The organism is Polynucleobacter sp. es-GGE-1 (genome assembly GCF_018882005.1).
GTDB lineage: Bacteria > Pseudomonadota > Gammaproteobacteria > Burkholderiales > Burkholderiaceae > Polynucleobacter.
This window is the reverse complement of the sequence record NZ_JACVPE010000007.1, coordinates 57,672-115,342: the sequence shown is the minus strand read 5'-3', so window position 1 is coordinate 115,342 and position 57,671 is coordinate 57,672. Positions and strand designations below refer to the sequence as shown.

The 57,671-nt window shown below is 46.8% G+C and carries 50 protein-coding genes, 1 tRNA gene and 1 pseudogene (2 of these 52 cut by a window edge); 6 read left to right on the top strand and 46 right to left on the bottom strand.

Features of this window, described 5'->3' with window-relative positions:
• The 9 genes from ntrC to hrpA form a co-directional block, all read right to left on the bottom strand.
• A protein-coding gene (ntrC, locus tag ICN35_RS06980) for a nitrogen regulation protein NR(I) (protein WP_215294892.1) crosses the window boundary here: on the bottom strand, positions 1-644 show its 5' end (the start). 808 nt of this gene lie to the left of the window's left edge; 644 of the gene's 1,452 nt are visible here — the first part of the coding sequence; it begins with the start codon at positions 642-644; the stop codon falls past the left edge of the window.
• Positions 641-1,762, bottom strand: coding sequence for a nitrogen regulation protein NR(II) (gene glnL, locus ICN35_RS06975; RefSeq protein WP_370625666.1), 1,122 nt, complete (start codon positions 1,760-1,762; stop codon positions 641-643). Before glnL ends, ntrC begins: the two co-directional genes overlap by 4 nt.
• A gap of 26 nt (positions 1,763-1,788) precedes the next feature.
• Positions 1,789-3,204, bottom strand: coding sequence for a type I glutamate--ammonia ligase (glnA, locus tag ICN35_RS06970; RefSeq protein ID WP_215294896.1), 1,416 nt, complete (start codon positions 3,202-3,204; stop codon positions 1,789-1,791).
• Between the two features lie 205 nt (positions 3,205-3,409).
• Positions 3,410-4,267 carry a molybdopterin-binding protein gene (locus ICN35_RS06965; protein ID WP_216125656.1) on the bottom strand — a complete coding sequence of 286 codons (858 nt, stop codon included), beginning with the start codon at positions 4,265-4,267 and terminating at the stop codon, positions 3,410-3,412.
• Positions 4,260-5,129, bottom strand: coding sequence for an EI24 domain-containing protein (locus ICN35_RS06960; RefSeq protein ID WP_216125653.1), 870 nt, complete (start codon positions 5,127-5,129; stop codon positions 4,260-4,262). The genes ICN35_RS06965 and ICN35_RS06960 overlap by 8 nt, the downstream gene beginning before the upstream one ends.
• 29 nt (positions 5,130-5,158) lie before the next feature.
• Positions 5,159-6,130: a sterol desaturase family protein gene (locus ICN35_RS06955; protein ID WP_216125645.1), complete on the bottom strand. Its 972-nt coding sequence runs from the start codon at positions 6,128-6,130 to the stop codon at positions 5,159-5,161.
• A 3-nt stretch (positions 6,131-6,133) separates the two neighbouring features.
• Positions 6,134-6,934 carry a polysaccharide deacetylase family protein gene (locus tag ICN35_RS06950; RefSeq protein ID WP_216125643.1) on the bottom strand — a complete coding sequence of 267 codons (801 nt, stop codon included), beginning with the start codon at positions 6,932-6,934 and terminating at the stop codon, positions 6,134-6,136.
• 13 nt (positions 6,935-6,947) lie between these two features.
• Complete coding sequence (locus ICN35_RS06945; RefSeq protein WP_255535756.1) at positions 6,948-7,892, bottom strand: cytochrome D1 domain-containing protein; 945 nt, start codon at positions 7,890-7,892, stop codon at positions 6,948-6,950.
• 146 nt (positions 7,893-8,038) lie between these two features.
• Positions 8,039-12,040, bottom strand: coding sequence for an ATP-dependent RNA helicase HrpA (gene hrpA, locus ICN35_RS06940; protein WP_216125637.1), 4,002 nt, complete (start codon positions 12,038-12,040; stop codon positions 8,039-8,041).
• A 65-nt stretch (positions 12,041-12,105) separates the two neighbouring features.
• Between hrpA and argA the strand changes: the two genes are divergently transcribed.
• Together argA and ICN35_RS06930 are read left to right on the top strand one after the other, a co-directional pair.
• Positions 12,106-13,470, top strand: coding sequence for an amino-acid N-acetyltransferase (gene argA / locus ICN35_RS06935; protein WP_215294908.1), 1,365 nt, complete (start codon positions 12,106-12,108; stop codon positions 13,468-13,470).
• Positions 13,471-13,502: 32 nt separating this feature from the next.
• On the top strand, positions 13,503-13,775 hold the full coding sequence (locus tag ICN35_RS06930) for an oxidative damage protection protein (RefSeq protein ID WP_216125634.1): 273 nt from the start codon (positions 13,503-13,505) through the stop codon (positions 13,773-13,775).
• Positions 13,776-14,033: 258 nt separating this feature from the next.
• Here ICN35_RS06930 and rpiA read toward each other — a convergent pair whose 3' ends face one another.
• Positions 14,034-14,744, bottom strand: coding sequence for a ribose-5-phosphate isomerase RpiA (rpiA, locus tag ICN35_RS06925; protein WP_215318192.1), 711 nt, complete (start codon positions 14,742-14,744; stop codon positions 14,034-14,036).
• A 105-nt stretch (positions 14,745-14,849) separates the two neighbouring features.
• On the opposite strand from rpiA, the gene tal reads away from it, so the two are divergent.
• The gene (gene tal / locus ICN35_RS06920) at positions 14,850-15,827 is read left to right on the top strand and encodes a transaldolase (protein ID WP_216125626.1); all 978 of its coding nucleotides are present in this window, start codon (positions 14,850-14,852) and stop codon (positions 15,825-15,827) included.
• A gap of 31 nt (positions 15,828-15,858) precedes the next feature.
• On the opposite strand, the gene ICN35_RS06915 is transcribed toward tal, so the two are convergent.
• From ICN35_RS06915 to rnr, 3 genes are read right to left on the bottom strand one after another with little or no spacing between them, the layout of a single operon-like run.
• Entirely contained in the window at positions 15,859-16,044 is a 186-nt protein-coding gene (locus tag ICN35_RS06915) for a DUF2892 domain-containing protein (protein WP_215294914.1), read from the bottom strand.
• 27 nt (positions 16,045-16,071) lie between these two features.
• Positions 16,072-16,839, bottom strand: coding sequence for a 23S rRNA (guanosine(2251)-2'-O)-methyltransferase RlmB (gene rlmB / locus ICN35_RS06910; protein ID WP_215318197.1), 768 nt, complete (start codon positions 16,837-16,839; stop codon positions 16,072-16,074).
• A gap of 26 nt (positions 16,840-16,865) precedes the next feature.
• The gene (gene rnr, locus ICN35_RS06905) at positions 16,866-19,250 is read right to left on the bottom strand and encodes a ribonuclease R (RefSeq protein ID WP_216125623.1); all 2,385 of its coding nucleotides are present in this window, start codon (positions 19,248-19,250) and stop codon (positions 16,866-16,868) included.
• Positions 19,251-19,407: 157 nt separating this feature from the next.
• On the opposite strand from rnr, the gene ICN35_RS06900 reads away from it, so the two are divergent.
• Positions 19,408-19,494 (top strand) — tRNA-Leu (locus ICN35_RS06900).
• A gap of 62 nt (positions 19,495-19,556) precedes the next feature.
• On the opposite strand, the gene ICN35_RS06895 is transcribed toward ICN35_RS06900, so the two are convergent.
• The 3 genes from ICN35_RS06895 to ICN35_RS06885 are packed head-to-tail and all read right to left on the bottom strand — an operon-like array spanning position 19,557 to position 22,051.
• Positions 19,557-20,054, bottom strand: coding sequence for a hypothetical protein (locus ICN35_RS06895; protein ID WP_215318218.1), 498 nt, complete (start codon positions 20,052-20,054; stop codon positions 19,557-19,559).
• Between the two features lie 38 nt (positions 20,055-20,092).
• Positions 20,093-20,776 carry a dienelactone hydrolase family protein gene (locus tag ICN35_RS06890; RefSeq protein ID WP_216125620.1) on the bottom strand — a complete coding sequence of 228 codons (684 nt, stop codon included), beginning with the start codon at positions 20,774-20,776 and terminating at the stop codon, positions 20,093-20,095.
• Between the two features lie 36 nt (positions 20,777-20,812).
• The gene (locus tag ICN35_RS06885; RefSeq protein WP_216125617.1) at positions 20,813-22,051 is read right to left on the bottom strand and encodes an MFS transporter; all 1,239 of its coding nucleotides are present in this window, start codon (positions 22,049-22,051) and stop codon (positions 20,813-20,815) included.
• Between the two features lie 79 nt (positions 22,052-22,130).
• On the opposite strand from ICN35_RS06885, the gene ICN35_RS06880 reads away from it, so the two are divergent.
• On the top strand, positions 22,131-22,646 hold the full coding sequence (locus ICN35_RS06880) for a hypothetical protein (RefSeq protein ID WP_216125614.1): 516 nt from the start codon (positions 22,131-22,133) through the stop codon (positions 22,644-22,646).
• On the opposite strand, the gene ICN35_RS06875 is transcribed toward ICN35_RS06880, so the two are convergent.
• The 15 genes from ICN35_RS06875 to ndk all read right to left on the bottom strand — a co-directional run bounded on the left by ICN35_RS06875 (position 22,633) and on the right by ndk (position 39,735).
• On the bottom strand, positions 22,633-23,136 hold the full coding sequence (locus tag ICN35_RS06875) for a hypothetical protein (protein WP_216125612.1): 504 nt from the start codon (positions 23,134-23,136) through the stop codon (positions 22,633-22,635). The two genes, ICN35_RS06880 and ICN35_RS06875, sit on opposite strands and share 14 nt — an antisense overlap.
• 77 nt (positions 23,137-23,213) lie before the next feature.
• Entirely contained in the window at positions 23,214-25,430 is a 2,217-nt protein-coding gene (locus ICN35_RS06870) for a malate synthase G (RefSeq protein WP_216126022.1), read from the bottom strand.
• A gap of 102 nt (positions 25,431-25,532) precedes the next feature.
• Positions 25,533-26,873: an adenylosuccinate synthase gene (locus tag ICN35_RS06865; RefSeq protein WP_216125610.1), complete on the bottom strand. Its 1,341-nt coding sequence runs from the start codon at positions 26,871-26,873 to the stop codon at positions 25,533-25,535.
• A gap of 72 nt (positions 26,874-26,945) precedes the next feature.
• Positions 26,946-28,106: an ATP phosphoribosyltransferase regulatory subunit gene (locus ICN35_RS06860; RefSeq protein WP_216125608.1), complete on the bottom strand. Its 1,161-nt coding sequence runs from the start codon at positions 28,104-28,106 to the stop codon at positions 26,946-26,948.
• A 20-nt stretch (positions 28,107-28,126) separates the two neighbouring features.
• Positions 28,127-28,996 carry a protease modulator HflC gene (hflC, locus tag ICN35_RS06855; protein ID WP_215294929.1) on the bottom strand — a complete coding sequence of 290 codons (870 nt, stop codon included), beginning with the start codon at positions 28,994-28,996 and terminating at the stop codon, positions 28,127-28,129.
• Positions 28,996-30,495: an FtsH protease activity modulator HflK gene (gene hflK / locus ICN35_RS06850; RefSeq protein WP_216125606.1), complete on the bottom strand. Its 1,500-nt coding sequence runs from the start codon at positions 30,493-30,495 to the stop codon at positions 28,996-28,998. Before hflK ends, hflC begins: the two co-directional genes overlap by 1 nt.
• The gene (gene hflX / locus ICN35_RS06845; RefSeq protein WP_255535755.1) at positions 30,485-31,726 is read right to left on the bottom strand and encodes a GTPase HflX; all 1,242 of its coding nucleotides are present in this window, start codon (positions 31,724-31,726) and stop codon (positions 30,485-30,487) included. The genes hflK and hflX overlap by 11 nt, the downstream gene beginning before the upstream one ends.
• Complete coding sequence (gene hfq / locus ICN35_RS06840) at positions 31,719-31,970, bottom strand: RNA chaperone Hfq (protein ID WP_216125604.1); 252 nt, start codon at positions 31,968-31,970, stop codon at positions 31,719-31,721. The genes hflX and hfq overlap by 8 nt, the downstream gene beginning before the upstream one ends.
• Positions 31,971-32,137: 167 nt before the next feature.
• A complete protein-coding gene (gene der / locus ICN35_RS06835; protein ID WP_216125601.1) occupies positions 32,138-33,502 on the bottom strand; it encodes a ribosome biogenesis GTPase Der in 1,365 nt (454 codons plus the stop codon).
• Complete coding sequence (gene bamB / locus ICN35_RS06830; protein WP_255535744.1) at positions 33,499-34,665, bottom strand: outer membrane protein assembly factor BamB; 1,167 nt, start codon at positions 34,663-34,665, stop codon at positions 33,499-33,501. The genes der and bamB overlap by 4 nt, the downstream gene beginning before the upstream one ends.
• The gene (locus ICN35_RS06825; protein ID WP_216125598.1) at positions 34,665-35,324 is read right to left on the bottom strand and encodes a tetratricopeptide repeat protein; all 660 of its coding nucleotides are present in this window, start codon (positions 35,322-35,324) and stop codon (positions 34,665-34,667) included. Before ICN35_RS06825 ends, bamB begins: the two co-directional genes overlap by 1 nt.
• A gap of 72 nt (positions 35,325-35,396) precedes the next feature.
• Positions 35,397-36,737: a histidine--tRNA ligase gene (hisS, locus tag ICN35_RS06820; RefSeq protein ID WP_216125595.1), complete on the bottom strand. Its 1,341-nt coding sequence runs from the start codon at positions 36,735-36,737 to the stop codon at positions 35,397-35,399.
• Positions 36,738-36,767: 30 nt separating this feature from the next.
• A complete protein-coding gene (ispG, locus tag ICN35_RS06815) occupies positions 36,768-38,045 on the bottom strand; it encodes a flavodoxin-dependent (E)-4-hydroxy-3-methylbut-2-enyl-diphosphate synthase (RefSeq protein ID WP_216125592.1) in 1,278 nt (425 codons plus the stop codon).
• 13 nt (positions 38,046-38,058) lie between these two features.
• Positions 38,059-39,279, bottom strand: coding sequence for a 23S rRNA (adenine(2503)-C(2))-methyltransferase RlmN (gene rlmN / locus ICN35_RS06810; RefSeq protein ID WP_216125590.1), 1,221 nt, complete (start codon positions 39,277-39,279; stop codon positions 38,059-38,061).
• 30 nt (positions 39,280-39,309) lie between these two features.
• Entirely contained in the window at positions 39,310-39,735 is a 426-nt protein-coding gene (ndk, locus tag ICN35_RS06805) for a nucleoside-diphosphate kinase (protein ID WP_215294943.1), read from the bottom strand.
• A 283-nt stretch (positions 39,736-40,018) separates the two neighbouring features.
• Between ndk and ICN35_RS06800 the strand changes: the two genes are divergently transcribed.
• Positions 40,019-40,720 (top strand): Bax inhibitor-1 family protein, encoded by a 702-nt coding sequence (locus ICN35_RS06800; protein ID WP_215294945.1) that lies wholly within the window; start codon positions 40,019-40,021, stop codon positions 40,718-40,720.
• Between the two features lie 320 nt (positions 40,721-41,040).
• Here ICN35_RS06800 and rlmD read toward each other — a convergent pair whose 3' ends face one another.
• From rlmD to dnaX, 15 genes and pseudogenes are all read right to left on the bottom strand, one after another.
• Positions 41,041-42,477, bottom strand: coding sequence for a 23S rRNA (uracil(1939)-C(5))-methyltransferase RlmD (gene rlmD, locus ICN35_RS06795; RefSeq protein WP_216125587.1), 1,437 nt, complete (start codon positions 42,475-42,477; stop codon positions 41,041-41,043).
• Positions 42,470-43,291, bottom strand: a complete 822-nt coding sequence (locus ICN35_RS06790; RefSeq protein ID WP_216125571.1) for a 3'-5' exonuclease — start codon at positions 43,289-43,291, stop codon at positions 42,470-42,472. The genes rlmD and ICN35_RS06790 overlap by 8 nt, the downstream gene beginning before the upstream one ends.
• A 25-nt stretch (positions 43,292-43,316) precedes the next feature.
• Complete coding sequence (locus tag ICN35_RS06785; protein WP_255535743.1) at positions 43,317-44,066, bottom strand: peptidoglycan DD-metalloendopeptidase family protein; 750 nt, start codon at positions 44,064-44,066, stop codon at positions 43,317-43,319.
• Between the two features lie 32 nt (positions 44,067-44,098).
• Positions 44,099-44,722: pseudogene (locus tag ICN35_RS06780) on the bottom strand (protein-L-isoaspartate(D-aspartate) O-methyltransferase); the annotation flags it as partial.
• 29 nt (positions 44,723-44,751) lie between these two features.
• Complete coding sequence (gene surE / locus ICN35_RS06775; protein ID WP_216125565.1) at positions 44,752-45,537, bottom strand: 5'/3'-nucleotidase SurE; 786 nt, start codon at positions 45,535-45,537, stop codon at positions 44,752-44,754.
• Positions 45,538-45,539: 2 nt separating this feature from the next.
• Positions 45,540-48,617, bottom strand: coding sequence for an efflux RND transporter permease subunit (locus ICN35_RS06770; protein ID WP_216125562.1), 3,078 nt, complete (start codon positions 48,615-48,617; stop codon positions 45,540-45,542).
• The gene (locus tag ICN35_RS06765; RefSeq protein WP_216125559.1) at positions 48,618-49,877 is read right to left on the bottom strand and encodes an efflux RND transporter periplasmic adaptor subunit; all 1,260 of its coding nucleotides are present in this window, start codon (positions 49,875-49,877) and stop codon (positions 48,618-48,620) included.
• A gap of 9 nt (positions 49,878-49,886) precedes the next feature.
• A complete protein-coding gene (locus tag ICN35_RS06760) occupies positions 49,887-51,392 on the bottom strand; it encodes a TolC family protein (RefSeq protein WP_216125556.1) in 1,506 nt (501 codons plus the stop codon).
• Between the two features lie 194 nt (positions 51,393-51,586).
• Positions 51,587-53,002 (bottom strand): carbohydrate porin, encoded by a 1,416-nt coding sequence (locus ICN35_RS06755; protein WP_216125554.1) that lies wholly within the window; start codon positions 53,000-53,002, stop codon positions 51,587-51,589.
• A 186-nt stretch (positions 53,003-53,188) separates the two neighbouring features.
• Positions 53,189-54,172, bottom strand: a complete 984-nt coding sequence (locus ICN35_RS06750) for a DUF6282 family protein (protein WP_215318238.1) — start codon at positions 54,170-54,172, stop codon at positions 53,189-53,191.
• 164 nt (positions 54,173-54,336) lie between these two features.
• On the bottom strand, positions 54,337-54,609 hold the full coding sequence (locus tag ICN35_RS06745) for a type II toxin-antitoxin system RelE/ParE family toxin (RefSeq protein WP_215294966.1): 273 nt from the start codon (positions 54,607-54,609) through the stop codon (positions 54,337-54,339).
• Positions 54,606-54,824: a ParD-like family protein gene (locus tag ICN35_RS06740; RefSeq protein WP_215294968.1), complete on the bottom strand. Its 219-nt coding sequence runs from the start codon at positions 54,822-54,824 to the stop codon at positions 54,606-54,608. Before ICN35_RS06740 ends, ICN35_RS06745 begins: the two co-directional genes overlap by 4 nt.
• Before the next feature lie 90 nt (positions 54,825-54,914).
• Complete coding sequence (recR, locus tag ICN35_RS06735; protein ID WP_216125552.1) at positions 54,915-55,529, bottom strand: recombination mediator RecR; 615 nt, start codon at positions 55,527-55,529, stop codon at positions 54,915-54,917.
• 36 nt (positions 55,530-55,565) lie between these two features.
• Complete coding sequence (locus ICN35_RS06730) at positions 55,566-55,889, bottom strand: YbaB/EbfC family nucleoid-associated protein (protein WP_215294972.1); 324 nt, start codon at positions 55,887-55,889, stop codon at positions 55,566-55,568.
• A gap of 95 nt (positions 55,890-55,984) precedes the next feature.
• Positions 55,985-57,671 carry the 3' portion of a DNA polymerase III subunit gamma/tau gene (dnaX, locus tag ICN35_RS06725; RefSeq protein WP_216125549.1) on the bottom strand. The gene runs 5 nt beyond the window's last position, so only the last 1,687 of its 1,692 coding nucleotides appear in the window; its start codon lies off the right edge, out of view; the stop codon is at positions 55,985-55,987.

Below are 57,671 nucleotides of genomic sequence, written 5' to 3'. Positions count from 1 at the left end.
CCACGCTCATGACCAAATAACTCTGATTCAAGCAGGTCTTTTGGAACAGCAGAAGTACTTAAGGATATAAAAGGACCTTTTGCTCTAGGGCTGTGCTTATGCAAAGCGTGGGCTACCAGCTCTTTACCTGCACCAGACTCACCGGTGATTAAGACCGTTGCATGGGATTGCGCCAAACGACCAATCGCACGGAAGATCTCTTGCATTGCAGGTGCTTGACCAATAATCTCGGTGGATTCTTGTCTCCAAGCGCCAAGTTCCTTGTTGCCTGACTCACTGCGAATGCCCTGCTCTACTGCACGATGAATCAGCTCGACTGCTTTCTCGATATCAAACGGTTTGGTGAGATATTCAAATGCACCGCCTTGGAATGAAGATACCGCAGAATCTAAGTCCGAATAAGCCGTCATGATAATGACGGGCAAGTTGGGATGACTCGCTTTGACATGTTGCAATAAATCCAAGCCATTACCGCGCGGCATGCGAATGTCAGAAATCAACACCTGTGGGGTCTCTTTCTCTAGGGCATTGAGCACATCATTTGGGTTAGAGAAGCTCTTATGCGGAATGTTCTCTCGCGCTAAGGCTTTTTCTAAAACCCAACGAATTGATTGGTCATCGTCGACGATCCAAATTGGTTTCATGATGTTTTCTCCTGCCTACGGTATGGAATTTGAATATGAAAATCGGTACGTCCAGGGCGACTTTCGCAAGCGATAAAGCCCCGGTGTTGTTGAACAAAGGTTTGCGCTAAAGTTAAACCTAAACCACTACCCCCTTCTCGCCCAGAAACTAATGGGAAGAAGATGCGTTCAATAATTTCTTCTGGAATACCAGGGCCGTTATCAATCACGTGCAGATCCATCGCTAACTTATAGCGTTGCTTCGCAATCGTGACGGAACGAGCGACCCGGGTTTTTAATTCGATTTGTGCAACACCCTGGGTAATTTCTTCAGAAAGGGCTTGGGCTGCGTTGTGCACAATATTAAGTACTGCCTGAATCAATTGCTCACGATCCCCCATAACATCAGGCAAGCTAGTGTCATAGTTACGAATAATCCTTAAGCCCTTAGGGAACTCTGCCAACACCAAGCTCCGCACTCGCTCCAGTGCTTCGTGGACATTAAAGGCCTCCATAACATGAGCCTTACGGTGCGGTGCTAAAAGACGATCTACTAAAGTTTGTAGACGATCAGACTCTTTGATAATGACCTGCGTGTATTCATGCAAACCTTTTTCAGACAACTCAAACTCCAAGAGCTGAGCTGCCCCACGAATACCACCTAATGGGTTTTTAATCTCATGTGCCAAATTGCGCATGAGCTGTTTATTAGCTTCGACTTGCTGCGTCACACGCTCATCGCGTTCACTACGCAACTGTTGATCAATGGGGAACCATTCCATCATGATCAAAACGGGATCTTCTAAGGCCGCGATTACCACGTGAGCTGGAATAGAATCTTGGTGAATACTTCCTGGCAAGGAATGCAAGACCATCTCTTGGCGTTGAGCCGATACATGGCCGAGCTTCACTTCGGTAATCATGCTATTCAGAGCCGCGTTATCACCAAATAAGTCGAACACAGATTGACCCTCAAGTGATTTACGCGAGAGTTCCAAAGCTGACTCGGCAGCCGGATTCACATAAACCAATTGTTGGTTCTCCGCCTCAAAAACCACGATGGCATTGGGCATCTGATCGAGCAATGTCGGAAAAAAAGGAGCAGCCGAAGCTGCTCCCTTGAACGAATTGCGCAACAAACCTGCGCTCAAGTTCTTTCCTTCGCTTACAGGGAGTAATACATATCAAATTCGATTGGATGGGTAGTCATACGGAAACGTGTGACATCTTCCATCTTCAAATTGATATAGGCATCAATCATAGACTCTGTAAATACACCACCGCGGGTCAAGAACTCATGATCTTTTTCGAGCGCTGCCAAAGCTTCTTCCAAGCTTGCGCAAACGGTTGGGATCTTTGCATCTTCTTCTGGTGGCAAGTCATACAAGTTCTTGTCAGCAGCTTCACCTGGGTGAATCTTATTCTGGACGCCGTCTAAACCAGCCATCAACAAGGCTGAGAATGCCAAGTATGGGTTTGCCAATGGATCTGGGAAACGGGTTTCGATACGACGACCCTTAGGACTTGGAACGTGTGGAATACGAATAGAAGCAGAACGGTTGCGTGCTGAGTATGCCAACTTTACGGGGGCTTCAAAGCCTGGAACCAAACGCTTGTATGAGTTTGTACCTGGGTTGGTAATAGCGTTCAATGCTTTAGCGTGCTTAATGATGCCGCCGATGTAGTAGAGGGCAAACTCTGACAAACCTGCGTAACCATTACCAGCAAACAAGTTTTCGCCATTCTTCCAAACAGATTGGTGCACGTGCATACCAGAACCGTTATCGCCAACTACTGGCTTAGGCATGAAGGTTGCAGTCTTGCCATATGCATGCGCAACATTTTGTACTACATACTTTTGCCAGATAGTCCAGTCAGCACGTTGAGTCAATGTGCTGAACTTAGTACCCAATTCGTTTTGACCTTGACCAGCAACTTCATGGTGGTGAACTTCAACCGGTATGCCCAATGATTCGAGAATCAAACACATTTCAGAACGCATATCTTGGAATGTATCTACTGGAGCAACTGGGAAGTAGCCGCCTTTTTTACCTGGACGGTGACCAGTGTTACCACCTTCAACTTCAAGGCCTGATGACCATGGCGCTTCTTCAGAATCAATCTTCACGAAGCAGCCCTGCATGTCAGCACCCCAACGCACGCCATCAAAAATAAAGAACTCTGGCTCTGGGCCAAAGTAAGCTGCATCACCCAAACCAGAGCTCTTCAAATAGGCTTCAGCACGCTTTGCAATAGAACGTGGATCACGGTCATAGCCTTTACCATCTGATGGCTCGATCACATCACATGTGATTACCAAGGTAGGCTCTTCATAGAATGGGTCGATATAGCAAGCAGTTGGATCTGGCATCAACAACATATCAGAAGCTTCAATACCCTTCCAACCAGCGATAGAGGAGCCGTCAAATGCATGACCACTCTCAAATTTATCTTCGTTAAAAGCAGAGATAGGAACACTCGTATGTTGCTCTTTACCCTTTGTATCTACAAAGCGGAAATCAACGAAAGTACATTCTTTCTCTTTAACTAACTTCATCACATCAGCGACGGTCTTCGTCATGCAAATCTCCTCTATAAACAAAACTCGGAATTCAAACCTAAGGCATACACCCTTGTTCATTCCAGGCATCTACATGCCTATTGGATGTATCTAATTTACTGAAGCAAACAACAGGGAATCTTCATTATTGCACTAATTAAGTGCTTGATTAGCTCTTTGATCGACTCTAAAAAGGATATGTGCACTACTTTAGTGCAAAATTGACCTAAGAAATTTCATGAATCTCATAGCCAAGCTCTTGGGTGCCCGCTCTTAGGGCAATCCACGCATTTTCCAATAGATTGGCATTGCCCTTGATACCCAATTCAATATGCCGCTGGGCATAAACACCACCCTTAGTAGCATCACCCACAGACGGCAGGCTAAAGACCTTCACGCCTGGGAAGTTAGCTTCTATACGTTCCATCAGCGGGGTTAAGGTGGACTCAATGCCTTTAGGCACAATGAAACTTTGTTCTGCCCAGTTTTCTTGATGAAAGAGATCATGGTAATGGGTATCCAGACACCAAGCCATCATGGGAGCGGCCATCACCGGAAAGCCCGGAACAAAATGATGTTCCCGAATCCGAAAGCCAGGGATCTGGTTATAGGGATTCGGGATGATGTCACTACCCAGTGGAAACTCACCCATCTTGAAGCGGTGTTGATTTTCCGGAGTATTCAAATCGGCTTTGATTGGATCACCTTCTGCCATCGACTGAATGCGACCAGCAATGAGCTCTTGCGCCTTCGGATGCAATGCGGTTTTTGTACCTAGTGCTAACGCAGCACATTGGCGCGTATGATCGTCTGGAGTCGCACCAATACCGCCCGTACTAAACACCACATCGCCGCTGGCAAAACTTTGCTTGAGGGTTGCTGTAATTTGCTCTGGATCATCGGCAACATACTTTGCCCACGAAAGACTCAAGCCCCGTTCATTGAGGAGTTCAATGAGCTTACTCATGTGCTTATCTTGACGACGACCTGACAAGATCTCGTCGCCGATCACGATTAAGCCAAATCGTCTTGTGACCCCCTCTGTCGAGGCATCCACTGCTACTGTTTTGATGACATCATCCATGGTATGGAAGTTCCGAATCTACTAAGCGGGTTTCTACTGTTAATGATTTTTCTAACTCTTCTTGTCTCAGCGTTTGCAGCGCATCTAATAGAAAATGGCTAAACCATAAAGCAGCAAACACAAAAATGAGAGAGTACACCCAAAGGGCTACAAAACTCACTACTGGAAACAATACCAAGGCTAACGCAGAAGTAGCCCAGAAGAATGTGGGTACAGCGCCGAGCATGCCCGAGATCACACCCATAGTGAGTAATGACCATCGATATTTTTCTATTAGAAGATCGCGCTCTTCGGTGCTGGCATGCTTAGCTAAGACATCATATGACATGAGGCGCATTGTCAACCAACCCCATAAGAGCGGTGGTAACACAGCTACGAGCGGAGGAACCCACCACACTGGCAAGGTCAGCATCACTAACACTAAACAGATCAGCGCAGACCATAAGGTATACATCAAGCTACCAAAGAGTCCGCCGCCACGCTTTGCTTCCAAACCATGATACGCAGATTGTCGAGCTACGATCCTAACAATTGCTGGCACGGTTGAGAAGGCGATAAACACTAAGAGGCTGATCGTGATCAGAGGAATGATCAACATAACAAAAAATAGTGGCGCGATCCAAGCTCTGGCATTTTCAAAGCCAGCCCAAATCAGACCTTCTTGGATCCAGCTCGTGAAGATCGAAGTCGTGAGGAAAATACTCAATGCTTCCAGCGCTGGGGTCCAAGCAAGCCAAATGAGACTACCCCATACAACAGAAACAATCAGAAATGGTCTCAGACTGAGCCACAGCATGCGTGGATGCATCGTTCCCACCAGTGCAAGTCCAAACGATTTAAATACTTGCTGCAATCCAACCATAAAACTCCTATGACATACCTTGGGTATGTTTACTTTGGCAATAACTCTCTAAATGCGTTTACCAAACCCTGCCACTGCTGAGTAATAACATTTTGAGAAACCGTTAAGTTTCGCACGCCTGTGGGATAAACCGTCTTAGGAAAAATCGCCGTCCTAAATAACATATCCCACCAGGGAAAAAGAATGCCAAAGTTACAGCCGCCCAGTACTCCAGGCTTACCAATGGCCTCATGACCATAGCCCACGGCATGATGCATGCGGTGATACATCGGTGAAATCAAGAGATAGCGCGCAGGTCCTAAGTGAATCTTGATATTGGCATGCTGCCAACTTTGAATAAATTGGCTCAGGGCCACGAGTGCAATAAATTGACCAGGAGATACTCCAAACAAGAGTGCAAAAAATGCCATAAATACTGCACGCATGATGTCGTCTAACAGATGATTACGATTATCAGACCAAGCCGTCATTACTGTTTGACTGTGATGCAAGGCATGCAACTGCCACCACCAGTTAAACGAGTGGGCTGCACGATGGTAAAGATAATCGACAAAGTCAAGCAAGATCAGATAAAGCAGAAAGCTCACCACTGGTATCGAGGTAACTCCAGGCCACCAAGACTCTACATTGAAACGATCAAACCGAAAATCGTGCAAGATCGAATCGACCTCAAAGAAAAATCCAGATAAGGCAATGAAGATCAAGCCATGAAAAATCCCCAGCCGATGAAACAAGGTGTAGAAAATATCCGCCTTGTTTGAAATAGCAAAGCGATCTTGCGCTTCTGCAGGATGAAAGCGTTCCCAAGTGCGGAGCACAACCATGATAAGAAAGATTTGAATACAGCCAAACAGAAACCAATCCATGCCATCAAATACATCCTCGGCCCACGACATCAGATCAAATTGATACAACAATGGCCCTACCAGGGTCGAAAAAATCCACTCTTGTAGACTGCCATAGGCGTTTGAGATTGCAGAGGTGATAAAGTTTAAATCCATGCTTTATTTTGACTGATCTGCAGATTTTTTGTGCGCCGCAGGCAATAGACCAAAACAAAAGCCGCGTTGCTTGAGATTGATGATCAATTGCTCTAGCACTGCGGGTACCCAGGGGTCTTTTCTGGACCAAATACCAAGGTGCGCCATAGTGATGTCGCCATCTTGAATATCACGACTCGCCTTCTGCAAGAGTCCAGCGTTAGGGTACTTATCAGAAGAAAGCTCATCCCCCAAGAAACCAGCGGGGGCCCAGCCAATGTGTTGATAGCCACACATCTCCCCCATCCGAATCAAAGTTGGTGAGGTTTTACCTCCAGGAGCACGCCAGATTTTTTGCAATGGTTGATTCGTCATCTCTTGGAAGCGTTGATCTACTCTGCGAATTTCCTTGCACATCGCGGCTTCGTTATAAAGCACCGTCATGCCAGCTTTAGGTCCAAATTGTGGCTTTTCAAAAACCTCACCTTTGGGGCCGTCTTTGACAAAATATAGATGGTCGTATGTGTGACTACCAAAATGATGACCTTCTTTGGCCAGTTCTTGCCAGAAGGGTTTCCAGGCATCGTCTAATGCAAAATCACCACGATAGGCTTTTTCATTCGCCAGAAAAAAAGTGGCTTTGATATTTTGACGCTTCAAAATCTCATCAACCTGATGCGCAACTGACATATTGCCAGTATCAAATGTTAAATAGACTGTCTTGTTGCAACTGGATGTCTGTGCGCTAGAGCCGAATGAAAAACAGCCGAGCAAGAGCGCGGCTGTTAGATAAACGATGCGGTAAACGATGTGATTACGTTTCATCAAAGAACTCCCCTTACTCCCATGGAGCCCTAGGGTAGAAAAATACACCGTGAGGAGATCTTCCCACTGGGATGACGCTCACCAACTTCATCGTGGGTATATCAATTACCCCCGCTTTTTTTGCAAAACGGAAAGTCACCCACAGGCTTTTGCCGTCAGGAGTAATTTCCATATCATCTGGACCAGACGGAAGACCAGTAATATCACTCTCCTTCTCGAGAGTTTGCATATTGATCAAGCTGATCGTAGAAGCAATGCGGTTGCTTACAAAGATATACTTTTTATCCCCTAAAGGACGGAAGTTATGTGCGCCCTTGCCGGTATAGATTCGCTTAACTTCCTTACGAGCTTTCCAGTCAATCACTTGTACGAAATCTTCGCCGGTAATACCAACTAATAGATATTGGTCGCCAGGTGTCATCCACAAACCTGCAGGCACTTTGCCAGTAGGCATCACCCACAATACATTTTGAGTTTCAAGATCAATCGCTGCCAGTTCATTAGAGTCTTGCAATGTGATGAAGGCAATTTTGCTATCCGCAGTAAATGCAATATGACTCGGAGTCTTTCCCAACTTTACGGTCTTGGATAATTTCAGATCAGCGCCATTTGCTGCATATATATCAACACGATCTAAGCGATTGCCATTAGCTAAAAACCATTTGTGGTTTGGGGAGTAGCCAATTTGGTATGGGTCAATAATATTGGGCATACGCCCAGTGATTTCACCGCTTATAGGATTCATCAACACGACATCGTTACCTGCGGCATTGGCAACCAATAAAGTTTTTTGATCAGGCGTCATCATCAAGTGATGCGGCTCTTTGCCAATATAGGTGGTTTTAATAACACGGCGACTTGGCATATCTATCAAGCTCACCGTAGCTTCACCTGAATTAAGAACCACTGCTAGTTTAGGTTGTGCCGGTAATGCTGGCACCACTCCAGTTGCGGACATTTCAGCGAATGCTGGATAGGGTATTGAAGCAAAGGCAACTGAAACGGCAATAGTGCGAAAAGCTCTAATCTTGATAAATTTGTGCATAAACCACATTGTAAGCAATGGAGAGAGTCAAAAGACCCCTAATAAGCAGTGGAATTGATCTAGCGCAAGCTCGCCAAAACTTTTTCTAAGCGCTTTAGGGACATGGGGGTCGGTGTTTTGAGCTCCTGGGCATATAAGGCCACCCTGAGCTCCTCTAATTGCCAACGAAAATCAGCTAAAGCCTGATCTTCACTCATAGCATATGCAGCTGTACCTTTACTCCCCTGAAGGAGTTTTTGCCATGGTCTTGCCACTGATTCCCAGTCTTTTTGACATTGAGCATCCCTAGAGGGATTGGCACGCATCTTATCAATGCGCATTGCAATCGCTTTTAAATATCGTGGCAAATGGACTAATTGCGCATAGGGAATGTCAGCTACAAATTTGGGAAAGATGAGAGCCTGTACTTGCAACTGAATATCAGCATAAGCACTGGATGATGCTGCTTTGGTTTGGGCCATCTTCTTTTGCAAATCTGCATAAGCTTGCAAAGCAGCCAAAGCATGACGAGAAATCTCTTGGGCAATTAGTGCCAGTCTGGGTTTACCTGCTTGCATTCGGTCGGCAAACTGTTCAGCATTATTTGGCAGAGGCTCAGTCATGAACGCGCGCTCAATCGCCAGATTAAGTATCTGATCGATCAAACCTTCAACTGATCCAACATTGATAAACAGCAATCCGAGCTCGCGAATACCGGGCAACTGTTTTTGCAATGCTTTCAGCGTATCTTTATTGCCCAGGGCAAATAGACGACGTAATCCTTGTATATGTTGCTTTCGAGCCTCCAGCAAATCATCGAATACCTCGAGATCGCAGTATTCGCCACGATCAATCAGCGCCGGATATCCAAATAAAGTTTTATTGCCTTTTTGAATCTCTAAGGTTTCAGGCAACTCTCCAAACTCCCAGCTTCGATAGCCACTCTGCTCGACCTTCCTAGCTCCATCTGGTTGAATGCTTGCTTTAGACTTAGCGCTGGCTTGGGACAACGGCTCAATCCCCAGTTCTGCTTGAGCTACTTCCTGAGCAACTGCCTGAAAGGCATCGCGGGCAGTCTGTCCATATTCTGATCGTAAGCGCGCTAAGTTACGCTCTACTTCTAACTGACGTCCATGCTCATCAATTAAACGAAAGTTCATCGATGAATGTAGCGGCAAGGCCTCGGGTCTGAAATCAGTTCTTTTAATTTCTAGACCACGCTCTTTGCGAATGTCATCGATGAGTTGATCGAGAAAATCACCCACTCCAAATTGCTGTGCCTCAAGCTTTCGCTCTAAATACGATTTTGCATAGTCTGGTAATGGCACACAATGACGCCGAATTTTTTGTGGCAAGGTTTTTAGTAAGAGCAGAATTTTATCCTCACACATACCGGGCACTAACCATTCACAACGACGACCATCCACTTGGTTGAGTTGTGCCAAGGGAACTACTAAGGTCACTCCATCTTTGGGGCTACCGGGCTCAAAGTGATAAGTTAAATTGAGCTCTGCTCCACCGACCTTCATTACTTTGGGATAGCGATCTACGGTAATCCCTGCCGCTTCATGGCGCATGAGGTCAGCCTTTTCTAAACGAAGCTGTGTATCGAGGTCAGGAATCTTTTTGAGACAGGCCCTGAGATCTTCTCGATTGCAAATACCTTTAGGAATACGGGATTCATAAAAAGCAAAGAGCAAATCGTCATCTACCAAAACATCGGGGCGACGTGAGCGGTGCTCAAGCGCTTCGATTTCTTTAATCAGGCGCCGGTTATGCCAAAAAAACCCAAACGTACCAGGATATTTTTTCTTAGCGTCTGCTTCGGTCTCGCGTTGCAGTGCTGATGTATCCATGCGCCCAAACATTTCTTCTTGGACAAGCGCTTGGAGAATAAATAATTCACGGGCTTCTGCAAAATTATGTGGCTCATAGCGTACCCGGCGTCCGTGATAGATCGGCAAGCCATACAAGGTGCCACGCTCAAATGCTAGTACCTCACCCTGGCGGTTATCCCAAAAGGGGTCGCTCAAGGATTTAATGAGTCGATGAGCCGCTACTTTTTCTACCCATTGCGGCTCTATCTTGGCAATGGTGCGAGCATACATGCGAGTGGTCTCTTGCAACTCACCAGCCAAGATCCAAGCACCAGCTTTTTTACCAATGGTCGAACCAGGCCAAATAAAGGGACGAATACCTCTAGCCCCAACGTAACCGCCTGTCTTGCTATTACGGTCTTGTGATTTTTCATCCTCCTCTTTTTTGGCCACATAGCCTAATAAGCCAGTAAGTAAAGAGAGGTGAACTTGTTCATAGGTTGCAGCGAGGCTATTGTCTTTCCAGCCCTTTTCGCCGAGCATGGTATGCAACTGACCATGAACATCACGCCATTCACGCAAGCGACGAGGCGATAGAAATTTACTGCGACACAGATTTTCTAACTGTCGATTGCTATGTTTATGCTGTAAGGCGTCCTGATACCAATCCCAGAGTTTCACAAAACTCAAAAACTCAGAGCGTTCATCCGCAAATTGCAAGTGCGCCTGATCTGCTGCAGCCCCTTGGTCCATAGGACGTTCACGTGGATCTTGCGTAGCCAAGGCAGAGGCAATGATGGTGACTTCTCTCAACGCATTCTGCTCTTTAGCAGCCAAGAGCATTCTGCCAATACGAGGATCTAGCGGCAAATCAGCTAACTGTTTACCAATCTGCGTTAGCTTAAAACTATGATTGACATCCTTACCATCGCCAACTTGAGCATCATCAAACTCTATTGCGCCGAGCTCATCTAGAAGTTGTACGCCATCAGCAATCGCTCTACCCAATGGCTTATCAATGAATGGAAAGTGTTGAATTTTGGATAAGCGTAGTGAGCTCATCCGCAGCAATACTGCAGCTAGTGAACTGCGTAAAATTTCAGGATCAGTAAATTTGGGACGACTTTGATAATCCTGCTCGCTATAGAGGCGTACACAGATACCATCCGATACACGGCCACAACGCCCCGCTCTCTGATTAGCCGCCGCTTGTGAAATAGGCTCAATCTGCAACTGCTCTACTTTATTGCGATAGGAATAACGCTTCACTCTTGCTAAACCACTATCAATCACGTAACGAATATTAGGAACAGTCAGAGAAGTCTCAGCAACGTTGGTTGTCAAAATAATGCGACGACCGTTTCCAGGGCTAAAGACTCTCTCTTGCTCGGCCACAGATTGACGTGCAAACAAGCTCAGCACTTCTGGATGAAAGCGTTGCTGCAAGACATGGTCTTTACGCAGTGTTTCAGCACAATCTCGTATCTCACGCTCGCCTGGCAAAAAAACTAAAACGTCTCCTGCGCCTGCAGCACCCTCTCGCCAGACCTTGGTAATTTCTTCGGCGACTGCATCTGGAATTTCTTTTGCTGTCTTGGATTCTTTCTTGCCATCAGGTTTTGAATCTGGTTCGAGCGGTGAATATCTTTGCTCTACCGGAAACAACCTGCCGCTCACCTCAATCACCGGTGCAACTTTGCCATTGATGGCAAAGTGCTCAGAAAATCGCTGGGCATCAATCGTGGCTGAGGTAATGATGAGTTTGAGATCGGGCCGCTTGGGCAATAACTGCCTTAAATAGCCTAATAAGAAATCAATATTCAAGCTACGTTCATGTGCCTCATCGATGATGAGCGTGTCATAAGCTTTGAGTTGTGGGTCGCGCTGCGTCTCGGCCAACAAGATGCCATCTGTCATCAGCTTAATGGAAGCGGTGTTGCTGGTCTTATCAGCAAAGCGCACTTGGTAACCCACATCTTGACCAATGGGCGAAGCAAGCTCTTGGGCGATCCGCTTGGCAGTAGCGGTGGCAGCAATCCGTCGTGGCTGGGTATGGCCAATGAGTTTGCCACCGTTGATCGTGCCACGCCCTAGGTCTAAGCAGATCTTTGGTAGCTGGGTGGTCTTGCCTGAGCCCGTCTCGCCGCACACAATGACCACCTGATGGCTTTGCAAGGCATCCTTGATGATCTGACGTTGACCAGAGACCGGCAATTCTTCCGGGAAGCGGATCTCGAGCTTGCGTCCGGTGTTGGAAGCAGGCACAGGCTTGGAGCTGGGTTTGGGTTTTTGTTGGTTTATAGGCTCTTGCACCCTATAATTTTCTCACTATGCCGACAAATGCACCAAACCAGGCCTCAACCGCCGAAGAATCTACCTCCAACTTCCCCTTCGTAGGGTGGTTGCGCGATGTTGCACCCTACATTCACAGCTTCCGCGAAAAGACCTTTGTGATCGCCTTCGCTGGCGAGCTTGTTCAAGAAATTGGTCTTGAGAATCTCATCGAAGATATTGCGATGTTGCATGCCATGGGTATGCGAATCGTTTTGGTTCACGGCATTCGCCCACAAATTGAAGAGCAGCTCATGCTGCGCAAGATTAAGAGTAAGTTTGGCAAGAGCGCGATGAATAGCTACCGAATTACTGATGCTGCTGCTCTAGAGTGCGTGAAAGAAGCTGCCGGAGAATTGCGTCTCGATATTGAAGCGGCATTTAGCCGTGGTTTACCAAACACTCCGATGGCAGGCTCTCGTATCTCAGTTATCTCTGGTAACTTTATTACCGCGATGCCAGTGGGCGTTGTCGAAGGGGTTGATTACATCCATACCGGCTTAGTGCGTAAAGTGGATTCCACTTCAATTAAGTTATCACTCGATAGCAACAAGATTGTGTTGCTCTCTCCGTTAGGCTTCTCACCTACAGGTCAAGCCTTTAACTTAGCTTATGAAGATGTGGCAGCTTCTACTGCTGCAGCGCTCAAAGCGGATAAGTTGATTTTCTTAAGTCCATATGAAGGTCTACACGATGCTGAAGGTGATCTGATTACAGAACTCTCCTTGCCTCAGTTGCAAGACTATATGGTAGAGAACAAAAATCTCGACGTTGGCATGAAGAGTTTGCTCAATATCTCTGGTAGAGCGATTCGTGCTGGGGTAAGTCGGGTTCACTTCTTGCCCTGCAACCAGGATGGCGCCTTATTGGAAGAGCTCTTTACCCACGACGGTATTGGTATGATGCTGGCCTCTTCTGATATTGAGAATTTACGCGAAGCCAATCAAGATGACGTCGGTGGTATCTTGCAACTCACTATGCCGCTAGAAGAAGAAGGGATCTTGGCTGCCCGCGGTCAAGACGTGATTGAGCGTGACATTCAGCGCTTCTCAGTGATTGAGCATGACCGCGTACTCTTCGGCTGTGCTGCCCTGTTCCCATTCCCCAATGGTGTTGGTGAATTAGCCTGTCTTGCAGTAGATCCTGATGTGCAAGGCTCTGGTGATGGCGAGCGTTTGCTAAAACGGGTTGAGATGCGCGCTAAACAAGAGGGTATTAAAAAATTATTTGTTCTGACGACGAGAACAGAGCATTGGTTTCTGAAACGGGGCTTTAAAAGGGCCACAGTGGATGACCTGCCAGAAGAAAGAAAACAAATTTATAACTGGGACCGTAAGTCCATGGTTTTAACTAAAGATCTATAAGAACAAAGAGATATATAAGAAAGGCACTACAGATGGCACGGATGGTTGAATGCATCAAACTCAATAAAGAGGCAGAAGGCTTGGATTTCGCTCCACTTCCTGGTGACTTAGGCAAAAAGATTTGGAATCAAGTTTCTAAAGAAGCTTGGGCTGCTTGGTTAAAGCATCAAACTATGCTCATTAATGAAAATCGCCTCAATATGGCAGATCCACGTGCACGCCAGTACCTTTTAAAGCAAGTAGAAAAATACTTCTTTGAAGGTGGTGCAGATATGGCACAAGGCTATGTACCGCCTACCGAATAAGTATTGCAATACAGCAAAAATAAATTTCTATAAATACAGTTTCTGTTGTTGACACAGTAAAAGTACAGGCATAGGATGTAATCGTAGTGAGGCAGATATAGTGTCTTGCTACATTGGCGAAAGCCACTTCAAAATGAGCGCATCTATGCGCTCATAGGCTAAGGAACTAAATACCTTCCGAGTGCCTGCGCCATGCAAACCATGGCAAACAACCCGATGGGGATGCCCCGTCGGGTTTTTTTATTTCCTCTTTACGGATTAGAGTGCGATGCGGCTAACACCAGACGCGTTGCTGACCAGCAAGACATTGGCTTTCTCTTTAGCAAATAAGCCGACCGTAATCACGCCAGCAATTTGATTAATCTGAGACTCCATAGTGATGGGATCAGCAATGTGCAAACCAGCGACATCCAAAATCCAAGCGCTGTTATCGGTCACAAAGGGCTCGCTTGGAGTTTGATTGAGGTCAGAGCGAGTATGTTTAGCTAAGCGCAAAGTCACCTTGCCGCCAAGCTTTTCCAGCTCTCTACTGACAATACCTTTGGCTAGCGGAATGATTTCGACTGGGAGAGCAAAATTACCAAGTACCGGAACCTGTTTAGAAGAGTCGCAAATGCAAATAAATTGCTTTGCCATGGAGGCAATAATTTTTTCGCGAGTCAGCGCACCGCCCCCACCTTTAATCATATGGCCAGCAGGATCAATTTCATCGGCACCATCGACATAGGCTGGCAGACTGAGTACATCATTAGGGTCGAGTACCTTAAAACCATGCTTTAGCAATCGCTCCGTCGTAGCATTGGAGCTAGAAACAGTTCCGGAAAAATGATCCTTATGGGGAGCTAAGGCATCAATAAAGCAATTAGCGGTCGAACCTGTTCCTACACCCAAGATTTGTCCAGCGGGTAGCTTTAGTACCTCGTCTCGAGCAGCTTCGCCCACCATTTGCTTGAGTTGATCCTGATTCATATATCCACCAAACACCTTTACTGGAACTGAGTAATTAATCCATCTATCATATGATATTCACAAGAAATCTACTAAAGCAGACCCCTTAAATAGAGCCATCCAGCCATGAATAGCGCCTCTTCCGCTCCTAGCCAACTCGAGCAACTCAAAAAATTCACTACTGTCGTCGCCGATACGGGCGATTTTGAGCGTATGCAAGTGTTTCAACCTCAAGATGCCACTACTAACCCCTCCCTCATTCTGAAGGCAGCCCAGAAAAGTAATTACCAGTCTTTGGTGAGTGCGGTGAAGGCAGCTCACCCAAGCTTAAGCGTTACTGATTTGGTGGATAACATCTTGGTTGCCTTTGGCTTGGAGATTTTAAAAATTGTGCCTGGTCGTGTCTCAACCGAAGTGGATGCGCGTTTATCGTTTGATACCAAGGCCACAGTTGCTAAAGCAAAACACTTAATTGCCCTATATGAATCTCAGGGCATTGATCGCAAGCGCATTCTGATCAAGCTCGCTGGAACTTGGGAGGGTATTGATGCTGCTAAACAATTAGAGGCAGATGGCATTCATTGCAATATGACTCTACTCTTCTCGCTGATTCAGGCGGCGGCCTGTGGCGCAGCCAATGCAAAACTGATTTCACCGTTTGTTGGTCGCATTACGGATTGGCATAAGGCAAAACTCGGAAGCAATTGGAGTGATGCCCACAATGGTGGTGCCAATGATCCCGGTGTGACTTCAGTAAAGCGGATTTTTCATTATTACAAGTACTTTGGTATTCCAACCGAGATTATGGGTGCTAGCTTTCGCAATACCAGTCAAATCCTGGAGCTTGCCGGCTGCGATCTTTTAACGATTAGCCCCGAGTTATTGGCTGAGTTGAGTGCAGGTACTGCCACAGTAAGCAAGAAATTAGATGGTGCCAATGCTCACGCTATATTAAGTGCTGAGAATATAACGCCACTTAAACTAGATGAATCTAGCTTTAGGCTGCAATTGAATAATGATGCGATGGCAACAGAAAAACTTGCAGAAGGTATACGCAATTTCTGTATCGATACTGAAAAGCTGGAAGCACTGCTAGCAAAATAATTCGCTAGCAGTAGCTTTGCTTATGTTTAATTTACTTCTTAGCCGTATTGATGCCGACCAAGGTATAAGCCCCGCAATAACCAAAGATCCCTGTTAGCAAGGGGATGATTCCAATCCAAGCCCACGGGCCAGTGATACCAAAACCTGCTAAACCCATGAGGGTGACGCCAACAGTCATACGCAAAACACGGTCAGTGTGACCAATATTACATTTCATATAAGCCCCTTTACTATTGAAAAACAACTACTTGGCAGCTTTATTATTTAATTTGGCAAGGCGCTGTCTTAATGCCTCATACAAGCATACGCCACTTGCTACTGAAACATTCAAACTGGAGACCACACCCTGCATTGGGATACGGACGAGCTCATCGCAGGTTTCTTTTGTAAGACGGCGCATGCCCTCACCTTCAGCACCCATCACGATAGCAATAGAGCCAGTAAGGTCGATGTCATAGATCGACTTTTGAGCTTCATCATCCGTACCAATCAACCAAACGCCCGCTTCCTGCATCTCTTTCATGCTGCGAACCAGGTTGGTGACAGTAATCACTGGCATGACTTCAGAGGCACCGCTTGATACCTTGCTCACGGTAGCATTTATCGAAGCCGAACGATCTTTCGGAATGACTACCGCATCTACCCCTGCACCATCAGTAACACGTAAACAGGCGCCAAAGTTATGGGGATCTGTCACGCCATCGAGCACTAAAAACAATGGTTTAGCTTGGGTGCCCTCGACATCTTCAATCACTTCGGTAATGGTACGCGCTATGGTCATTTTTTCAGCTAAAGCAACCACACCCTGATGACGGTCGTGGCCAGTCAACTTTTGAAGACGCTCAGCATCTGCTGCATGCAATCGTTCGCCCAAAATCTCTTCAGCTTGCTTCAGAAAATCTCCCATGCGTCGGTCGCGACGACTAGGATCGAAGTACACCGACTTTAGGCTATCGGGGTCAACACGCAAACGCGCTTGCACCGCATGAAATCCTACTAATATTTGTTTCATCTCTGTGCTTGTTCTTTATATGCTGATTATTTACGTCTGGCCTTGGTATTACGTACTGGCGGTTTTGTGCCTGCAGGCTTGCCGACTGATCTACCGGGTTTACTTGCCTTACCGTTTTTACGACTCGCTTTACTTTTGGACTGCGTTGCGCCCAAGGTACCAGCGGATTTTGCAGCATTAACGTTGATCCCACTGGGCTTTTGAGGCGCTTTATGAGCAGGTCTACTCTTATTAGGTGCCGCCTTTTTATTAGGCCGACCAGTATCAGCAGCCAATAATAATTGACGGCGATTAGAAGATCCACCACTTTCAGCACCGGAGCTCTTAACGAGACTGAATTCAATCTTGCGAGCATCTAAGTCAACACGGCTCACCAATACATGTAAACGATCACCTAAGCGATAACGAATGCCAGTCCGTTCACCACGCAATTCTTGACGGGCTTCATCGTATTGAAAGTAATCGCCACCCAGTTCAGTAACGTGAACCATACCTTCAACGAAAAGATTCTCCAGCTGAATAAATAATCCAAAGTTAGCAACCCCCGTTACGGTACCTGCATACTCTTGACCAAGATGATCCCGCATGTAATAACACTTGAGCCATGCCTCGACGTCACGCGAGGCTTCATCAGCGCGGCGCTCATTAGAGGAGCAGTGAACCCCTAGCTGACCCCAAATTGGTAATGCTGCGTTAGCCCCTTTTGGCGCTCTAGCGCCTCTCGCTGCAATATCTTTCGCATCGCTTTGGGATTTTTTGGCATTGACTGCATTCTCTCTTCCCTTACCCTTACGCGGTAAGGTCAAATTGAGTGGTACTTTTGGAGGCAAAACAGGCGTGTATGGCTTCTTCTGCAAAATTGACTTTATGACTCGATGGGTCAATAAGTCTGGATAGCGACGAATCGGGCTGGTGAAGTGCGAGTAGGCTGGATATGCCAAACCAAAGTGGCCTTCATTATCTGGTTGATACATCGCTTGCTGCATTGATCGCAATACAACTGACTGCAGCATATTGGCATCAGGTCGATCTTTAATCTCCCGCATCAGCTTTGCGTAATCACGAGGTTTTGGTTTTTCACCGCCATCCAAAGATAGCCCTGAGGTTCTTAGTACCTGACGCAAGGTCATCAACTTCTCTTCAGAAGGCTCGCCGTGAACACGGTATAAGCTGAGATGTTTATTTTTATCAATGAAGTCTGCGGCACACACGTTGGCAGTCAACATACACTCTTCGATTAATCGATGAGCATCATTACGCAGACGCGGCTCGATTCGCAAAATCTTACCAAGTTCATTGCTAATGATTTGCGTTTCCGTAGTTTCAAATTCGATTGCGCCACGCTTCTCACGGGCCGACAACAGAATCTTAAATAAAGAGTAGAGATTGCTTAAGAGCGGACGGAACTGGGTAAAGCGCGCTGCTTCCGGACCTTTGCTATTAGACAGAATTTCCCAAACAATATCATAGGTAAAACGTTGCGCAGAATGCATGACTGCTGGGTAAAACTGGTAGGCCAATACAATGCCATTGTTATCCACCACCGAGTCACACACCATACAGAGGCGATCAACATTGGGGTTAAGTGAGCAAAGACCATTCGAGATCTTCTCTGGCAACATCGGAATGACCCGTCTTGGAAAGTACACAGAGGTTGCCCGCAGCAAGCCTTCGTCATCCAAGGGATGTCCCGGTTTAACGTAATGCGAAACGTCAGCAATCGCGACGATGAGACGCCAAGCTTTAGTCTTGCCGTACATTACTGGCTCGCAATAAACAGCATCATCAAAGTCTCTGGCATCAGCACCATCAATGGTGACCAATGGCACATCACGTAAATCGACGCGACCTTCTAAATCTTCTTGCTGAACTGCATCAGGTAATGCAGCGGCTTCTTTCATGGCAGCGGCGGAGAACTCATGGGGTACGCCGTACTTACGCACCGCAATTTCGATTTCCATACCAGGATCATCAATCTCACCCAAGACCTCAACAACCCGCCCTACTGCCTGACGATAGCTATCTGGATAATCAATAATTTCAACACTAACGACTTGGCCTAACTTGGCCTGTCCTTGACCCTTGGGTGGAATCAAAATGTCATGACCGATACGCTTATCTTCAGGCGCAACAATCAAAACACCATTTTCATTTAAGAGGCGGCCGATTACGACCTTATTGGCATGCAGAACGACTTCAACAATCTGTCCTTCAGGGCGACCACGACGATCCGTTCCCAATACTCTGACATTGACTCTATCGCCGTGCATGACACGGGACATCTCTCTTTCGGAGAGGAAAATATCTTCACCACCATCATCGGGAATAACAAATCCGAATCCATCTCGATGCCCTTGAACTGCCCCTAAACGATCAGCCTCGCGGGGCACCAAGTCTTTTGCTTTGCGCATTTAATTCCTTCGGCAATACATGCCCTATCTATATATCTACTGATATCTATTTTTGTTATGAATAAGGCTACTGTATCAAACCATCAAGTCTGAAGGGAAAAAGCCAAAATGGGGTTGAAATAGCCCAAAAACACCCATCCCTCTATAATAGAGGCATGCCCAGGTGGCGAAATTGGTAGACGCACCAGCTTCAGGTGCTGGCGATCGTAAGGTTGTGGGGGTTCGAGTCCCTTCCTGGGCACCAAACACTCCTACTAGTCCTGATAACTCCTATATGGGGACGAATCAGCCTAAATTCAATAGCACTTAGATTCCCATGTTTCTATGGAGAATCTTCCCCTTCATTTCTTCCCAAAGACTTTCAAAATCGTCTGTTTTTTCCTCGGAGAGTTTTACAGGATCGTAAAGCTGGCCAAAGACAATGGATTTCCTTTTCACTAGGGTCTTCTCAAACTCTGTCAAACCAATGGGCTTATCTTCCATGTCGCGGGTGAGTTCTGCAGAGCAAACAATCGCTTCTTCATCATCCTTATCCACTACGGCAAATTCGATGAATTGCTGGGTCTTATCTACGATGACTAAGGTACCGCGAGCATAAGTCACTGCATCATGTTGCTGGACGATATAGGCCAGGAATTGATCTTCCTCTGCTCTTTCCATTTGTAGGTCGTCGATGAAGAATAGATATTGATCACCATCGCTATTGACTAAGGTAAAGACTTTAGGCGTAACGCCATGACCTAAAACTAGGTTGCGGTAATAAGTGGAGACTTCTACTGCCAGGTTTTCTGAAAAGAGGTGCATGACAAATTCATTAAAGTTTTTAAGTCGAGGTTTTTAAATTAAGCCAAGTTCTTTTTTAAGAATGCCATGGTTCTTTCCCAAGCTAAGTTTGCTGCAGCCTCGTTATATTGCAATGGTGGCATACCGCGACTATCTGCCTTTGGATTAGCAAAGGCATGCTTAGCATCGTAGCGATAGAACTCATGCTGGATATTCGCCTCAGTTAACTTTGTATCTAGTTGATCAACGCCCGAGATGACAAAGAAATCATCATGGCTAGCCCAGTGCGCCATCATTGGCTTTGTGATCGCTTTGGCATCTACATATTCCAGCGGAGGGTAGCCATACCAGACCACCGTGCCATCAAGCTCAGGAACATGACAGGCGGATAGTACGGTTAATGCACCGCCCATACAAAATCCAGTGACTGCTACTTTTTTGCTACCAGTAGCCTTGAGATACTGAACGGCGCCACGAATATCTTGACCCGCTGCATCACCAAAGTTCAGATCTCCCATGAGGTGCTCTGCTTCTTTAGCTTCTAGAGCGAGTTTGCCGCGATATAAATCAGGCACTAGTGCACGATACCCTGACTTAGCCAAGCGATCGGCTACAGCCTTCACCTCACTATCAAGCCCCCACCACTCCTGAATAACGACCACCCCTGGAGCATGAGATTGATCTGCAGGCTCTGCCAAGTATCCATTGACTGATTGCCCATCGGGTCTTTTGTATTCGATCATGTGTGCTCCTTTATTTATTACTGACTATTGAATTCATTAGGCGTTCTTCGTTTTGGTATCCGAATGAATATATCCTACCAGCCAGAACGTGAGCAAGCCACAGGCTACCGCCCCATATCCAACCAGGTTGTAGTGCTCCATCTTACCGTCAGCCGTGATAGTTACCACTACCCCAGCCAGTACCGAGGCAATGCCTGAGGCAAGCATTTGAACTGAACCTACCAGGCTCATAAAAGTTCCCCGAATCTTGGGCTCGACTAACTGACTCACCATTGCCATGGCTGGAATCATGCGCCCAGAGATGAGAATAAAGAAAGATGTGGAATTAATTAACACCACCCATAAAGGGACGGGGACTAAATTGGTCGTCACGATCAGCGGTATCAAACTGACTATTGCTAGGATTCTGAATACGCGTACTTTGCCATACTGATCTGCCATATGACCAATCAAGCGGGAGCTCATTAAGGTTGCCACCCCACCGCATAAATAGATCAGAGAAATATAGGACTCAGCCACACCCACATTGGCAGTGAGATATAGAGCGATATACGGAATCACTGAGAATCCCGTCAACATGATTAGGCCCATGAACACAAAAGCACGCAAGTGGTGATGGGCAATCAAGATGTCATAGATTTGTCTAAAACGACTTCCCTCATGAACATGATGAAGATGCCCAGAAATCTTGGGAATATTACGATAACCAATATACAAAACGAGAGTGGCAATCAAACCAATAAACATAAATGGCGCACGCCAACCTAAAGAGTCGATGTGATTGGCTAAAAATAAACTCAAGGGAACGCCGGCAACGGTCGAGACCGAAAATGCTGCCATCACCGTACCCAAGGCTTTACCACGACGTTCAAACGGAATAGAGTCAGCCACGATAGTTTGAACAAGTGAACCCAAGATCCCACCGAAGGCCCCTGCACATGCACGTGCAATAAATAGTAAATGGTAGTTCGGTGCAAAACCACAGGCTATTGTTGCAATGATGAAGCAAATATATAAACGTAGGAGTAACTGCCGTCTCTCAAAGCGGTCGACATAGTAAGTTGCAAATATTCCCGCAATTGCTGCCGCAAAAGTATAGGAAGATAACAATAAGCCAAACTGATGAGTATTGATTGAAAACACTTTAATGAACTGAGGCCCTAAAGGCATCATGATCATAAAATCCAAGATATGCGTGAACTGAATTCCGGCTAATGCAAAGAGAAAAAAGTGCTCTCGCTTAGGGGATTCAAAAAGATTAGATGGCTGGTTCAAGGTCTGCTTTACACGCGCTGGTCAATATGCCATTATCCCCCTTGAATCCTAATTCTGCCGACCCCTTACCTACTAGATCATGACTACATTTGCCGAACCAGTTCTACAAACAGCCGTACTAGGCATCCCCGTGATACCGCTTATCACGGATGTTTTCTTTGGAGTCTTGGGCCTGATTGCGATTCTGGTCTTTCATGGTAGCTGCATTAATCACATCATCATGCGCTTTGATAGAAGGACCGAAAAGAATCAAAGTCAGGGACAATATAACCGAGTGTTTATACACTTTTATGCCTCATTTATTTTGATTGCCTGCGTGCACATTTGTGAAATTGTGATTTGGTCTGTTTACTTGATTGCACTCAATCTGATTCCGAATGGAATCGAGGCTTTGATATTTGCAGGTAGTTGCTATACCACCGTAGGATTTGCCGCAGATTCCTTACCTGCAGGCTGGAAAAGCTTGGCTTTCTTTATTGCATTTTCCGGTCTCTTTTCAATCGCCTGGACCACCTCGGTCATGATCGGAATGACTGAAGCCTACAAAAAAGCCTGGGGACAAAAGTACAGCTGGAGTCGCATTAAATCTTCTTGATGTAATACCCATATACACAACGATTGCCACCTCTAGATGGGTTATGAGTATCGAAAATCACGCCATTAATCACAGTCGTGAGGTGCTTGGAGACCTTAACGATCAAAGTGCCTAATGGAAGCTCTTCGGGCCTGAGGTGAACCTGGCACCCTGCTCCTACTCTCATGGTGGGAACCCACTCAAAGCCATGACTCAAAATGTAATCATGAAACACATTGCGATGATTACCGTTCCGCGGCGATGAACCCCTGCGGACAAGATGTCTTGATAGCTTATTATCTCGCTCGTTAGCATATCGCTCATTAGCGTCACCCAGATCTTGATAGACTTGTAGATAAGGAAGATTCGCTGCAATCGCAATCGATCTGACAACGCAGTCGCCAGCGCTACCTTTAAAGCCAGCTTCACCTCTGCCACCATCATGATATTGAAATGGAAAGACTTTGCTTGAGCGTTTTAAGTGAGAGAAAGGATTTAAGAAACTAAACATACTTATTTATGCAATTGGTAAATAAAAAATGGACTTGCCTTGCGACAAATCCATTTCTTTTTACGGGCAAATGCGAATTACTTCGCCTGCGCCTGCTTCACTTTCAAACGCCATGCATGCAAGAGTGGCTCAGTGTAGCCATTAGGCTGCTCTAGACCTTTGAAGATCAAATCACTAGCAGCTTTAAAGGCATAAGAGTCTTTGTAGTTTGGCATCATTGGCCTGTACAAAGGGTCGCCTGCATTTTGCATATCAACAATGCTAGCCATGCGTTGCATTGCTTCCTGTACCTCAGCCTTAGTGACATATTTGTGTAGCAACCAATTGGCAATGTGCTGACTAGAAATACGCAAAGTTGCGCGATCTTCCATTAAGCCTACGTTATAAATATCAGGCACCTTAGAGCAACCTACACCTTGGTCAATCCAGCGCACTACATAACCTAAGATACCTTGGCAATTATTATTGAGGGCTTCGCGAATCTCCTCTTTAGTCCAATCAGGATAGAGTGCAATTGGCACAGTCAAGAGATCGTCAGTTAAAGCCTCATACTCAGCTGCAGTATCTTCTTTCTCCATCTCTTCTTGAATCTTGGCCACATTAACTTGGTGATAATGCATGGCATGCAAAGTGGCAGCAGTAGGTGATGGTACCCAAGCGGTATTCGCTCCGGCTAGAGGATGCGCCCCTTTTTGCTCTACCATCTCCTTCATCAGATCTGGCGCAGGCCACATACCCTTACCAATCTGTGCACGGCCACGTAGACCGCAATCCAAGCCTGCCAATACGTTACGGCGCTCATACGCTCCGAACCATTTGGCAATCTTCATTCTGCCTTTGCGAACCATGGCACCACCATACATACCGGTATGCATTTCATCACCGGTACGATCTAAGAACCCAGTATTAATAAACGCAACGCGAGCACCAGCTGCAGCAATAGCAGCTTTAATATTGACGCTCATACGGCGCTCTTCATCCATGATGCCTAATTTGACAGTGTTCTCGGGTAAACCCAGTAATTTCTCAACACGGCCGAAGAGCTCGCTAGCAAACGCCACTTCTTCTGCGCTGTGCATTTTTGGCTTCACAATGTAGACAGAGCCCTTGCGTGTATTGCCAATGGCCTGAGTTGCTGGGCGATTGATGTCATACAAAGCAATTAATACGGTGACTACGGCATCTAAGATACCTTCGTAGATTTCCTTACCTTCGCTAGTAATGATGGCTGGGTTAGTCATCAAGTGACCAACGTTGCGAAGGAATAAGAGTGAGCGGCCATGCAGCGTCACAATGCCATCTTTTGCATTGGTTGCGCCTATACCTGCTTTATATTGACGATCTGGGTTCAGTTTACGGGTAAATGTTTTACCACCCTTACTGACTTCTTCAACCAAGGTGCCTTTGAGAATACCCAACCAGTTCTCGTAAGCAAGTACTTTGTCATCGCCATCAACTACGGCTACTGAGTCTTCTAAGTCCAAAATGGTTGAGAGTGCTGCCTCGAGCACCACATCATTGACTCCGGCTGGATCAGCAGCACCAATAGTTTTAGTCCTATCGATTTCAATATCAATATGAATGCCATGATTGCGCAACAAGATGGATGATGGTGCAGAAGCATCGCCCTGATAGCCCACGAACTGTTTTTCATCAACCAAGCTAGTAGCGCTACCGTCTTTTAATTTAACGGACAGTTTTTTATCTACAACGCTATAGGCCACTACATCGCGATATAAAGCCCCAGCCAAAGGAGCGGATTCATCTAAAAACTGACGAGCAAAGGCAACAACCTTTGCACCTCGAATCGGGTTGTAAGCGCCATCCTTAGTGGCACCTTCTGCTTCAGAGATCACGTCTGTGCCATATAAAGCATCATACAAAGATCCCCAACGGGCATTAGCAGCATTCAAGGCATAGCGCGCATTGAGAACTGGAACAACAAGCTGAGGGCCAGCTTGGAGAGCTAGCTCATCATCCACATTCTGAGTGGTAGCCTTAATCGTGGCAGGAACATCCTCGATATAACCAATTTCTTTTAAATATTTGCGATACGCAGGCATATCTTTAATTGGGCCTGGATTGGCTTTGTGCCATTTATCTAGATCAAGCTGTAAACGATCGCGCTTTGCCAGTAAAGCTTCATTTTTTGGAGTTAAGTCTGTAACGATTTCATCGAAACCCTTCCAAAAATCAGCACTCTTAATGCCAGTTCCAGGAAGTACTTTGTCTTCAATAAATCGATACAAGGGGGTTGCTACTTGAAGGTCATTACAGGTAGTACGCGCAGTCATGTGATTCATTTCTTATGCAAAAGTTAAAAATTGGGTTTACTTAGTTTCTTACTTCGTTTTTTACTTCATTTCTCACTTCCTTACTGAATCAAATATTTTCCATCAATCCTGAAAGGGATGTTGGAGAAGAATGGTTTCATCACGCTCTGGTCCTGTAGAAACCATTGCGATTGGCTTACCAGCCACTTCTTCAATACGGCGCAGGAAATTTTGCGCCTCTACAGGTAGCTTATCCCACTCGCGAATCCCAAAAGTGGTGCCTTTCCAGCCTGGGAAATCTTCATAGATTGGCTCACATCGAGCTACTGACTCTGCGCCCCGCGGCAATACATCTAACTTCTTGCCATCGAGCTTGTAGCCCACGCACAAGCGAATGGTTTCGAGGCCATCGAGCACATCCAACTTGGTAATGCACAGGCCTGACAAACCATTGATCTGAATCGAGCGCTTCAAAGCAGCAGCATCTAACCAGCCAGTGCGACGGGGACGACCGGTAACAGAACCAAATTCCTTACCAACTTCAGCAAGACGAATACCAATAGGATCTTGTCTTGCTGGATTGTCATGATCATAGAGCTCGCTTGGGAATGGGCCCGCACCAACACGCGTGCAATAGGCTTTCGTAATACCCAAGATGTATTGCAGTGAATCAGGGCCAACACCAGAACCCGCCGCGGCATTGCCCGCTACGCAATTACTAGAAGTCACGTATGGATAAGTGCCGTGATCGATATCGAGTAAGGTACCTTGTGCACCTTCAAACAAGAGGTTTTGACCGGCTTGCTCGGCAGCATATAAAGCGCTAGAGACATCGACTACCATTGGCTTGATGCGCTCTGCATAAGACATCGCTTCAGCAAGTGTCTTCTCATAGTTGACAGGCTCAGCACCGTAATAGTTGGTAAGCATGAAGTTGTGATACTCCAAGTTCTCACGCAATTGCGCTGCAAACTTTTCTGGATAGAACAAATCTTGGACGCGCAAAGCACGACGTGCCACTTTATCCTCATAAGCTGGGCCAATACCACGCCCGGTTGTACCGATCTTGGCTTCCCCACGCTTTTTCTCACGCGCATGATCAATTGCTACGTGGTACGGGAGAATCAAAGTGGTGGCTTCGGAGATTTTTAGACGGGATTGGATATCTAAACCGGCATCTTCAAGCTCGCCAATTTCTTTAAAGAGCGCCTCTGGTGACAGCACCACACCATTACCAATGTAACAGATCACCTCTTTATGCATGATTCCAGAAGGAATCAAACGCAAAATCGTTTTCTTACCACCAATGATTAAGGTATGACCAGCATTGTGACCACCCTGAAAGCGCACGACTGCTCGAGCGTGATCAGTTAACCAATCAACTACCTTACCTTTGCCTTCATCACCCCACTGGGTGCCAATGACAACGACGTTACGACCTTTTGCTTGCTGCTTTGAAGACATATTGAAATCCAAAAAGATAATGACAAATTAGGTTAAGTGATTACTTGATTAATCAATTGATTGCTACTGACTTTAGTTCTTCTTTACTTCCCAAGAGTTACCCTGCTTCACCAATGCTCGATCACATTCATATTCAGCTGCCTCAACGGATTCACCGGCAAGAACCTGAATCACTACTTCACCACGATTGCGCAATTCTGTAATGGCATTTTCTAAGGCCACATCCTGAACCCAAGGTGCAAGGATAGCGAATTTACGAACCTGTAAAGGTGACAAGCTAGCCAATGTGAGTAGATCCAAGGAAAATCCAGTAGCAGGCCGGGAGCGACCAAAGGCCTGACCCACCTGGTCATAGCGCCCGCCTCTAGCTATCGGTTGCGGCAAGCCATCTACATAGGCTGCAAACATCACACCGCTGTGATATTGATAGCCACGCAGATCGGCTAGATCAATGCTGAGCTCTATACCTACATTAGCATTTGCTGCAGAAACTATCCGCTCTAAGTCTGCTAATGCCTGATCGATAGCAGCATGCTTCGGTAGCACCTGCTTTGCCTGAGCTAACACTTCAGCGCACGGACCATTTAATTCCGTCAATGCGAGCAAAGCATCAGCAATCTTGGCAGGTAAACAGGTTGCCCATTGTTGTAAACGAGGGCGATCCTTGGTCTGCAAAAGGCCATATAAAGTTTCAATGGTTTCTTTAGCGAGCTTTTGATCGGCCAAAATACCAGTCAAGATGCCAGCGTGTGACAGATCTAAATACACCTTTTTGAGACCAGCTACTCCCAGGGTCTTGAGTAATAAGGTAATAGCTTCAAAGTCCGCTTCCCAATTGGCGCAGCCATAGATCTCTGCACCTAATTGCAATTGTTCGCGTGATGAGCTACCTACGGGGGTGCGTGCATGCGCAACCGAGCCTGCATAGCAAAGCCGAGTAACACCTGCCCGATTTAATAAGTGCGCATCGATACGCGCGACTTGCGGAGTGATATCCGCACGCAAGCCCAAGGTGCGACCTGATAATTGATCAACCAATTTGAAAGTTTGCAAATTGAGATCAGAACCCGTGCCAGTTAAGAGTGAATCCAAGAACTCCAAAATTGGAGGAGCCACTAGTTCATAGCCATAGGATTGATAAAGATCCAAGATGGCACGACGCAAAGACTCTACCTTGCGAGCCTCAGCTGGCAAAACGTCTGCAATATCTTCAGGAAGTAACCAACGATTCATGATCTGAATGATTCGCTTTCTTATTTTTTATGCAGAAACTTGAAGAACTCACCATTCGGCTCCACCACCATCACATCTTTCTTATCCTTGAAAGAGTTACGGTAGGCCTCCAAGCTCTGATAGAACTGCGCAAACTGTGGATCACGTCCAAATGCTTCGGCATAGAGTGAGGTGGCCTTAGCATCTCCCGCCCCTTTGATCTTTTGAGCATCACGATAGGCTTCAGCCAAAATCGTATCGCGTTGACGCTCTGCATTAGCGCGAATTTTGTCAGACTCTGCTGCACCAGTAGAGCGCAACTCATTGGCTACACGCTTACGCTCAGCCTCCATCCGGCGATAGACTGAATCACTAATCTCAGCCAAGAGGTCAACACGTTTTAAGCGGACATCCACAATTTCTACGCCAATATCAGATGCATCAACCGCGACCTTCTTGCGAATACCTTGCATCACTTCTTCACGCTGATCAGAAATCAATTCACGGACTGTGCGCTTGGTGAACTCTTCATTTAATGCGGATCGCACTAGTTGCGTTAAGCGATCTTGCGCCAGGCGCTCATCACCTTTGAAGCTAATGAAGAATTTACGAGGATCAACAATGCGCCACTTCACATAAGAATCTACGAGCAGATTTTTCTTCTCAGCAGTAATGAAGCGCTCTGCCTCTGGATTATCAATTGTCAAAATACGACGGTCGAAGAAACGCACACTCTCAAATGGACCTGGATACTTCACCTGCAGACCCGGTTTCTCAATCACGCGCACGATCTGACCAAAAGAGAACACAACGGCGAACTTGCGTTGATCCACAACAAAGATACTGGAAGACAGTACATAGACGAGCGCAATAAATGCAACCGCAGCGACGATCAGACGATTAGCATTCATTAACGGCTCTCCCGATCACGACTACGCAAACCATCGCGCTTATCCGCTGACCTATCATTACTAGAGCTTGGGCTTACTACAGGCGCTGCAGTAGTTGGCGCAGGATTATTAAGCCCTGTTGCTCCACCCACTGTGACAGAACCAGTTGGGGTGCTAGAAGAAGTTGTGTTGCCTTGATTAAGAGGAGCGCCAGTAGCTTGTGCGGTCTCTGCGCTGACCTGCGCAACAATCTTATCGAGCGGCAAATACAACAAACTATTACTCTTGGTCGTATCAACCAAAATCTTGGTCACATTGTTATACATTTCGCGCATCGTATCGATATACATGCGATCACGAGTCACTTGTGGCGCCTTAGAATATTCCACCAAGATTTGCTTAAAGCGAGTTGCGTCACCCTCTGCAGTAGCTACTACACGAGCCTTATAGCCCTCTGCCTCTTGAATTAAGCGAGCTGCAGTACCCTTAGCGCGCGGGATGATGTCATTGGCATAAGCCTGGCCTTCACTCTTTAAGCGTTCTTGATCTTGACCAGCCTTCACCGCATCGTCAAATGCAGCTTGCACTTGTTCTGGTGGTTGTACGTTTTGTACCGTAACGCTCGTGACATAAATGCCTGTCTTATAGCTATCTAAAATCTTTTGAATCGAATTAGCAAGATCAATACCAATCTTCTCGCGCCCTTCGTACAAAACAGTATCCATCTTGCTACGAGCGACAATCTCGCGCACGGCTGTTTCAGCAGCTTGGATGACTGCAGCATCAGGATCACGATTGTTAAATAAATAATCAGTTGGGTCTTTTAAGCGGTATTGCACAGCGAAACGCACATCAATAATGTTTTCATCTTCAGTCAACATCGAAGAGTCTTTTTGATTAGTCGCTTTAATCAGTACCGGACGGCCCACTTCAACGGAGCGCACGCCCGAGAGATTGACTGTTTCAGCAGACTGGAGCGGCCATGGGAAATGCCAATTAATACCAGGCTTAGCGGTGTAGTCGTATTTACCAAAACTCAGAACAACTCCCGCCTGACCCTCTTGGATAATGAAAAAACCACTGCACACCCAAAAGAAGAGGAAGATCGCCAGCGCTACTAGCAGACCACTCTTGGAGCTAAAGGGGTTTGTGAAATTAAAGTTTGGTCCAGCAGAACCACCACCGTTACCACCACGCTGTGATGGCGGAGGAATATCGCCACTGTTGGGTTTTTTAGCAGAAGCGGGTGAATTCGTACCTGGCTTTTTCTTACCGCCAAAGATACCGGCAATCTTGTCATTGAAATCGCGCCACAACTCATCCAAATCTGGTGGACCATCTGGCTTGGTTGGCTGCTTATTTGGCTGACCTGTTGGTGGATTTTGATCAGGCTCTACTTTTGGAGCTTGCTCATTGCCCTGCCCTTCTTTGGCATCCTTGGAATCTTTGGATCCGTTGTTGTGGCTATTGCCCCAACCTGGATCATTGACCGAAAAAAGGTCTAAAAATTTACGCATCATTAGAAAAGTAGCTTCGGTTAGGAATCGGATTAAATTCGGATGACTCTGGTCGTTCAGGTAAAGGTGCTAAAAACTCGTCCGGGGCCATTTGGGTCTTAGCACGGTTGTGTTCACTCCTCATTTTATCAGTCATTTGGGAGCATTCCGCCAAGGCTGACCTCATTAAATCAAGGCCTAAGCCTGTTTGGGCTGAGAGGAAAACTTCGCTCGGAAAACCTTGGTTATCCCGCTCTAAAACAGCCCCGCGGGTGAAGGTTTGAGGCATTAAATCGATCTTATTCATCACCTCAATGCGCGGGATGTCGTCAGCCCCGATTTCTTGTAAAACCGCCTCAACTTCCGCTTTTTGCTCCCTGGCAACTGGGCTGCAGGCGTCAATTACATGCAATATCAGGTCGGCATGGATCGTTTCATCCAGAGTAGCCCTAAAGGCCTCGACCAACTGGTGTGGCAAATCGCGGATAAATCCGACGGTATCTGACACCACAATCGAGCCTACCCCCTCTAAATGGACTCTTCTAGAAGTGGTATCTAGGGTGGCAAAGAGCTGATTAGCAGCATAAGTGCCCGCCTTGGTCAACGCATTGAACAACGTTGATTTACCAGCATTGGTATATCCCACCAAGGAAACGGAGAACACATCCTGACGATTGCGCGCCCTTCTTTGGGTTCTTTGCTGACGCTGTAGTTTTTCTAATTCATTTTCAAGGCGCTTGGCTTTGGTCGCCAACATCCGGCGGTCTAACTCCATCTGGGTTTCACCCGGTCCACCGCGGACACCAATACCACCCCGCTGACGTTCTAAATGACTCCAAGCGCGCACGAGGCGAGACATGCGATAACGCACTTGCGCTAATTCGACTTGGGTCTTACCGATGTGGCTTTGCGCGCGTTGACTAAAGATATCCAAAATCAAACCCGTGCGATCCATCACATGACGACCAATATGACGCTCTAAGTTCCGCTGCTGCGTCGGGGATAAAGGATGATTGAAGATAGCTAATTCAGCGTCATGCTCTTCCATCACGCGCTTTAACTCATTCGCCTTTCCAGAGCCAATGAATAAAGCGGGATCGGTTCTACCCTTTCGCGCAATGACGCTCGCTGCGGGAATAGAACCAGCGCTATCAGCCAAGAGGCTGAGTTCAGCCATACTGTCTGCAAAATCTTCGCGTCCGGTATCTACACCAACCAGAACGGCGCGTGCCGCATCTACACCAGTTTTATACAGAGCTAGCTTCTTCTACACGGAAATCAATCGCACGAGCAGGAACGATCGTGGAGATTGCATGTTTGTAAACCATCTGCGTTACGGTATTGCGCAGTAGTACAACGTATTGATCGAATGACTCGATATTGCCTTGCAATTTAATGCCATTCACGAGGTAAATTGAAACAGGAATGTGCTCTTTACGCAGTGCATTTAAAAACGGATCCTGCAGTAATTGGATTTTGCTGGGGTTGTTATTACTCATACTGCTCCTTATTTATTTTTGACTTGCTTTATTTTGGGAGTCTTGCTTTTTGCTGATTATTTTTTACTGAATACCTCTAAAACTGTTATTACCTAGCTATCTATATTGGGCTTAATTACATAGAAATCAAGGCTTGATTACTTCCAAGATGAAAAGCTTATCCCAAACTAGCGCTTTTTGCCCTTTTTACCTTTATCTGCATCGACGTAGGGGTTTTTGGCGGTATTCATCTGAATCCGTAAAGGCGTACCGCGCAGCTTAAAGACATCCCTAAAGCGACCTTCTAGATAGCGTTTATAGCTATCGGTCACGCCACTCAATGATGTTCCATGGATCACAACGATCGGAGGATTCATGCCCCCTTGGTGTGCATAACGCAATTTAGGGCGACCCATACCAACCCGTTTTGGCTGCTGGTGTTCCACTGCCTCTTGCAGAATACGGGTCAAACGTGGGGTTGGCAATTTCGCCATGGCCGCTGCATAAGCAGCATCCACATCTTTAAAGAGCTCTTTTAAGCCAGTCCCTTTTTTCGCAGAAATCGGATGGACGTTAGCAAAGTCTAGAAAGCGCAACTTTTGCGCAATCTCTAAACGGGCACGTTCTTTGACGTATGAATCGATGCCATCCCACTTGTTGACGGCAACTACCAGTGCACGCCCTGCTTCCACAATAAATCCTGCGATATGCGCGTCTTGTTCAGAAATATCTTGCTGAGCATCGAGCATCAGAATTACTACATTGCAATCAGCAATTGCTTGTAAGGTTTTAACCACAGAGAACTTCTCAATCGCTTCAAAGACTTTTCCACGGCGACGCAAGCCTGCTGTATCCACCAAGATATACGGCTTGCCATTCCGCTCAAACGGAACTTCAATCGCATCACGGGTGGTTCCTGGCATATCGAATGCAATGACGCGCTCCTCACCGATCAATTTATTGATCAAGGTCGACTTACCCACATTAGGACGACCTACTACTGCAATCTTCATCGGACGATTTGGATCGCTCGCTAATTCTGCTTCGTCTGGCTCGGGGATGCCTAATGAATCAAGTGCATCGTCAATCAGGCCACGAACACCATCCCCATGTGCAGAAGAGATCGGGAACGGCTCACCCAAACCAAGCTCATGAAAATCTGCAGTGACAACCCCTGCTTGCATACCTTCGGTTTTATTGACCGCCAGAATGATGGGTCTACCAGTCTTACGTAAGAAGTCGGCAATCACGCGGTCTTGTGGCGCCATACCCAAGCGGCCATCTACCAAGAAAATCACAATGTCAGATTCAGCGACCGCTTGTTTCGTTTGCTTGGCCATCTCGGCAACAATGCCGGTCTTTGCAACCGGCTCAAAACCACCGGTATCCACGCAAATAAATGCACGCTCACCAATACGGCCTTTGCCATAGTGACGATCTCTCGTTAAACCAGAAAAGTCTGCAACTAAGGCATCACGTGAACGCGTTAAGCGATTAAAAAGTGTCGACTTCCCAACATTGGGGCGACCGACAATAGTGATGACTGGATTCATTTTGGACTGTACGCTGCAATTTTTCCACCCTGAGATTGAATCAAGATGAGGCCACCCACGGCAATAGGGGCGGCTGAGATTGGACTACTATCGTGACGAATACGTGCGACCATCTCGCCATTCGCCTGAGAAAATGCATGCACATAACCTTGCGCGTCACCCATGAGTAATACTCTACCCACTGCTAAAGGCTCACCGACATCACGGAAAGTCAGCTGCGTGTTTTCCCAAGCCTGAGTACCGTCCTTAGTGACAAAAGCAGTGACATACGATTTTTCATTGGCAGAGAAGACTAATTCAGTACCTTGAGCAGTACCGGTGTAGCTCGAGTAATCCTTAAACCACAAGAGATTGCCAGTGCGGGCTTGACCACAACCAATGCGGCCTTGGTAGGAGACAGCGCAAATAATATCGCCTTGCATGCTCGGCTTGGCAGTCACATCATTCAAACGCTCGATCTCAGAAAAGCCTTTTGGAAAGGACACTGGGGTCTCCCAAACTAAACCGCCGTTAACCATTGCAATCATGCCAAAGCGTCCACCAGCAAAACCGGTCACGATCACTTCATTATTGATTGGCAACATGCCATAGCCAACACGCAAGGACAATGCTGATTGTTGGCGTTGATAGATCCACTTACGCACGCCAGTTTGGGTATCCAAACCAATAAAGCGGTTGTCCAGCGCACGAATGACTACCACGCCACCGGCAACTACCGGCTCACTCAATACTTCGCTACCGACATTGACATTCCATAAAGGCTTACCGCTATCGTCATAGGCATACACATTACCCTTAATACTCACAGCAACGGTAACGCGGCCATCTGAACCAGGGCCAATCGCCAAACGTTCAGGAACCGAAGCTTCCCAGACTTTATTGCCGGTTGCCAAATCAATTTTGGCTAGGTTGCCACGATGTGAGGCTGCATAGACTGCATCACCCGCTACGACCGGATGAAAGTTAAAGGTTTCTGATGAACCAACGCTCGTAGACCAAACCGGCTGCAAATCGAATTGGTTGGTAACTGACACCAGTTCTGCAGGCTTGCGCGCACGAGAACTACCTGAGCATGCAACCAAAGCGGTGGCAACCACCCCAATCAGCAGGGCGCTGCTAATGAGTTTTACTGCACGCTTCACTGAAACCTTCATTGCGACCATCACTGAGCAACTCCTCCAACAGCATCTAACTTCACCTTCAGGAGGCGACGCGCCTCTTCAGGAAATTCTTTTGCTTGATCTAATGCTTTCCAAGCGTCTTGATAACTGGCTTTTGCTTCCGCATTTTTCTTCTGCGCCAAATACCAATCACCCCGTCGCTCAAGCCATAGGGCTTCAAAACCAGCTACCGGCTTATCTTTGAGTATTTGATCGGCTTCAGCAAAATCCTTTTCACTACCTTGTTCAATCAATTGCGATACCAAACGCAACTTAGCTAAAGCGAGATAGCCATCATTAGAAGCATTCTTAGCAGCCCAGCGTAAATAATCTAGTGCTTTAGTATTGTCACCAGCATCCGCTGCGATGCGCGCCGCAATTAAACTCGACATCGGTGCATAAGGGGTGCGAGCATAGTCTTTTTGCAAATCATCCGCAGCACGCAAGGTTTGATCTTTATCGCCCTTAGCAATTGCGCCCACCATGGTCTCGTATAACTTCGAAGCTTCGAGAGCCTGACTATTACGCCACCACTGATATCCGCTATAGGCGGCATAAGCAAATAAAGCCGCAGTCACCACACCCGTTATCAGGTTGCGATACTTTTGCCAAAATGCTTTGAGTTGGTCTAACTGTTCTTGTTCTTCTAGATCTAAAGGCATGTCAATCCGAGCTGATTTCGTGGTTAATTTCGTTCTTCATTTCTTGATGAATGTAATGACTACTAAGCCATTCTATTCGGAGGCGCCTACCAGAGCGTCAATTACTGCTTCCAGTACACCTTCTAGGGGAATAGACTGCTGTTCACCTGTGCCCCGTAAGTCTTTGAGTTGAGCCTCATTTTTGGCTAATTCATCAGGGCCGATAATGACGGCAAAGGCAGCACCACTGGCGTCAGCCTTCTTCATTTGAGACTTAAAGCTGGCAGACTGACCATCTGGAGGACAGAAAAGGATAGTGTCAATACCAGCGCTCCGTAAACGCTCGGCAATGATCATGGCGGTAGTTAAAGTCTCGCCACCTTGATGCAAAACAAAGACATCGCATTGGGCTTGGGCTTCAGGCAAGGAGCCAGACACCTTCATCAATTCCAGAACACGCTCCATACCCATAGCCCATCCACAAGCTGGCGCTGCTTTACCACCCATGCGCTCGATCAAAGGATCATAACGACCACCACCCGCAATCGTACCCTGCGCGCCTAACTCATCGGTAATCCACTCAAATACGGTGAGGTTGTAGTAATCCAAGCCACGTACTAGACGCGGATTAATCTTGCAAGGGATATTGTTCGCCTTAATTAAGGCTTGCACTGCATTGAAATGCGCCAACGATGCCTCACCCAAGAAATCCAATAACTTGGGGGCACCTTCAATCAAGGCTTGCATCTCTGGATTTTTAGAATCCAAAATACGCAAAGGGTTGGTGAGTAAACGACGCTGTGAATCTTCATCTAACTGAGATTGATTTTTCTCAAAGTAAGTCACTAAGGCGGCACGATGCTCAGCGCGCTCATTGGCTTGACCTAAGGAGTTGATCTCCAGGCGAACACCCTTCAGACCTAACTCATCCCACAGACGTTGACCCATAAGAATGATTTCAGCATCGATATCGGGACCAGCAAAGCCCAGCGCCTCAATCCCAAACTGGTGGAACTGACGATAGCGACCACGCTGTGGACGCTCATGACGGAACATCGGGCCGGTATACCAAAGACGCTTAGGTCCTTCGTAGAGCAAATTATTTTCAATTACCGAGCGCACAAGTGCAGCAGTTCCTTCAGGACGCAAAGTGAGTTGTTCACCATTGAGACGATCCTCAAAGGAATACATTTCTTTTTCAACGATGTCGGTCACTTCACCAATACCTCGCTGAAATACCGCAGTCGCCTCCAAAATCGGCGTTCTCAAAAACTCATAACCATAGGCGCGCGTTAAATCACGCAAGACGTGCTCAAGATGAGCCCACGGCGCAGCATCAGCTGGCAGCAAATCATTCATGCCACGCACGCCATTCATCTTCTGAACTTTGGTTTGCGCTGCTTGGGTTTTTGCGTCTTTACTTTGGTCAGTCATTCTTCTTATTCTTCTACTTATTTAGCTTTATTAATTCTTGGTAGCGTAGTTTTGTTTGACATAGTCGTCGACGATGACCTGAAAATCTTGGGCAATATTTTCACCACGCAAGGTCTTGACTTTAACGCCATCCACAAACACCGGGGCTGCTGGCGTTTCGCCTGTTCCCGGTAAGGAGATCCCAATATTGGCATGTTTGCTCTCACCTGGGCCATTGACGATGCAACCCATCACTGCCACATTCATATTCTCCACGCCAGGGTGAGATTTCTTCCAAATTGGCATCTGTTGGCGCAAATAGGATTGAATATCGGCGGCCAACTCTTGGAAAGTCGTACTCGTGGTTCTACCGCAACCAGGACAAGCAATCACCATGGGTGTGAAATTACGCAAGCCCATGGTTTGCAAAATCTCTTGTGCAACGATCACTTCGTTTTCACGAGGAGCACCAGGATCAGGTGTTAATGAAACCCGAATCGTATCGCCAATACCCTCTTGCAATAAAATGCCCATTGCTGCGGTTGAGGACACAATGCCTTTGCTGCCCATGCCCGCTTCAGTTAACCCTAAGTGCAATGGGTAATCAGAGCGACGCGCAAGATCACGATATACCGCCACCAAGTCTTGCACATTACTCACTTTGCATGACAACAAAATTTGATTAGGGTTCATGCCAAGCTCAACGGCTTTTTCTGCAGACTGCAAAGCAGATTGAATCAAGGCTTCAATCATCACCTCTTGCGCTGTCTTCGGGTTGGCTAAGGCCGCATTGCTATCCATGATGGAAGCCAATAGGTCTTGATCCAAACTCCCCCAGTTCACACCAATCCGAATGGGCTTATCGTATTTACACGCTGCTTCAATCATTTGCGCAAACTGTGGGTCACGCTTTGCGCCCTTACCCACATTACCTGGATTAATGCGGTACTTCGAGAGCGCTTTAGCGCACTCTGGGTAATCATTCAATAACGTATGGCCGTTGTAATGAAAGTCACCAATCAATGGCACCAAGACATCCATCTTGTCCAACTGCTCCCGAATATAGGGAACTGCTGCTGCTGCCTCCGGCGTATTCACCGTGATACGCACCATCTCTGAACCAGCACGAGCTAACTCTTTCACCTGAATCGCTGTACCCACTGCATCAGCCGTATCCGTATTGGTCATCGATTGCACGCGCACTGGCGCATCACCACCGACAGTAATGATGTTGGTTTTCCAAGCAACGCTTGCTTGACGAGTTACTCGTTTAGGCGCTGGACCTAAAGGTAAATTCGGTAGTGGTGACAAAGAACTATCAGAACTCATGAGGATCCAATCTTTAATTTAACTTTTTAAGCCATTCTATTGGCTGCGTATTGGAGTACGCAGCGGGCTCTTCATCAGACTCTACTTCAGTAAGTTCAATCTCAGTCTTATGCACAGCCCGTTCGCGCACTCGTGTGCGGTCGACTACATCACCAGCCAACTGACCACAGGCGGCGGCAATGTCATCACCCCGAGTCTTGCGGACTGTTGCCACCATACCCGCATCTAACAGAATGCTAGCAAAGGCATTCACGCGCTGAGCCGAGGAGCGCTTGAGACCAGACTCTGGAAATGGATTGAATGGAATCAGATTAATTTTGCACTTGATGTTTTTGAGTAAACGCACCAATTCTTTTGCCTGGATGTCAGAATCGTTTACACCATCGAGCATGCAGTATTCAAAGGTCAGGAAATCCCTGGGCGCAAATGGTAAGTAACGCTCACAAGCATCGAGCAATTCGCGTAAGGGATATTTTTGGTTCAGCGGCACCAATTGATCACGTAAGGCATCGTTCGGCGCATGCAATGACACTGCTAATGCCACTGGACAATCTTGTGCCAAACGATCAATCATGGGCACAACGCCTGAGGTCGACACGGTAACGCGACGACGCGATAAGCCATATGCTCTGTCATCGAGCATTAAACGCAGTGCAGAGACTACATTGTCATAGTTCAGCAATGGCTCGCCCATACCCATCATCACTACATTAGAGATCACACGACCCGTGTGTTCCCAACCCGGGGTTGGATATCTTTCAATTCTGCGCACAGCCTCTGGATCATTGCGCAAGAGATGCTCAGCAAACCAAAGTTGGCCAATGATTTCACCGGAAGTCAGATTGCGAGAAAAGCCTTGACGTCCAGTGGAGCAAAAGCGGCAGTTGACTGCACAACCTGCCTGAGAAGAGATGCACAGCGTGCCGCGATCATCTTCAGGAATAAAAACAGACTCGACCGCATTACCCGCACCCACATCTAACAGCCACTTACGGGTGCCATCGTGCGCGTGCTCATCTTTAATCACGGGAAGCGAGAGGACTTCGGCTTTATCGAGCAATGTCGCTCTAAAGCTTTTTGCTAAATCACTCATGTCATTGATGTCGGATATACCGCGTTGGTGAATCCACTGCATGAGTTGCTTCGCCCGAAAGGGCTTTTCATTTAACCCCGCGACATACGCTGCCATTTGGTCAGCGTCAAAATCTAAGAGATTTACGCGCGGGGAGGTCAATGCGCCTACTTATGAATCAATAGGTGTTAATTAACGATTGAAAACATTCATGCCTGGGAAGAAGAATGCAACTTCCACAGCAGCTGTTTCAGGAGCGTCAGAACCATGAACAGCGTTGGCATCGATGCTGTCAGCAAAGTCAGCACGGATAGTGCCTTTGTCTGCTTTCTTTGGATCAGTGGCACCCATCAAATCACGATTCTTTGCAATCGCGCCTTCGCCTTGCAATACCTGAATCATGACTGGACCAGAAATCATGAAGCTCACCAAATCTTTGAAGAAAGGACGATCTTTATGAACGCCGTAGAACTGCTCAGCTTCGGTTTGTGACAAATGCGCCATTCTGGAAGCAACAATCTTCAAACCAGCGGATTCGAAACGGTCATAGATTTTGCCGATGACGTTTTTAGCGACAGCATCAGGTTTGATAATAGAAAGGGTGCGTTCAATTGCCATTCAAGACTCCAGTAGTAATTTCAAAGGTATTTTGTTGGGTAGGGCTGATTTAGGCTTAAATTCCACTTAAACAGCTTCTCTACCTCAACGACCCCCGAATTATACATTGCCTGACCGTATTTACCCCTATATCTGTAGAGCTAAGCCCTTGAATTTACAAGACATAAGCCCTTAATTAGTAGGTCTTTTCCTGGGGAGCTTGAAATTGGGGCATTTTGTCTATACTTAGTGTCAACAGCCCTTGATGGGCTCTTGTTACAACTATGAAAATGAAGGAGTCAATATGAGTGATCTGAACTCTTACGGCTTTGGCCAGACCGGCTCAATTAGCAACGTCCAGATACGCAACCGCGTACTGCGCAATACCTATGCCCTGTTGGCCCTGTCCATGGTTCCAACTGTGATTGGCGCATGGCTAGGCGTAGCGATGGGTCTTAACCTGTTCTCTGACAGCCCTTTCTTAGGTTTTATCGTATTCATGGCAGTGGCCTTTGGATTCTTCTGGGCCATTGAGAAGAATAAAGAAACTGGCGTGGGTGTACTCCTACTCCTAGGCTTTACCTTCTTCATGGGCATCATGATGTCCCGCCTGATTGGTTTCACCCTCAATAGCTACAGCAACGGTGCGACCCTCATCATGTTGTCCTTTGGCGGTACAGCAGCTATCTTCGCCACCATGGCAACTATTGCTACTGTTAGCAAGAGTGATTTTGCTGGCATGGGCAAATGGTTAATGGTGGGTGTATTGCTCTTGATCGTGGCTTCACTCGCTAACATCTGGTTGCAATTGCCTGCTTTGATGTTGACTGTGATGGTGCTGGCTATCGCAATCTTCTCCGCCTTCATCCTCGTTGACGTACAGCGAGTAATTAACGGCGGTGAGACTAACTACATCATGGCTACCTTGGCTATTTACTTAGATGTGTACAACGTCTTTACCAACTTGCTAGCCCTCTTGGGTATTGTTGGTGGCGATCGCGACTAAAAACTTTAGTGTGATGTCCTCTTAAGGCGCCTGCGGGCGCCTTTTTTAATCACTGCTTTTCTACTGATTTGTCAGTAGAAATTAGTTAGCTACAAACATACTCACCGCAAAAGCGAGTGCAATCAAAATCAATAGGATTGCAAAACTATCTGAGGTTTTCATGATGCCCTCCAGGGGTCTTCAGTCGTTAACAGCAATATTTCACTGCACGATTTCAATCTACGCTCCTGAAAGGCAACGCTTTCACTGCACTGCACCGCATCTATGCGCAATGCACTACATTGGCGCTGGAATAGCTAAAAAGTCTCTAAATCAGGGATTTAGAGAACCTTTGAGCGCTCAAAGACAGCGATTGACTCGACATGCGAGGTGTGTGGAAACATATTGACGATACCCGCCCCTTTGAGGGTGTAGCCGGCTTGATGACACAAGATGTCTGCATCTCTGGCTAAAGTTTTAGGGTTGCAGGAGACATACACAATACGCTCTGGCAGCAAATCACTTTTCTGCAGATGCAATTGGGCGAGTGCTTTACTCATTTCCATCGCACCTTCACGCGGCGGATCCATTAACCAGCGCTCTGCTTTGCCCCAGGATGAAATGGTTTCGGTGGTGACTTCAAACAAATCACTTTGCATAAATCGGACCTTGCTTGCTAAGCCATTATGTTCGGCATTAGCCTTAGCACGAGTCGTTAATGTTTCTAGACCCTCAATCCCCAAAACCTGTTTTGCTTTGCGCGCTAGCGGCAAGGTAAAGTTACCAATCCCGCAAAATAAGTCGAGCACATGATCGGTTTCTTTGACTTCCAACAAGCGAATCGCTCTACTCACTAAAGTGCGATTCATCATGTGATTAACCTGCGTAAAGTCCGTAGGTTTAAATGGCATCTCGATTTCAAATTCGGGTAGACGATAGCAAAGCTTGCCGGTCTCCGGGTAAAACGGAGCAACCGTCTCAATCCCTTTGGGTTGTAGCCAGATCCAAACCTGATGTTCATCTGCAAACGCTCGTAGGAGTTGCTCATCTGCTGTTGTTAAAGGCTGCAAGTTCCGAAAGACTAAAGCAGTAACGGGCTTGTTTTGCTTAGGGTCATCAGAATGGGGATCTGCTGGCTCGCCGACAGCAATTTCAATTTGTGGCATGCGATCAACAATCGATAAGCCCATGACCAATTTGCGCAGCTCAGGCAAGAGATCAGATACGTGCTGAGGCAAGATCTCACAAGCGAGCATGTCAGCAACATAGCTACTTTTCCCCTCATGAAATCCAATGAGTACAGTCCCTTTTTTAATTGAGCGATTGACTGCACTGAGTCGGGCACGATGGCGATATTCCCAAGTGGGGCCACCCATCGGGCGAAAAATTTCTTCGGGCCGTACTTTAGCGATGTGGCGCAAATCATCTTCGAGCACACGTTGCTTCATGGCGACTTGCGCACGAATATCTAAGTGCTGCATTGTGCAGCCCCCACAGACGCCAAAGGCTGCGCACTTGGGTTCTGCTCGAAAGACTGCAGGCTTGAGAATGTCGCGTACTTTAGCTTTACTAAAGCGGGCTTTATCGCTAGTGATGGTGTAGGTGACAAGCTCAGTAGGGAGTGCGCCTTGAATGAAGATGACTTTACCGCTCTGCCCTTGGGCTAGCTCTGCTTCATTGGGTGCTAAACGGGCTATCCCTTGGGCGTCTAAATCAAGTGCTTCAACTCTTACTGGCTCAGTCACTTCAAGATTGACTGGCTTCTCTCCTCTACGCATCCGGTGCGAAACCTTGGAGATATTCTTGCCACTGGCTACCGTTTGGCTCTCGAGCTTCTTTTTCTAAATAAGCTTTTACGAAATCAATTTCTTCTTGGTATTCCTCAAGAGAAAATCCGCCACGCAGTAATTGAAAGCGGCAATACATGAGATAGGTATTCACAACATCGGTCTCGCAATAGCGCCGAATATCATTGATCTTGCCTTCTTGATAAGCAGGCCACACTTGACTGCCATCCATGCCCATCTTGCCTGGAAAGCCGCAGAGCTTTGCCAAGCCATCTAATGGCGCATTGGCTCTGCCATTAAATTTAGCCAAAAGATCCATCATGTCAAGGTGACGCATGTGATAACGACTGATGTAGTTGTTCCATTTAAAGTCACGGCTATCAGCCTCTTGACTCTCACCCATTTCCCAATAGCGTGGCGCCTGAATGTGATTTTCAAGCGCGCGATAGTGCAAGACGGGTAAATCAAAACCACTACCATTCCAAGAGACTAGTTGCGGGGTGTACTTCTCAATTAAGTCAAAGAAGGCTTGCACTAACACCTTCTCATCATCTTGTGATGTTCCTAAGGTACCCACTTTAATTTGCGGTGTACCCTCTTTGGTCGTTCTCCGAATCACGCAAGAGATCGCAACAATTTTTTGTAAAAACAGGGGCAGAAACTCACTACCAGTTTTAGCGGCGCGCTCAGCCATGGCTTTAGCAGCAACCTCGGCATCACTCATCGAATCTGAATAATCTTCCAGACGACGCAAACCTGCTACATCAGGAATGGTTTCAATATCAAAGACAAGAACGGTGGCCATAGCTTATTGCCCTATCGCCGCAGGCTTACTGCAAGTACGGCGTTGGATTGACTGGCTTGCCGTTGACGCGTAATTCAAAATGGAGCTTAGGAGAATTGGTATCGGTATCCCCCATCTCGGCAATCTTCTGACCCTTGCGCACGCTATCGCCTTCTTTCACTAAGAGTTTGCTGTTGTGTGCGTAAGCCGTGAGATAAGTGTTGTCATGCTTCACAATGACTAAGTTGCCATAACCACGCAAACTGTTGCCGGCATAAACGACTTTGCCATCAGAGGCTGCCAATATGGGCTCGCCCACTTTGCCAGCAATGTCGATCCCTTTATTGGTTTCATTAAATTCGCTCGTCACTTTACCTTTGGCGGGTGAAGATAAACGAATGCCAGGCTCTGCCACCACTTCGGGTTTAGCGGGCTCTGCTGAAGCAGGGGCATCTACAGATTTTTTCTCAAGAGGTACAGCGGGCTTAGCACTGGCTGGCGCTTTAACCAGAACCAGATCACCCACTTCAATCACATTGGGATTAAAGCCTGGATTGGCAGCAGTATTCCACTGGGCTACATCCCGTGGAGCCTGACCGTGATCTAAAGCAATACGCGCTAAGGTGTCACCCTTTTTGACGCGATAGTAACCAGGAGGCGCTGGTTCATACGCAACAGACCCCCCAGAGCGATCAGTCACATTCGCAGGTTTAGTGCGAGGAGTAGAGCATCCTGCGATCAGTACTGCGGATGCCAACAGGATTGTGATCAGAAAGCTGCTAGATACATTAGTCATGGAATGAGAGATAGGATTGACGAGTCGCGATTTCATACTACCCCTGATTGTAAGGGGACAAAAAAGACCCCGTCCAGCACAGTTCTTTGATAGCGCTGGGAGCTCATTCTCTCCACCATCACCAGTTGTTGCTCTTTTTCGTTTTTAGCAACCGGAGCTACCAAGCGTCCACCGATAGCCAATTGATCCAGCAAGGCATCAGGAATCCCTAAACCTGCCGCTGCCAAAATAATCCCATCAAAGGGGGCGGCTTGTGGCAAACCTAAAATACCGTCGCCATAAATCAGGCGTAAATTATTAATCCGAAATGGGCGCAGCTTTGCCCTAGCCAGATCGTGCAGTGAACGAATGCGCTCAATGGAATAAACCTCATCGGCTAATAAGCTCAGCACCGCTGCTTGATAACCACAACCCGTACCAATTTCCAGGACTTTACCCAGGGGGTGTTTTGGTTTATGCAGCAACTCAATCATGCGCGCCACAACCGATGGCTTAGAAATCGTTTGCTCGTGCCCAATGGGTAATGCCGTATCTTCATAAGCTTGCGCGTGCAAACCCGCGTCCATAAATGCATGACGTGGAACAGTGGCAATCGCCTCTAATGTTTTGCCATGTTTTACACCGGCAGCATGTACTTTTGCTGCTAGTGCTTGCCGATAGGCGGCAAATCGCTCGGTGGGTGCCTTCAAGCGCGATCCCAGCCATTCGCTCGCATCGCCGCTAAACGCGCGTGATGCGTTAAATCCAATTGCATAGGGGTAATCGAAATACAACCATCAGCAATCGCATGAAAATCGGTCCCTTCAGAACCTTCCTTTACTTCGCCTGCCGCACCAATCCAATAAATCTTCTCACCGCGCGGGCTGTCTTGCACGACAACTGGCTGAGAGTGGTGGCGATTGCCCAAACGGGTCACACGCCAGCGATTGAGATTTGCATAAGGACGATTCGGAATATTGACGTTGAGTAAAGTTGCAGTGCCATCGTTATGCGAGAGCTTGGATGCCAACATCTGCACTACGACATCATGCGCTGCTTTAGCGGCATCTTCAATACGATTCCAGCCCCGATCAATTTGGGAGAAGGCAATGCCAGGCACACCAAACATCACACCCTCAATTGCCGCAGCTACTGTACCGGAATACAGCACATCTTCACCCATGTTCTCGCCTTGGTTAATCCCTGAGATCACTAGATCAGGTTTTTCATCCAAGAAACCAGTCATTGCCACATGGACACAATCAGTCGGGGTGCCGTTAATAAAGAAGAAACCGTCACGTTCACCGCCAGCCACACGATGAATCGAGAGCGGTCTTGAAAGTGTGAGTGAATTCGAAGCACCGCTATGGTTTTGCTCTGGAGCAATCACGGTAATACGACCTAAAGGGCGAACCGCATTGACTAAAGCCAATAAACCAGGAGCCAAATAGCCATCGTCATTCGATACCAGAATATGGGGTTGTTTAGACATCACTACACCAGTCCTGGCTTGTGCTTTCCGCGTGATCTCATGGCTGCATAAATCACTGGTAACACTAATAAAGTGAGGACTGTTGTAGTCACCATACCACCCACAATCACCAGAGCAAGCGGACGCTGTGCTTCAGAACCAATTGAATGTGACAAGGCAGCCGGCAAGAGACCAAGTCCCGCTAACATTGCGGTCATTAACACAGGGCGCACACGTAATGCTGCGCCATCAACCATCGCATCCTTCATGGCGCCATGCTCTTCCGCTACGGTTTTATTAATATAAGAAATCAGAATCACGCCATCCTGAATTGCAATTCCAAACAGTGATAAGAACCCAAATAGCGCAGAAATACTCAAGGTTTCACCACCGAGATGCAAAGCGATGATGCCGCCAATAGCAGCAAATGGAACGTTGATCAATACAATGACTGCGTCACGGAAATTACCCAAGGCAGTCACAAGTAATAAGAAGATCGCCACCAGAGTTAATGGAATGATCACCATTAATTTTTGTTGTGCTGCCTTCATCTGATTAAACTGACCATCCCAAGCAATCATGTAATTCGTAGGCAAGGAGATGTTCTTTTCCACTAAGTACTTAGCATCTTCGACAGCGCTACCTAAATCACGACCACGCACACTAAAGATCACCGCAATGTAGCGCTTACCTGCTTCGCGGTAAATAAAGAAAGGACCATCGGTGAGCTGTACTTTGGCAACCATTGCCAAGGGTACTTTTTGACCGTTTGGCGTATCTACCAATAAATTAGAAACATCCGGAATGTCGTTACGACTAGCTTCATTCAAACGTACCGCAATACCAAAGGTTTTCTCATCTTCCAAGAAATTAGTAACGGGTGCACCACCAATGGAGTTAGCCACCACCGTCTGAATATCACTTACATTGACGCCATAACGCGCAGCCTTATCGCGGTCAATTTGAATATTTAAAGTAGGTTGACCTAATTCTTTGAGGATATTTTCATCCTCGATACCGCGCACTTTCTTGAGCTGCGCCACGACTTCGTGGGCTTTCTGACTCAAGACTTCGAGATCGGATCCAAAGATCTTGACGGAGTTCTCGCCCTTCACGCCAGAGAGCGCCTCATTGACGTTATCTTGAATATATTGCGAGAAACTGTAATTCACGCCAGGAATCTTATCGAGTTCAGCCTGCAAGTGTTTAATCAAGTGATGTTTATTAGTGCCTTTAGGCATCTCTTCCGGTGCTTTCAAATACAGACCGTACTCTTGGTTAAATACGCCCGTCGAATCTGTGCCGTCATCTGGTCGACCAATTTGGACTGCTACCTTTTCTAGTTCAGGCTGCTTTAGAAAGGTTTCGCGTAACTGGTTAGCGACTTTAATGGAGTAATCCAGATCTACTGTATTAGGCAGAGTCACCCGCAGCCAAATATTATTCTCTTCAAGCGTTGGCAAGAAGGCGGTTCCCAAACGGGTTGCGCTCAATAAAGTCAACCCAAGGATGAAAATAGAAACAGCGATGACATGGCGTGGATGATCCATCCAGTTACGCAACAAGGGGCGATAGCGCTTGAGCATCCAGGAATTAAACTTTGGTGGCTCATGATGAAAATTTTCACCAAAGACATAGGACATTGAGGCCGGCAGGAAGGTCAAACTCAAAATAATTGAAGCAACCAAAGCAAAGCCCATCGTGAAGGCCATGGGCTTAAAAATAATGCCCTCAACACCACCCATTAAAAACAAGGGTGAGTAGGCTACGATGATGATGCTAGTTGAATACACCATGGCACGTTGTACTTCGCTCGTTGCCAAAATGATGCTTTGATTGACCCGCTTACCACCCTCTTCCATATGACGCATCACATTTTCGGTGATGATCACGGCTGCATCCACAATCACACCAAAGTCAATCGCCCCCAATGAAATCAGGTTTGCTGGCACATTAAAGAGATACATCATGATGAATGAGAAACACAGTGCCAGCGGAATCACTGCAGCAACCACTGCAGCTGCGCGTAGATTACCTAAGAATACATAGAGTAATACCAAGACCATGGTGATCCCAAAGAACATGGTGTGCTTAACCGTGCCTACAGTGATGTCAAGAAGAACTTGACGATCATAGAATGGTTTTACCTGTATACCAGGTGGCAAGATGTGATTATTGATATTGGTAACTTTTTCACGAACGCGAGCCAAGACTTCAGAGGCGTTCTCACCCCGACGTAAATACACAATACCTTCTACTGAGTCTGGATTGTTATCAAACTGAAAGAGACCCAAACGTGGTGCATTACCAATCTGTACTGTTGCCACATCGCCAATGCGCACAGGCACACCCTTATTTACAGCGATAATGACTTGTTTAATATCTTCAATATTTTTCAATAAGCCCACACCACGCACCACAAATTGCTGTTCACCACTAGGTAGTACACCGCCACCTGTATTGTCGTTAGCCTTAGATAAAGCCTCGATTAATTGTGGAACAGTAACGCCCTTGGACTGCAAACTCTCTGGACTCACAATCACTTGATATTGACGCACCTTGCCACCGAACGAAGATACATCGGCGATTCCTGGGGTCTGCTTGAGTTCTTTGTAGATTTCGTAGTTTTGTAGGGTCTTGAGGCGAGTAGGCGATGCGTAATCAGAAGTCACTTGATAGCGCAAGATCTCACCCGTCGCATCTGAATCTGGGCTAACACTAGAACTCACGCCTGGCGGGAACGTGACATTACCTAAATTGGTAATGAATATTTGGCGCACCTTAAACGGATCAGCGTTGTCATTAAATTTAAGTGTGACAACCGATAAACCAAAAAGAGATACTGAGCGAAATGCTTTTACACCCGGAATACCCGCTAAGGCATTCTCAACCGGAATGGTAACTTGTTGCTCAACTTCAGTCGTACTTCTACCAGGCCATTGAGAGATCGCTTGGATCGTCAGCGGCGCAACGCCAGGATATGGCTGAATCGGTAACTGTTTTAAGCTAAATGAACCGAGCACCAACAGCACCGCTGCGGCAAATAGAATAATGACGCGCTTATCTAAAACTCCCCGAATGAAGGAGGTAACAAAACTCAATTATTCCTCCTGCTTAGCAAAACGGTCGTTCAGTAAGACAGCGCCATCAGTTAACACTTTCATACCAGGCTCTAGACCTTCAGTAACTGCAAAACGCTTACCATCGAGGTCATACCCTTTTACAGCAAAGCGACGGAAAGTATCTGCACCCGTTTTGATGATGGCGTAACGCATCTCACGTACCCGTACAATTGCTGATTGCGGAACGACGACTGCCTCTGACTCACCCGTTTTGAGTCGGGCATTAACGTACATATCTGGGCGCAATAGTCCATCAGGATTTTCAACATCGCAGCGAATCAACAAAGCATGAGTCTCTGGGTCAATCGCCGGCGCAATGTAGTTAGCGGTAGCAATAAACTCTTTGTCTGGATAGGACTCTGAGCGCAGAATCATCGTCTGCCCTTTTTGAATCTTACGAATATCTTGCTCGTATACATTACCTAAGAACCATAGCTCTTTTGGATTAGCCAAGGTTACCAAGACATCGCCCGCATTCACAATTGAGCCGGGATCAACAGCGCGCTTGACGACTACCCCTTGTAATGGTGAGCGCATGACCAAGTTGTATTGAGTTTTTCCTGTCTTATCTAAAGACTTTATATCGCCATCACTCGCACCTAAATTACGCATCCGGTTTGCGGCAGCCTGTTGTGTGATTTGAGCATCCCCCAACAGGTCGCTCATTGTCTTATTGGCTTCCAGCACTTTGGACGTTTTTGATGACAGCAGATACTCTTGTTGTGCCGAGAGGAACTCGGGGCTGTACAACTCAATAATAGGCGAGCTCACTTCCACTTGAGCACCATCAAATGCGTAAATGCGCTCCACCCTACCAGGAGCCCTAGCGGAGAGCACTTTCGATTTTTCAGCATTAAATGCTAAACGGCCAGGAACCTTCAGCTCGACCGGAACTTGTACTTTTTGCGCATCTTGGAATACATAGATACTGGGATTGAGTTCCACGCCTGGCAACTTAAGCTCCATTGCGCCAGTACTTTCAATCGACAGTGATTTACTACTCTTCTCCAATTTGACTGGACGGTTCACGTTCACAAACAAACCAATCACAATACCGAGCATCAGAATAGATACGCAAATCAATATCAAGCGCAGGCGAGCGCGAGTCTCTAATGGCAATGCCCAGTAAGAGCGATGGATCTCATTCGTATTAGCTTCAATACGAGCGACAAACCTGTCCTTGAGCTTCTTAGCCTCTTCAGTAGCGCGCTTTAGGATGTTCAGTAACTTGTCCTTCAAAACAACTCCTTAAAAAGGTTCTTTGCCAGCAGATACCAGCAATACTGCCTGGGCCTGCATTAGATTTGCCTCAGCCAAAGCCAACTGCACCTCTAAATTACGCAACTGTGTCTGGGCAGTCAACAAATCATTAAAACCTTGACCATTATTGGAATATTGAACCAAGCCTACTTTATATGCTGCATCCGCCTGCGGGACTTGTCTCTCTTTTAAAAACTGGGTTTGAACCTTGGCCTGCTCATAAGCAGCATAAGCGGTATTGACCGCCAAAACAATCTGTTGGCGATTAGAAATGTTGCCAGCTTCAGCAGAGGCTTGATTGCGCTGCGCCTGCTCTACCCCATACTTCTCTTTGGTAAAGAAATATAGAGGAATAATCAGGTCTAATTCAAACTGGTAATACAAGGCACCGTTGTTCGATGCAAAGGGGCCGCGTGGCGTATAGGAGGAACCAATCACCTGAAAATCTGGCAAGTACGCTTTCTTGGCAAGGTCCACACCCTTACGCGCTGCATCTAACTGCAAGGCAGAACTCTTTAAGGCTGGGTGACTACTCTCTGCATAGTCCTCTAACTCCACTAATGTTGGTACGCCGGTCATTGCGCGACGTACATCACCCCGCAGCACCAACTTTTCTCGAGAGTGTCTACCTACTAAAGTATTGATGTTGTTGATCGCTACTTGAAGCTGACGGTCAACGTTAAATTGATCTGCCTCGGCAGCACTTTGCGCAACTTGCGCATTCAGGTATTCAACATAAGCGGCAGCATTATTTGCATAACGTGCTTTGGCAACATTCTTAATCATCTCTAGGCGAACTACAGACTCCTTGAGAACTTGCAATTGTTTTTGTGCAGCGAGTGCGTTGAAGTACAAGCTTGAGAGCTGCGCACCCAATTGCAAATACGTTGCTTCAGACTGCGCTAGCAATGCCTCAGCATTGGTGTCGGCAATATTGGCTGCCAAACTTCGCTTACCCGGAAACTGAAACGGCTGTGCAATCGAGATGGCATTGTTATTACTCACGTTAGGATTAGTACCTGCAGCACCCAAAGCTAATGGGGATCCTACTGGCATGCCTGACCACACTAGTCCAACTTGAGGATTGGCAGGGGCTGCAATCTGAGGCACAGTTGCTTTGGCAGATAAGTAGGATTCACGCAAAGATGAGAGCTGAGGATTATTAATCTTCATCTCATTCCAAAGCTGACGCAGATCCATTTCAGTGGGACCGCTTGCAACAGGCTTGGCATAAATCTTGGGTGTATTGGCTTTTGTTACTGGCGCAAATAATTCATTTGCTTTAGAAGGCTTGTCTTGACCGCTTAACTGAGCACCAATTGAGGGCGGAGTACTTAATGGTGCATCGCTAGTTTGGACGGTGACACTTGCTGGCGGAGTATCACTACCAGTAGACTGAGCAAAGGCGGCAGAAAAAGCAGAAGCAAAGAGAGCAAAAGTGATTCTTTTGACTATGAATACTGCGCTAATTTTGCTTGTGCCGTGAATCAACAAATGCGGCCGCCTCTAGATCAATAATGCTGTTTTTATAGCCCCTGATGCAGATTTTGATCACGCATCTACCTGTTACAGGGGGTTTAGAGGATTATAGGGTAGAAAACGCAAATGTCGAATTATTGACGATTGCTATCTCTTTGATTCTAAAGATAATAATGAAGTCTTCAGGACGTCCACACCCCGCCAAACCCTTAAAACTCAGCATGAATCCTGAATGAGACGATATTTACAGGGCCGCGGGCAGAGTTATAGGCTGGATTTTGAATATGCTGAAAGTTCACGCCGCCAAGAACATTTTTCACAAGCAGGGCGTTGTAGTACACCTCGCCGATACGCTCTGGGCGATAAGAAATAGTCTGCGATGCGCTCGCATAGTCACCAATAAAGTAAGACACGCCACCTGCTTGTAGATAGCCTCTTCTGTAACTCGATAGGCCGTTTTGCATCATCGAGATTCCGATACTATCGCTTGGACGACTCCAAGAAGTGCCATTCATACCCATACCCACTGAGACGGAGTTATCGGCTTCAGTGAAAGACATCGTTTCTGTATGACCATCGGATGTGAATGCGCGGCCATAGATACCCAAGTCATGAGTCAGCGCTTGTTCCCCATGAATACCAACACCCGTTTTGTATTGGTAGTTGTTACGTACGTTATTAATCGCTTGCGTGCCTTGCGCATTATTAGCAATCACATAATTGCTTGCATCCTGAAAGCGCGCCAAGATCATTCTGTTGCGATAAGCTAAGACGCTCACCTTACCTGGCAGATCAGCAATATGGTGCTGACGCTCTACTTCCACCTGGTCACCGTAGGTGTTAAAGATTTGCCAATTGAGATCACGACCATTGGGGGTTTTTGGTGCCAACATGCGTGAGGCGCGCAAAACCCAGTTACTCAGATACCACTCACCCGCTAAACCAGTGCTGTAGCCACGCGCATCAGCAGCATAGTCATACGCCAGATAAGTCATATTGCCCCAGTTCATGAACTGGATGCGAGGATCTTTTGCGTAACGACTATCGTCAAAAATATCTAAAGTAGAAAATTGACCGGCAGTAATCACCACTCGATTGCTGCTGACGGTTTGCGTAATTTGATTCGCATCATCCTCAAGCACCACCTTATCGCCCTCCTGGTTGATGGTATGACGCAAGAATGCGCGTGCAGAATAAAACTTGGCTTGAGCGCCACCCGCTTTGGTAGCCTCACCGTTTGTAAAGCCGCCAAGACCCGTTAGGCCAGAGAATGGCACACCAGAAACCACTTCTGGGTTGAAATAAAAATCGGTGTCAGGTGCCAAGCGCGCACCAAAGAACAAAGTACCAGACCAGGTGTAGCTCATTGACTTCAGAGCACTCATACTATTAAGACCTGAATAGCTGGAGGTGAAATTGTTATAACGCTGATTGATATAAGTGCTTTGACCGTGAATATTGACGGGCAGACCAAAAATCTCACCTTCAGTTGGTAACCAAGAAAGGTCGTTAGCAAAACTGGCAATTTGGTCAGCGCCTGACCCTGCCCTCTGCGCAAACGCAGAAGCTCCAAGAAAAGTGCACAAAATGCTCAACAGGAGAAGGAAATAAAACTTGCGGATCATTCGCGATGTCTTTGGGTGCCAGTGCATCAAAACACTGGCTACATACCGATAGAGAAAACTAGACCTTCACACCGAAGATTAAAACCCCAGTGTGGCGTAGCCCAAATTATCCCCAAAAAGGAGCAATTTACCTAGTTTTTATGTCTCAGGCATGACAAAAGTGTCATGCCTGGCGGGGGATGCGCCTCAGTCTTTGAGACCCAATAGTTTTGCTGGGTTCTTTTTCATCATCTTATCGATGTCTGCTTGTGACACACCTGCAGCTTTAACTGCTGCAATTTCATTCTCAACACCATCTGGTGGAGTCATCATGCCTTGCTGACCTAAGTCAGTTGAAAGTACTAAATGGTCTGCACCAATTTCTTTGACCGCTTTAGCAACCACGGTGGCATCGACCTTCTCCCAATGCGTCATCCATTTGTACTGCGCTGTAGGACCGGTCATAAATTGCAGGTAGCAAATTTCAATATAGGCGCCCATGGAAGTGACTTGCTTAGCTTGCTCCCAAGATAGGCCTGGGATATTGGTTAGGCCATGGGTAATTAAAATATTTTTCACGCCCAATTCTTTTGCGCGCTTGACTACTGCCACTACTTCTTCTGCAGAGATGTGACCTGTCGCCAGAATCAAATCCTCACGAGCAATGATTTTTAATACTTCTTCAAGCTCTGGTGTGACTTGGCCATTGGGCGCAACCACGATGCCAGATTGGTTCTTATCAACTAAGGTCTTAACATGCTTATCAGAGTCAAAGGTAGGTAGCCATACCACTTTGCCACGACCACCAGACATCCGGTGCATCCACTCCACTGCAGAAGGATTCACACCACCAACGGATTTATTTAGAACAATACCGCCCCACACTTCAATACCGGGGACTTGTTGCATCACTAAAGCGGCGCGATCATTGGTAGTGACCACATGGTTTTTAATCACAATACCGCGCATGCCTTTGCGACGAGCAATGGTGGCTAACTCGTAATCGGTTAAGGCTCTACCAAATACATCTGGATCAGGATGCACGTGCATATCAATCACACCTGCTGCAGGACTCACTTTTGGTGGCGGTGGCGGAAAGCCTACTTGTGCCTGAGTCATATTCGAAGTCAATATCAAACCAGCACTCATTAAGCTGGCTACTAAGACCTTGGTGGACTGAAATTTACGCATGAGTCATCTCCCTGATTAAACTACTTTTTTGTAATCAGTTGACTCTAATGCATCTATCCCAAAGGGTATTTAAGTAGTTCCCCCTAGGCGATGGGCTCAGAGAGTGATAAAGGGGCGATACAGCTGCGAACTTATTCGTACCGGAACAACGCTTGCTTTAATGCTTATCGCTTCAAATCACGATAGAAGTTTTCGTGAACCCCATACCCCATCAGCACAAGCTTAGATCCATCAAGACTGACGGAATAAGCTAACAACATCTGCTGCGTTAGATGTCTAAATTTAAATACCTGGATACCTGTTAAATCGCCTTTTTTCATCTCACCCTGAGATGGGTCAGCAACTATGCTCTTGACGGTATCATCAAGAGTCTTTTTCTCAGCAGGCGATATCTTCTTAATAGCCCTATCAAATCTAGGTGTCGTAAATACAATCATCCGAATTTATAGGGATTTAGATTGCCAACCTTCACCTCTTCGATGCTGACCAACATATCCTGCAACATATGAACTGGTAAGTCAGGATTCTCCTCTGCGACTTTACCTAAACGAGCCCAATACTCAATCTGCTTAGGAACGGAGCGATGCATTGCCTGTGCATAAGGCTTTGCATCCTCTACTAAAAGATCAGATAACTTGATAGCTATAGCCATAATTACCCCTCAATAAATATAGATGTAATTTAACACAAAAGGTTGCAATTTGCAACCTTTTGGCATTTGAGGAATTTAGGAAATAAAAGACTAACGACGATCCATGAGAGCCCTGGCCAAGGTACCTGCATCCACATACTCGAGCTCTCCACCTACCGGAATACCGCGTGCGATACGCGTGACTTTAATACCTTTAGCTTTGAGTACTTCACCAATGTAATGGGCTGTTGCTTCGCCCTCACTCGTAAAGTTCGTTGCTAACACCACTTCTCGAATCGGCACACTAGTATCTGGGTTCTCTATACGAGTGAGTAAGCGATCAAAATGAATTTCATTGGGTCCCATACCATCGAGTGGTGAAATGCGACCCATGAGGACAAAGTAGTTGCCCTTAAAACTCAAGGTCTGCTCTACCATCACTTGGTCAGCAGGCGTTTCTACAATACACAGCAGTGATGGGTCACGACGACCATCAGAGCAAGTGCTACAGATTTGCGTTTCTGAAAAAGTATTACAACGGGCACAGTGACCAACGGTCTCGACCGCTTCGCCTAATGATTGAGCAAGCACTGCTGCGCCATTGCGATCATGCTGTAATAAATAAAAGGCCATGCGCTGAGCCGATTTAGGACCCACTCCAGGCAATACCCGCAATGCCTCGATCAAGCGACCGAGTGCATCTTGAGGTGCTTCTATGCGCGCCATCTATTTAGGTAGTGAAGAAAAAACTAACAAGGTCAATTAGAACGGCAACTTAAAGCCCGGAGGCATTGGCATGCCAGCAGTAGCGCCTGACATCAGTTGCCCGCTAGCCGCTTCTACTTGCTTAAACGCATCTGTATAAGCAGTAACGATTAAGTCTTCTAACATCTCACGGTCATCCATTGCGCCTGGATCAATCTGCACCCGTTTGATCTCGTACTTACCAGAGACGGTCACCTTGACTAAGCCACCAGCCGCTTGACCAGTGACTTCTAGCGCAGCCAATTGCTCTTGCGCTACTTTCATCTTCTCTTGCATCTGCTGAGCCTGTTTCATGAGACCAGCAAGTCCACCTTTCATCATCGCTTTATTCCTCAGTACTTATGTTGATTGCTTATGTTGATTACTTATGTTGCTTACTATGATTAATACTTATGAATGAATTTAAAGAGGCCAGATTACAGTGGCTTGACTGAGCCACCAACGACTTTAGCGCCAAACTCTTTTTCTAATTGCTGAATAAAAGGATCGGCTGCAATCAATTGCTCGGCGTTCATTCTTTTCTCTTGATGAATCTGTGCATCTACTTTGGCAACCGTCTTGCCTTCTACTTCACCTTTTTCAATCACGATCTTGACTGTTTTACCGAAGTGCGCAGTCAGTGCATCAGCTAGGCGGGCGATAGAAGCCTCGGAAGCTAACTGCGGCATTGGAGTCAGAATGCTTGCTTTCACAGCCGCAGGGGAATCTACCCAATCTTGTAACTCTGTCTGAAATGCCAATTGCTGCACCAAACCTTTGACTGGTAACTGACGCATCAAGCTATGCCAATCGGGACGCTCGGCAGGGTTGCCAACTGCGCTAGCAGCAGCGACCGGGGCAGCTGTAGTAACAGGAGCAGAGGCAGAGGTAACCGACTTAGGACTTGCAGATGCTGGCGCTGCTTTAGCGGCAGGCGCAGGAGCAGAGGCTGAACGGGCAGTATTGACTGGTGGTGCCGATGGTGCTGAAGGTGTGGGCGCAGAACCTCCACCACCACCGCTATTGCTGCTTCCCGGACGAAACGCCAGCATGCGTAAAAGTGTCATAGCAAAACCAGTTTGCTCATCGGGTGCGAGCGATAGGTCAGGACGGCTTGTAATCGTAATTTGGTAGAAGAGTTGTGCTTCTTCTTTGGTGAGTTGTCCTGCTAAGCGACGAATCTCACCTGCTTCTGGCCAATCCTCTAAGACAGACTCTGGCACGACTTGGGCTGCTGCAATTTTTTGCAACAAGCTAGATAAGTCTTGCAATGCTAATGAGAAAGACATGCTGCGCTCACCCATTTCATTGGCAACTGCCAAAAGGCTTGCGCCATCTTTGGCAATGATGCAATCTAAAATCCGAATGAGATACGCATCATCTAATGTGCCGAGCATGCCGCGCACTGATTCTTCGGTGACCTTACCAGCAGCATAAGCAATTGCTTGATCTGTGAGTGATAAAGCATCGCGCATCGAGCCTTGCGCTGCTTTTGCTAAAACACGCAGTGCATTAACTTCATAGGTAACCTTTTCTGCAGCGAGTACTTTCTCCAAGTGCTCAACGATGAGTGGCACTGGCATTTGCTTGAGATTGAACTGCAAGCAACGCGACAAAATGGTCACAGGGATCTTTTGTGGATCCGTAGTAGCCAGAATAAATTTAACGTGCTCTGGGGGCTCTTCTAATGTTTTGAGCATGGCATTAAAGGCATGATTGGTGAGCATATGCACCTCGTCAATCATGTAAACCTTATAGCGACCATTACTCGGTGCGTAGGCTGCTTTTTCCAGAAGTGCAGCAATATCATCTACACCGCGATTACTCGCTGCATCCATCTCGATGTAGTCAACAAAGCGACCTTCATTAATCTCTAAGCAAGATGGACATTTGCCGCAAGGCTCTGATGTCATCTTGCCCGATCCGTCCGATCCTGTGCAATTGAGCGCTTTAGCCATAATGCGTGCAATCGTGGTCTTACCGACTCCACGAGTGCCCGTAAAGAGCCACGCATGATGCAAGCGACCCTGATCTAAAGCATGGGTTAAGGCTTTCACCACATGGTCTTGCCCCACCAATTCGGAGAATGTTTTAGGGCGCCACGAACGGGCTAATGCCAGTGCT

Coding starts and splice junctions, on each gene's coding strand:
- ICN35_RS06755 (WP_216125554.1), bottom strand. CDS start 53,002: ATGATCCGCAAGTTTTATTTCCTTCTCCTGTTGAGCATTTTGTGCACT.
- rlmB (WP_215318197.1), bottom strand. CDS start 16,839: ATGAAACAAATATTAGTAGGATTTCATGCGGTGCAAGCGCGTTTGCGT.
- ICN35_RS06860 (WP_216125608.1), bottom strand. CDS start 28,106: ATGAATCGTTGGTTACTTCCTGAAGATATTGCAGACGTTTTGCCAGCT.
- ICN35_RS06930 (WP_216125634.1), top strand. CDS start 13,503: ATGGCACGGATGGTTGAATGCATCAAACTCAATAAAGAGGCAGAAGGC.
- ICN35_RS06745 (WP_215294966.1), bottom strand. CDS start 54,609: ATGATTGTATTTACGACACCTAGATTTGATAGGGCTATTAAGAAGATA.
- hisS (WP_216125595.1), bottom strand. CDS start 36,737: ATGACTGACCAAAGTAAAGACGCAAAAACCCAAGCAGCGCAAACCAAA.
- hflK (WP_216125606.1), bottom strand. CDS start 30,495: ATGATGCGTAAATTTTTAGACCTTTTTTCGGTCAATGATCCAGGTTGG.
- ICN35_RS06825 (WP_216125598.1), bottom strand. CDS start 35,324: ATGCCTTTAGATCTAGAAGAACAAGAACAGTTAGACCAACTCAAAGCA.
- ICN35_RS06785 (WP_255535743.1), bottom strand. CDS start 44,066: ATGACTAATGTATCTAGCAGCTTTCTGATCACAATCCTGTTGGCATCC.
- ICN35_RS06730 (WP_215294972.1), bottom strand. CDS start 55,889: ATGATGAAAGGTGGACTTGCTGGTCTCATGAAACAGGCTCAGCAGATG.
- bamB (WP_255535744.1), bottom strand. CDS start 34,665: ATGGTCGCAATGAAGGTTTCAGTGAAGCGTGCAGTAAAACTCATTAGC.
- tal (WP_216125626.1), top strand. CDS start 14,850: ATGAATAGCGCCTCTTCCGCTCCTAGCCAACTCGAGCAACTCAAAAAA.
- ICN35_RS06890 (WP_216125620.1), bottom strand. CDS start 20,776: ATGATCGAATACAAAAGACCCGATGGGCAATCAGTCAATGGATACTTG.
- rlmD (WP_216125587.1), bottom strand. CDS start 42,477: ATGCGTAGAGGAGAGAAGCCAGTCAATCTTGAAGTGACTGAGCCAGTA.
- ndk (WP_215294943.1), bottom strand. CDS start 39,735: ATGGCAATTGAACGCACCCTTTCTATTATCAAACCTGATGCTGTCGCT.
- ICN35_RS06945 (WP_255535756.1), bottom strand. CDS start 7,892: ATGTCCGCAACTGGAGTGGTGCCAGCATTACCGGCACAACCTAAACTA.
- ICN35_RS06880 (WP_216125614.1), top strand. CDS start 22,131: ATGACTACATTTGCCGAACCAGTTCTACAAACAGCCGTACTAGGCATC.
- glnA (WP_215294896.1), bottom strand. CDS start 3,204: ATGACGAAGACCGTCGCTGATGTGATGAAGTTAGTTAAAGAGAAAGAA.
- der (WP_216125601.1), bottom strand. CDS start 33,502: ATGAATCCAGTCATCACTATTGTCGGTCGCCCCAATGTTGGGAAGTCG.
- ICN35_RS06950 (WP_216125643.1), bottom strand. CDS start 6,934: ATGAAACGTAATCACATCGTTTACCGCATCGTTTATCTAACAGCCGCG.
- argA (WP_215294908.1), top strand. CDS start 12,106: ATGCCGACAAATGCACCAAACCAGGCCTCAACCGCCGAAGAATCTACC.
- hflC (WP_215294929.1), bottom strand. CDS start 28,996: ATGAATGCTAATCGTCTGATCGTCGCTGCGGTTGCATTTATTGCGCTC.
- ICN35_RS06865 (WP_216125610.1), bottom strand. CDS start 26,873: ATGTCTTCAAAGCAGCAAGCAAAAGGTCGTAACGTCGTTGTCATTGGC.
- ICN35_RS06800 (WP_215294945.1), top strand. CDS start 40,019: ATGAGTGATCTGAACTCTTACGGCTTTGGCCAGACCGGCTCAATTAGC.
- rpiA (WP_215318192.1), bottom strand. CDS start 14,744: ATGAATCAGGATCAACTCAAGCAAATGGTGGGCGAAGCTGCTCGAGAC.
- ICN35_RS06915 (WP_215294914.1), bottom strand. CDS start 16,044: ATGAAATGTAATATTGGTCACACTGACCGTGTTTTGCGTATGACTGTT.
- ICN35_RS06750 (WP_215318238.1), bottom strand. CDS start 54,172: ATGCGTAAATTTCAGTCCACCAAGGTCTTAGTAGCCAGCTTAATGAGT.
- surE (WP_216125565.1), bottom strand. CDS start 45,537: ATGTCTAAACAACCCCATATTCTGGTATCGAATGACGATGGCTATTTG.
- ICN35_RS06740 (WP_215294968.1), bottom strand. CDS start 54,824: ATGGCTATAGCTATCAAGTTATCTGATCTTTTAGTAGAGGATGCAAAG.
- rnr (WP_216125623.1), bottom strand. CDS start 19,250: ATGCGCAAAGCAAAAGACTTGGTGCCCCGCGAGGCTGATCGTTTAGGG.
- ICN35_RS06870 (WP_216126022.1), bottom strand. CDS start 25,430: ATGACTGCGCGTACTACCTGTAATGACCTTCAAGTAGCAACCCCCTTG.
- ICN35_RS06965 (WP_216125656.1), bottom strand. CDS start 4,267: ATGGATGATGTCATCAAAACAGTAGCAGTGGATGCCTCGACAGAGGGG.
- recR (WP_216125552.1), bottom strand. CDS start 55,529: ATGGCGCGCATAGAAGCACCTCAAGATGCACTCGGTCGCTTGATCGAG.
- ICN35_RS06790 (WP_216125571.1), bottom strand. CDS start 43,291: ATGGCCACCGTTCTTGTCTTTGATATTGAAACCATTCCTGATGTAGCA.
- ICN35_RS06895 (WP_215318218.1), bottom strand. CDS start 20,054: ATGCACCTCTTTTCAGAAAACCTGGCAGTAGAAGTCTCCACTTATTAC.
- ICN35_RS06960 (WP_216125653.1), bottom strand. CDS start 5,129: ATGGTTGGATTGCAGCAAGTATTTAAATCGTTTGGACTTGCACTGGTG.
- ICN35_RS06875 (WP_216125612.1), bottom strand. CDS start 23,136: ATGTTTAGTTTCTTAAATCCTTTCTCTCACTTAAAACGCTCAAGCAAA.
- ispG (WP_216125592.1), bottom strand. CDS start 38,045: ATGAGTTCTGATAGTTCTTTGTCACCACTACCGAATTTACCTTTAGGT.
- ICN35_RS06955 (WP_216125645.1), bottom strand. CDS start 6,130: ATGGATTTAAACTTTATCACCTCTGCAATCTCAAACGCCTATGGCAGT.
- hfq (WP_216125604.1), bottom strand. CDS start 31,970: ATGAGTAATAACAACCCCAGCAAAATCCAATTACTGCAGGATCCGTTT.